This window comes from Microcoleus sp. PH2017_05_CCC_O_A (genome assembly GCF_020738785.1).
Taxonomy (GTDB): Bacteria; Cyanobacteriota; Cyanobacteriia; order Cyanobacteriales; family Microcoleaceae; genus Microcoleus.
Genome location: NZ_JAEQCB010000036.1, coordinates 1 through 57,671 on the forward strand (window position 1 = coordinate 1; position 57,671 = coordinate 57,671).

A 57,671-nucleotide genomic window follows, 5' to 3' on the forward strand; every position below is an offset into this window, starting at 1 on the left:
GGTCAGAGCCTTGCGGAACTCAATCTCTGAAGTCTGGCAGCACCAAAGGTGGCATTGAACTTGCGACACCAAATTGCCGCCGAAGCAAAATCTTCTGAGTTGATGCTGGCAGGAATCACATAGCTTTGAGCACCGCTGTATGACTTGAGTGGCGCGATCGACACATAGTCCCCTTTCTTGATGGGATAGGCTGGGGGAACTGTCGAGCCAATAACATCGGGCGATTTGTGCAAAATCACGACCAAATCAGGACCAGACGTTGAGGTTTGAAATGCTCGATCGAGTTCCAGAATGCGCTCATTCCCTTTCTGGACAATGCGGGCAGTGCCTTTCGTGGCGTGTTCGCCATCGACAAAAGTGCCAGAAGTTAGAACTTTTGCGGGTTGAGCCGTTGCGGGTGTCGTCACTGGCTTAGTTGGAGGGGAAGCTGCCACAGGCGTTGGCATTGTTTCAGAAGTACCGGATGACGCAATAGCAGTTCGATCGCCAGCGGTTTTGATGCAGCCGATCGCAATTGTTGACACAAAGGTAATACTAGCAAAGTTGAAATAGCGGCGTTTCATAAAAAGCTTCCTCCTTAAAGCATTAAACTCCCCGGAAACCGATCGCCGTTGACATTGCCTCGCGAGGACTGGGGTTAACTAATTCTCGATTTATTTTAGCCTCATATAGGTTGCCAATAAAACCCAAGACAATCCCCACAAACAACAAACTTCCCCCTAAATATTGAGCTAAAGTAGGAGCTTCCCCTAAAATTAAATATCCCATAACTATAGCTGCAATTGGATTCAATAAACTGGCTAAATTGAGTTCTGTTGAAGTCGCATTTTTTAAACCAGCCAACCAACATAATTGACCCATGACGACAATAACCGCCGCATAGACTATCATCCATTGCCAAAGAAAAGGAGATAACACTTCTGCAAAATGGTTTGGCCCGTAAAGGAGATTAGCCAATAGGAAAAAAATCACCGTCCCCAGAATATTGCGATAAATTGTAAAAATTCCCAAGGGAATCGATTGTAATTGCAGTTTACCAACGACAGTAGCAATGGAACCAATGATCGCGGCGATTGCCACAAAAAATTCTCCGGTTCCAATTTGAAATCCAGCCATCGTCATCATCGGCCCTGAACTGCCTAAAAAAGCAGTCACTATCACCCCAGCAAAGGAAATTAGAGACCCTGCAATTGACCACGAATTGACCCGCGATCCCAACAGCCAAACACCCAACACCAGGGTTAAAATTGGTTCGATACGCCCAATTAACACGATATTAGTAATATTTGTCTGTCCGAGGGCTTGAAAAATTAACGCTGGAGCGATCGCCCCCGATAAAATACCTGTAATGGTTAAACTAATCCAATCTTTACCAGTCAAAGCTTTCAGAGTCTGCGGTTGCCAATCTTGATGAAAAATTAGAGTCATTAACCCCAAAGCACAGATATTACCCACAAATAAAACATTGCACAGTGAGATGGGATTTCTGCCATCGATCGCATGATTTTGACCAATCTCAACTATTTTTTTAGTAACAGAATTAGAAGTTGCAAAAATCAAAACAGCTATGCCAAGATACATCGGGGCAGGAACTTTCATTAAAATTATATGCACTTTATTGGCAACTTTCATTCTTTTTATTGATGTTGATTTTATAAAATGAATTCAGGCAATAATTCAAAAATTTTAAACGAACCGCGAAGACGCGAAGAACGCGAAAAACCGAAACAGAAGAGAGTTTCACGACTCATTTAAACTATAAAACTTTACATTAAATTAGTTTAAGGTGATGCCTTTTCATAGCCAATTTGGGGAGCAGAATAAATGGAGATAAACACAGCATCTTCACTATTGTCATTCACTGCACCATGAATCTGATTTTTGTCTGCGATCGCAACTTCACCAGCATTCAAGCTTTGGCTTTGACCATTCCCTAAATAATACGTCAAAGCGCCCCGTAGCATCACCCAGGTATCTTGTCCATCCGGGTGACAATGAGCTTCTACAATTTGCCCAGGCTTGACTCCCCAAATAGCGATACTAGCATTTTTAGTCTTAATAATTTCAGTCACCGTAGCAGATTCATCCGAGAAACGCACATCAGCTTCCAGGGGAAAAACTCTTGATTTCATCATTTGAAAATTACCGTTTTATTTGGGTTGCGGACAGGTTTTATTGGTGAAATCACATTGATAAATGTATTGTGATTGCCAATGGAGGGGAATCTCTAGTAAATCTCTTGTACCAGTCATTCCCTGACCGATAAACAGCAGTAGAGCAAAACAATTGAGAATAATATGAGCGGTGCGCCAGCGATTTTGTCTATCCTGATAAATATCTTGGACGATCGCCACTGAAAAAATTATCAATAAAGCGGCTGTCATACCGTAGTAATAATGGGAAATAAACCATTCATTATCTCGACGATAAATTTCGGGTTGAAATCCTAAAACAATCAATCCCATGCCAGTTAAAGTGGCAAAAATGCCTCGCCATAGTTTAACTTTTGCCTTAAATAGTAGCGTGAAAGAAGCAATGCTTAACAGGAAAATGGCGATGACAAAAAAGACTCGAAATGGTTCTTTAGTAAGGGTGTCGTTACTGAGCATTTTTGAAAAAATGGGATAGGCCATTCCCAGTAGGGCAACCCCTACAACTGAGCCGCTCAACCAACTACCGATCGCTACGTGCTCGGAACCTACTACGGGCGGAATTTTACTTTTTTCGCCACCGGCAACTTGCAGACGACGTTGACGGGTGAGTAGGGCGCGATTCACTACAATGCCGATTAAGGGAAAAACCGTAATAATGGCGATCGCCGGATGTAACAATGCAAAGAAGTCTTGAAGTTCCATGTTAAATATCCATTCAATTATATATATCGCGAATTTTCCCTTACTTACACTCAGCAAGGGAACAGGCAAATTACTTCACTTCAGCGGCGGGAAAACTCGCTACTCTCCCTTGTTTCACAGCGACAACAACATCAAAGGTTGCACAGTAAGAGAAGGTAACATTGTTGGCCTTGTTGTAGAGATTGACCACCATGCCTGCCCCACCGGGTTGTACTCCTAATGGTAATAAATCACCATAGAAAAATCGTCGCAATTGGTCGCCACTACCAACTTGTCCTTTACTTTTAGTAATAATCTGGATCTTTTCCTGAACCGTTATTTCCGGGGCTGCTATTGCCGTATTTTGGAATTTTGGCAAAAAGCTATGTACAGCTACATCTCCCGCACTGATAGCGCTAGCAATAGCGAGGGTGGCGAACAGAGGACTGAGGGATTTGAGTTTTAACATCTTCGTTTTTTGGTGAGAATGGTTGATGCGAACATCATCATCTATTTCAATTTTTTTGAGAAGGAGGCATAATAGAATATACTATATGCCATTTTGGAATAGGTACGGTATGGATCGAATTGCCTGTATGCAGACTTTCGTTCGGGCGATCGAAATGAAGAGTTTTTCGGCCGTAGCGCGGGAACAACAGACGACGCAACCGACAATTAGCAAGCAAATCGCCGCTCTGGAAAAATATCTGGGGGTACAATTAATCACTCGTTCAACTACCAACTTGAGTTTGACTGAGGAGGGGAAAAGATACTATCAATACTGTCAGCAAATTTTGGAAACCGTCGCCGAAGCGGAGGCCAGTTTAACAGGAAAAGAACGAGCAACAGGTATTTTGCGATTGGGCTGTCCCGTGCTGTTTGGGGAAATTATGAAACGCTATCCCGATGTCAAGATCGATCTGATGATGGCCGATAGTTTTGTGGACATTGTAGAGAATGGATTAGACCTGTTGATCCGCATTGGTAATCGTCCCGATAGTTCCCTGATTAGCCATCGCATTGGCACGACTCGCCGCGTCACAGTGGCAACAACAGGCTATTTTGAGCAAGCGGGAGAACCTCAAACACCGGATGATTTAGTGGATCGTGATTGTATTGTCTATACGCATCTGTCAACAGGCAATGAATGGCATTTTCAAGGAACAGATGGCACTATCAAGGTGCAAGTTGGGGGTTGTTTTCAAACTAATAGTTCTGTGGCGATTCGAGCAGCAGTGCCGGTCTGGATGTTTGGTGATGAAATTTACCGGGGCGATCTCAAGGTTGTGTTGGAGGATTATCAACCAACTCCGTTACCAATTAATGGGGTATATCGTCGCAGCCGTTTTTATCCAGCAAAAATAACTTGTTTTATTGATTTTTTAGAGGCAGAATTTAAGCTCGATCCGTGGGTTTGAGATTAATTAGTATTCTATTCTCTTCTGGCAATTATAGAAACAAGAACAATTAAGACTAAAAAAGAAAAGGGCTATCCCACCGAATTTTACGGCGATCGATTGGTAATTTTGAAGTCTTGGGTATGACGATCGAGGCACGATCGGTTCCTAAAAATTCTCAACTCCACCTTCTAGTTCATTCAAGTCATCTGCCGTTAAGGGCGATCGAGCGCTATGGCGGACATACAATACATAAACCGTAGTATCTCGAATCGCAAACAAGACCCGGTAAATGTTTTTGGATTTCCCATAAAGTAACTGCCGAACTTCTTCAGGAAAAATCTCGCTTTCAACTGCTAAGCCACAGCGCCGAGGTTTTTCTTGGAGTGTTGCGATTTCATTCATCAAACCTCGAAACCAGCGATCGGCAAAATCGGGATTGCGCTCTCGATACCAGCGGTAGGCTTGCTCAATCTCAGAAGAGGCGATCGGGGTAATTTCAACCTGAAATGTCATATTTCTGCTGCATTTCTTGGACAAAATTTTCGATAGGGCGAGTAAGTCCGGCGTTGAGTTCCTCGAAACCTTGCTGAATACCTGCGATTGTTTCTAATTGATCGATCAGTTGGCGCAGTTTAATTGGATCTATTTTGTTTGGATCGAGAAAGGTGACGAGAACTTGAGAGCGATCGCTAATATCTTGTGGTAGCGAGGCGAGCTGAATCTGCCCATTATGATAAATGCCTTCAATGGTTTTTAGCATGAGTTGCAGTTTGGTTAGTATTAGCTTCTATTCTAGCAAATATCGAAACAATAAAAATTAAGAGTAAAGACTAAAAAAAATAGTGCATCAACCTAACTATTAATTTGGCCGCATAGTTATACCACTACCAGCTCCGCAATCTGTTCCTTGGACTTTCCAGAAAACATCATTGCCTTCCCGTCAGCCTCCATCATGAAGTGATGCCCATTGTCAGTAATAAAGTGCCAAGCGAGTATTCTTTCACCACCGTACTCATTCATAGTATCGCCTGCCGTAACGCGCTCAAGCGTATGGCCGGCTGCATCGCACAAGGCTCGTATCAGTTTCATGTATCTCGGCTCGGCAGCACGGGCCTGGGCGAGCCGGGCCTCGCGATCGGAAATACTCAATGCTCGTCGAGTGACTTCCTGTTGGATTCGATCTTCTGCTACAACAATCAGACCGGGGCGCGCTTTTAACCAGTTAGCATTTAATCGTTCGAGACTCTCCTCTTGTTCGATCGAATAAAAGTTCTCATTTATGCCATTTAGCCTGTCTCTCTCAGCATTTTCGCCGAATAACCCACTCGAAAAGAACGATGCTAACTTTGTCTTTCCTGCTGTAACCAACGCCTCTCCTTTTGCAAAAAGATCGGTATGTTGTGTCGCGCCGATTTGCTGAAGGCCTTCTTTGACTAGCGCAATGACCGCAGGCTTCCACCTTGTGTTATAGACAAACTGAGCAAAACCGCCATTGTTCACCTGCGCGAGGTAGTAATCGACGTAGTAACTGAGGAGTGCGTGGTGAGAAATTTCTGAGGGATTCAGAAGCTCTTCAAATAGTGCATTCACAAAGTCAATATTTGATTGGATCGTCGCGCGGATATCATCGCTCTTCATGCTTTCCGCCGATACCACGACAGCATCTTTCGATCCTACTATATCCTCACTCATTTTTTCGTCCCCCTATTGGGCTATAACTTTCTAGCTGAGTACCAACAAACTTTGCATTGAAGGTTAGATTCTCATCTTCCAACAGCTACAATCAAAATGCTATCCTATCTATTATCGCCGATCGCTGCTTCTTGGAAAGTTGAGCGAATTAACTTCCGAACGCAGACCAAGACTTCTGGAAACCCTATCAGCGTTCATCTGTGTTTATCTGCTGATATCTGCGGTTAAAAACTCCCCATTTAAATAATTTGTTTTAAGAAGTATAGTCCCGCACGCATAAATACCAAAGAAACCGGGTTTTTCACAAGTTTTAAAGATTATGATGCAGTATTTTAGTAAAACAACCCGGTTTCTGCCTCCAAGATTAAAGTATATAGAAAACCCCCAAACCCGATTTTTAAACTGAGTTTGGGGGTTTTCGTTTTATCAGCAGCAGCCTTAGCCACCAACGAAGGTACAGAATCCCGCAATCTTGCCGTCAACTGAACAGTCGTCGCATCATAAACCTGAGTCAACATCTTCGGATACAAACCAATGCCAATAATCGGCACTAAAAGCGCAGCAATAATAAACACTTCTCGCGGTTCCGCATCCACCAATTCTTCGTGTTCCACCAATTCCTTATTCTCAGAACCGTAGAAGATTTCCCGCAGCATCGACAGCAGGTAAATCGGAGTCAAAATTACGCCGACAGCCGCCAAAAATACCACGCAAACCTTGAACACCGGATTGTAAGCGTCGCTGGTTGCAAAACCTACAAATACCATCAATTCTGCGACAAAACCGCTCATTCCCGGCAAGGCTAAAGAAGCCATAGAGCAAGCTGTCCACATCGCGAAAACTTTGCGCATTTTCTTGCCTACTCCGCCCATTTCGTCGAGCATGAGCGTGTGCGTGCGATCGTAAGTGCAGCCTACCATAAAGAACAAACTCGCCCCGATCAAACCGTGGGAAACCATTTGCAGCATGGCGCCGCTAGTTCCCAAATCGGTAAACGAAGCTATCCCAATCAGCACAAACCCCATGTGCGAAATCGAAGAATAAGCAATTTTGCGCTTCAAGTTGCGCTGAGCAAAGGAGGTTAAGGCGGCGTAAACAATGTTTACTACACCCAAAATTACTAAGAGGGGTGCGAAGGTAGCGTGAGCATCGGGGAGCATTCCCGCATTCATCCGCAGTAAGGCGTAGCCGCCCATTTTCAGCAGAATTCCTGCTAGCAACATATGGGCGGGTGCGGTTGCTTCGCCGTGGGCGTCTGGGAGCCAAGTGTGCAGGGGGAAAATTGGCAGTTTGACGCCGTAGGCTATTAAGAAACCTGTGTACAAGAGCAATTCTACATTGGGGGCGAATTCTTTGGCTGCGATCGCCCGCATATCGAAAGTCACTGTATCGCCATAAAACGCCATTGTCAGGGCGCCAACCAAAATAAACAGCGAACCGCCTGCGGTGTAAAGGATAAACTTAGTTGCTGCGTAGAGGCGCTTTTTGCCGCCCCAGATTGACAAAATCAGGTAAATCGGGACTAATTCTAGTTCCCAAACCAGGAAAAACAGCAACATATCCTGTACGGCAAAAACTGCGATTTGCCCGCCGTACATTGTCAGCATCAAAAAGTAAAATAGCTTTGGTTTAAGTGTGACTGGCCAAGCTGCTAAAGTCGCCAGGGTAGTAATAAAACCTGTCAGCAAAATCAACGGCATTGACAAACCGTCAGCACCGACTGACCAATTTAAATCAAGTTGCTGCACCCAAGTATAACTTTCTACCAGTTGCAAGTCTGGATTGCTGAAGTCGTACTGAGTGCAAAAAGCGTAAACAAGTAGGGCAAAATCGATCAAACCCACAATTAGTGCATACCACCGCACCGTCTTGCCATCCTTATCGGGAATCAAAGGAATTAGCAATGCCGCAGCAATGGGAAACAGAATTGTTGTTGTTAACCAGGGAAAGTTAGCTGTATCCATTGCGTTTTAAAATTATCCATCAATTATTAGGTTTAAACACATTTTGGCGATTTTGGTCTAAATTTTATACTTTCTTTATACGAAACAATTCTTTTTGTAATGTTTGCGACGATTTGTGCGATCGCACAATTTGAGTTTAATCAAAGATTTATTTCTATTGGCTAATTGTCAATTCTGAGTTATTGAGCTAATACCCGTTCTTAAAATATCTTCTGGTGGGAAATGGCAATGCCCTTCTTCGTGTCAACTTAAGCTGTCAGTCCACCAGGGAATTCATATCGTTTCCGGTTGGATCGGAATGATTTAACCACAGAGAACGCAGAGAACACAGAGGGAGATAAGAGAGATGAATACAGGACGATGAAGAGTGGATATGATATCATTCCCTGTCGGACTCTCGGTTTTACCTTAAGTTGAGACTCACAGGCAATGCCGTTGCCCTACCCGGAGGAGACGGCATTGCCGTTGCCCTACCCGGAGGACACGGCAATGCCGTTTCCCTACAGATTTAACCTACTCCAGAAACGATCGCAAAACCCAGAACTGCGACAAACACAATCAGGGCATAAAATTGAGCGCGACCGTTTTCAAAGTATTTCAAACCTTCGCCCGTAACCAGGGTGAGAAACCCTGTCAGGTTGACGATACCATCGACGACTCGCAAATCCACTTCCATGACTTGCCGCGCTAAACGGCGGCTGCCTTTGACGAAGAGAACCTCGTTGATATCGTCGAGATACCACTTGTTGAGGGAGAACTCGTAAAGTGGTTTGATTTTTTGGGCGATCGCACCAGCATCGATTTTCCGGCTCAAATACATCAGGGAAGCCAAAGTAATGCCCAACAAGGCAATACCTACAGAGCTCCCACCCATGATTAGAAATTCCGTCAAATCGAACTCAGCGGCGTGTGCCAAAACTTCTTCCAGAGACTCCCCGGGCGCGCGGACAAACTGCTCGAAATAATTGGCAAACGGTGTACCGAGAAAACCGATAAACACAGAAGGTACAGCCAACAACACTAACGGCAAAGCCATTGTCAGCGGAGACTCGTGAGGAAAATGGTCGTGTGCGTCATGGCCTTCACCAGTCGTGGCCAATTCCTTAATGTTCATCGCCCCAGGGCCGAATACCAAACCTGGTTGCAGAAGTTGCTGTTTGATGGCGTTGTTATTGCCCCGGAATTCGCCCTCAAAGGTGCTGAAATACATCCGAAACATATAAAACGCGGTCATCCCCGCAGTCACCCAACTCACAGCCCACAGAGCGGGATTTGCATGGAAAGCTTGGGCGAGGATTTCGTCTTTTGACCAGAAACCTGCAAAGGGCGGAATGCCACAGATTGCTAAGTTTCCGATTAAAAAGCAAGTAGCGGTAATCGGCATATATTTCCGCAAGCCGCCCATGACTCTCATGTCTTGAGCGAGGGCGGGGTTGTGCCCGACGACATCTTCCATGCCGTGAATGACTGAACCCGAACACAGGAACAGCATTGCTTTGAAGTAAGCGTGGGTCATTAGGTGGAAGAGTCCGGCACTGTAGGCGCCGACTCCCATTGCCATCACCATGTAGCCCAATTGGGAGATGGTGGAGTAGGCTAAGCCTTTTTTGATGTCATTTTGGGTAATTGCGATCGAAGCACCCATGAATGCTGTAAAACAGCCGGTGCAGGCGATCAAATTCATGACTGCGGGCAGTCCTTCAAATACTGGGTACATCCGAGCGATCAGGAAGACGCCGGCTGCTACCATTGTCGCGGCGTGGATTAGGGCTGAAATTGGTGTCGGGCCTTCCATTGCGTCTGGAAGCCAGACGTGGAGAGGGAATTGAGCTGATTTGGCTGCTGGGCCCAAAAATATCAGGACTCCGAAGATGGTTGCGAGAGTTGCGCTCAAAGCACCGGATTCGACTAGGGAGTGCAGCCGTTCGCCCATCACGTCAAATTCAAAGCTGCCGGTGGCCCAGTAAATGCCTAGGATGCCTAGCAGCAAGCCGAAGTCGCCGACGCGGTTGGTGACGAAGGCTTTTTGGCAGGCGTCTGCTGCTGGTTTGCGATCGTACCAAAATCCGACTAGCAGGTACGAACACATACCTACCAGTTCCCAGAAAATGTAAATCTGAACGATGTTCGGGCTGATTACTAGACCTAGCATTGAGGCGCTGAAGATGCTCAGGTAGGCGTAAAATCTCACGTACCCGTCATCGTGTGCCATGTAGCCGTCGGTGTAAATCATCACCAAAAAGGCGACCGTGGTGACGATCGCCAGCATTACCGACGTGAGGGGGTCGATGATATAGCCCATGTTCAGCGAGAAGTCCCCAGCAGAGGCCCACTGAATGGTTCGGGTGTAGGGTGCGTGGCCCTGTAGTTGACTCCACAGCAATGCGAAAGACATTACCGCTGACCCTCCGAGGGTCGAAAGGATTAAAATCGCATTCGCTTGTCGGAGTTTGTTGGTTGCCTGGTTAAAGGTGATTAAGCCTAAACCTACTAGCATTGCGCCTGCCAGTGGCAGGACTGGAATCAGCCAGGCGTATTGATAAAGCGGTTCCATGACTGATAGGTAGTTTAAAGTTTCTACTAGATATTGCCAAAACTGTTAATAATTGTGACACACGCTTGCGCGACTGGGCAGAAAGACTCTCTACAATTCTTAAGTATTGCCGATCGACAATCCTTAAGAATTGCTGCTTGTGTTGGCGATCGATCTAGTTCGCCTTAAATCTATGCCAAAAGATAGATAGACAAATGTCGCAGCCCTGTGATTCCAAGACTGCGACATTGATTTTGGATCGGATGGTCGATCGATAAATCGGGAATTCCCAATGCTTTCTACGCAAGAGGCGAATGCTTTGTGACGCTCCCACACTAATTGCAAGCAATATAGTTTGGGCATCTGAGTCCTGTTAAGGATATCAAGATCTTCCTTCGGGGTACTCCAATTTGTTTCCCTCTACAGCATTTTCAAGTGAGGAACACGTCCAGCCCCACTGTCTGTCTAATTATATCGAAGATTGTCCATTTCAGTGATGATGGCCTAAGAGCCCTACGGGATTGGTCAACCACCCCACCTCAATCAACCTAGCTTTCATCCCACACCAATCTGTAAACGATATAGTGTGGGGATTCCCGCCGATCTAGCTAAACAAGAGCCCAATGCTTTTGAAATGTTACCTGTTCAATGCTTCCTGAGGTTGTAAGCGTTGAGTCTGGGGAGAATTCTGAGTGGCGAGCATCCAGGAATCCAGAGTGCGTCGCAGTTCCTCGCGACCTTGATAATTTTCAAATCTAAATAGAACTTGATCGCCCTCAAACAAAATCAGTGTGGGCAGACTGCTCAGTCGGTAAGTATTTGCCAACTTCAAACTTTGATCGGCATTCACCCCTAGGAGCTTGACTTTTCCTGCCCACTGTGCTTCAAAACTTGTAAGCGTGGGGTCGATCGCGCGGCACAAACCGCACCAAGGTGCCCAAAAGTGAACTAAAACGGGGGTAGAGGCTTGAAATACCTCTTGTGCAAAAGTGCGTTCGCTAACCGACAACACCATGATCCCTCAAAATTTAATAATTTTTTTTCTATCCTAGGGATCATGCTACCAGTATATGTTCGCAGTGACACGCATCAGAAAAGGATGAATTTTCCACAGCAGGCCTGTAAAAATGACTACGCCTAGGTAGGAAGGGCGCAGGAACTCAAGCAAGTCAAGGGTTTGACGCTTTTGCAGGATTGCCAAAAATGGAATAATTGAGGTTTGAGATTTGATGGTTTCAAAGGATTCGCCAAAACGAGCCCGCAGTCGGCTGTCGCCGTGCCACACTCCGAACAGGTGGTGAAGTATCAAACCGATGGAAGTGACGAGGGTAAAGCTAGTGCCAATCCAGAGGGTGTGGGCTACGCACCAAATCACCTGTCCCACCATTTGCGGGTGACGGGTAATGCGAATGATCCCGGCTTGGTAGAGGTGAACTTCCGGCTTTTGGATGGCGGCAATTTCTAGGAGGTTGAAGGTTGCTGGGTACAGAAACAGAAAGGAAATTGCCGACAGTATCCAAACCACTGGTTTAACTCCGGGCGCGCCCTGTACTTGCCAAAGTTGCACGCCGTCGTAGCGGTGGTTGAAAAAGTAGACAACCAAAATCACCGCCAGCGGCAAACTGACAAGGGCAAACAAAACGCGGTAAAGTCTCGGCCCGATCAGCTTTTCACCTTTGGGGCGGAGGGCTGCTAAACCGCTGTGGGCGATCGCAAAACCAAATAAAAGTCCGAGAATAACTAAGTGGGAGTCAAGCGCTAAGTCGATCGTCATTGCAAATATTAAGAAAAGTTATTGATTCGCGGCCAAATTGTGTCACAAAGTATCTATGGGAGCAATTGTCAGTTGACGGTTGGCAGTTGTTAGTTGTTAGTTGTTAGTTGTTAGTTGTCAGTTGTTAGTTCTCAGCAGTCAACCGTCAACTCTCAACTGCTTTCCTGACAACCGTCAACCGTCAACCGTCAACCGTCAACTCTCAACTGCCAAATGCCAACTGCCAAATGCCAACTGCCCACTGCCCACTGACAACTGCTTTCCTGACAACTGACAACCGCTTTCCTGACAATTTAGATATATGTCTGACCTTCCTTTCACTTTAGACCAGTTACGCATTCTCAAGGCGATCGCCTCTGAAGGAAGCTTCAAACGCGCCGCCGACAGCCTCTACGTATCCCAGCCAGCAGTTAGCTTGCAAGTGCAGAACCTAGAGAGACAGTTGGACGTGCCGCTGTTCGATCGGGGGGGGCGGCGGGCTCAACTGACCGAAGCCGGACACCTGCTGCTGAGTTACGGCGAGAAAATTTTATCGCTTTGTCAAGAAACTTGTCGAGCTCTCGAAGACTTGCAAAATCTCCAAGGCGGTACTTTGATCGTCGGCGCTTCTCAAACCACGGGGACATACTTGCTACCCCGAATGATTGGGATGTTTCGGCAAAAGTACCCCGATGTAGCGGTACAGCTTCACGTGCATTCGACCCGCCGCACGGCGTGGAGTGTGGCCAACGGGCAAATCGATTTGGCAATTGTTGGCGGAGAAATCCCTACCGAACTTGTAGAAGCTTTAGAAATTGTTCCTTACGCTGAGGACGAACTGGCTCTAATTCTCCCTCCGTCTCACCCGATGGTACAACAAGAAAGCATCGAAAAAGAAGACCTTTATAAATTGCAGTTTATTTCCCTCGATTCGCAGTCTACTATCCGCAAAGTCATCGATCAGGTACTGACTCGCTGCGGCATTGACACGCGCCGCCTGAAAATCGAGATGGAGCTCAATTCCATCGAAGCCATTAAAAATGCTGTTCAGTCCGGGTTGGGCGCTGCTTTTGTGTCGGTTTCGGCGATCGAAAAAGAGTTGATGATGGGCGTCTTGCACAAATCTAAAATGGACGAAGTTTTGGTAACTCGAATTTTGTCGCTGATTTACAACCCCAACCGCTACCGTTCTAAAGCAGCAGAGGCTTTCAGCAATGAAATTTTGCCAACATTTGCTACTTATTCGAGTACCCAGGAAAAGAAAGAACCTCCGGCGATCGATTTGGGACTGATAGAAATAGCAACTCCCAACTCAGGGGGAAGTTGATTTATTAAGTTGCTGGCCCTCAGCAGTTCGCGCGTAGTTTAGAGATTAAAATCTGGTTTGATAATCCCTGGTAAAATTAGCAAATTGGGAATCGCGAATCGCGAATCGAGAATCGGTAATATCATGTCCGAGCGATGGCTTATATTTATTGCGAGTGCGAGCGTCTATAGCGAACGAGCGAGACGCTCGCACTGAAATGATAACTGATTAACCGGACATGATATAATTGGCTTTTTTGATGCCAAAACCTAATACCAAAACTAGATTAAAGAGGGTAAAATAAACTGGAATTGGTATTAAAAAGTTTAACTGCCTAGAATTAGGAATTAAACCAATTACCAATTACCAATTACCAATTACCAATTACCAATTACCAATTACCAATTACCAATTACCAATTACCAATTACCAATTACCAATTACCAATTAATGCCCAATGCCCAATGCCCAATGCCCGATGACCAATGCCCTATGACCAATGCCCAATGCCCAATGCCCGATGACCAATGCCCTATGACCAATTAGCAAACCAAAATGGAAGTTTACTGCACCCGCCCGGGCTGCCCGCGCCCTCAAAACAATTTTTCTGACCTCGATGACAGTTCCCTGCTGAAAACGGTGCAGCAAAGGTATTGCAAGGCCTGTGGAATGCCCCTAATTTTGAGCGGGCGCTATTTGCCAGTCAGGTTGCTGGGTCAAGGCGGTTTTGGGGCGGCATTTTTGGCCAGAGACCGCTATACTCCGGCGATGCGGCAGTGCGTTGCTAAACTTTTGCAGCCGTCGGTAAATATGACTCCGGCACAGCTAAAAATCGCTCAAACTCTGTTTGAACGGGAAGCAGCGGTGCTGGAAGAATTGGGAAACGAACATTCGCAAATTCCGAGTTTGCTGGCGTTTTTTGAGCTGACTGTTCCGAGTTTGCAGCCTGGTAAAAACGATCAGTTTTTCTATCTGGTTCAAGAATTTATTGACGGTCACAATTTGGAGGAAGAACTTGCTGTTAAAGGCAAGTTTTCGGAAGCGGAAACGATGGAGGTGCTGCGGGAAATTTTGAAGGTTCTCGATTTTGTACACTCGCGCGGTTCGATTCACCGGGATATTAAGCCTGCTAATATTATGCGGGCTAAAAGTGGTCGGCTTTATTTATTAGATTTTGGGGCTGTCAAACAGGTGACGCAAACTGCGGGTGCTTCTAAGGCTTCGACTGGTATTTATTCTTTGGGTTATGCTCCGCCCGAACAGATGAACGGACAAGAGGTTTATCCCGCAACGGATTTTTATGCTTTGGCTGTGACTTGCATTACTTTGCTCAGCGGTTTGCAGCCGACGGAATTGTTTGATAGTTATGAAAATGAGTGGAATTGGCGATCGCACGTACAGGTAAGCCCGCGTTTGGCTGAAGTTCTCGATCGAATGTTGTTACCGGCTCCCAGCCAGCGCTATCAATCGGCGATCGAGGTGGAAGCGGCTCTGAAATACAATTCTCAACAGCCTACGATGGTGGTGCAGCCGCCTCCCCAACCCACTCCGACCCCCCAACCAACTCAGCAGCCTCCTGTGCCTCCTGTGGTGGCGACTCCTCCGGGAAACCTGCAATCTGGGCCGCGAAGGGCTTTTTCGATTTGGGATATTTTGGGTGGGGCTGCGTTTACGGGTTTTGAAGGGGGGTTGCTGGCGATCGCCCTGACGAGTTTGCTACCGAATCCAGGCGTGAGTATCGGATTGTTGGGGATGATTGTCGGGGGGCTAATTTTCGGCCAGTACCGCAGGGCGATCGAGCAAACTGAGATGCTGATTATTAGTGCAGGTACTCTGGCTGTACTGTGGTTTTTCCCGGCTTTGCGCGCTGCTGTTACGATTTATCCAAATTCTCCTTTCACAGGCGTGTTGTTTGTGGGATGGTTGGCTGCTTTAGGGGCGATCGCGGCAACAGCTATTTTTCGCTTAATTTATAAGTTACTTTCTAATATTTTTTAAGCCTCGCGGTACTCCCGCATTCTCGATCGCACTTCTTGCCTTATTGTAAACTTTTATTACAATTTTAACTTTGTAGCTTTAGATACAGAAATATCTAGTATAGTTATAAATAGGAACAAAAAGCAGCCCAAGATCGATCGAGGAAAACGGAGGAACCGGATATGTCTACCGAAAATCAAGCCCGCTCTCTGATGATGCGCCACCACCAAATGGTGAAGAACCGGCAGCAATCCATGCTCAACCGCACCGCCAGCGAAGTCGGAATGGAAAATACTCACTACTGGGGCCACATTCAAGGCAAGCCGCAGCCCAGCCTTCAAGCCAGTTACGATCGCAGCAACGCCACCATGAGCTAAGGCAAAGCTCAATTAATTTCCCCAATTGCCCGCAAACCTATTACCTACATTTGGAGAAAACCAGTGATGTCTACCCAACAACAAGCGCGCAGTCTGATGATGCGCCACCAACACCTCATCAAAAACCGTCAGGAATCTATGCTCAGCCGCGCGGCTGCTGAAGTTGGTTTAGATATTGGTTCTGCGGCGAGTGTCGATCGCAAATAACTCGTTTTTTCAACAGCGAGACAGTTGAATCGAGTCTGTTGTTTGCCAGCTAAAAATTAATAATGACAGTTACAAAACCGTCGCGACTTGTTCTTGAGTTAGATCTCTACAGAATAAGTCGCGATTAGTTTTAGGGAATTGATTTAACACAAATAATGAAATATAATAGACCTCTTGCAAAAATAGTTAGGACGGGCTAGAAGCCCATCCCACAAAAATCTTTTTTCTTGTGGGATGGGCTTCTAGCCCGTCCCAAAATTTCTAATATTGCTCAACTATATTTTCATATCGTTTCCGGTTGCATCGGAATGATTTAACCACAGAGGCCGCAGAGAACACAGAGAGAGAATAGAGAGATTAATAATTCCAATGCTACAGGATTTGAGATCGCGCATCGGGGAAAGAACGATTAAACGACAAAAAAACAACTCATTGATTCGTCATTTGTTGGCAATCTAAAATCTAAAATCTAAAATCTAAAATCTAAAATGATATAATCCCCTCTCAATAGAATAGAACGCTCTAGGGAGGTCATCATGTCGGACTGGAAGGAAATTGGCGGCGGAGTTACAGCACCGAGAGGATATCGAGCATCGGGAATTACAGCGGGTTTGAAGCCTTCTGGCTTGCCGGATTTAAGTTTAATTTTGTCAGAGGTGGACGCGATCGCCGCGGGAGTCTTCACCACATCCACAGTCCGGGCTGCTTGCGTGGACTACTGCCGCCAGCGCTTGCAAGCTAAACCCAGCGCCAAAGCAATTTTGTGCAATGCCGGACAAGCAAATGCTGCTACTGGCGAATTAGGTTTAGCAGATGCCCTCGAAAGCGCGAAATTGTTGGGCGAAGCGCTGAATATTCCTTCAGAATCGATTCTTTTGGCATCCACTGGCGTGATCGGGCAGCGGATTAAAATGGAGCCGCTGAGGGCGGGAATTCCGCGATTGGTTGCTGAGGCCTCGGAAACTGGTTCTGATGCGGCTGCTAAGGCTATTTGTACGACTGATTTAGTGCCGAAAACGATCGCCCTGGAAACCATGTTTGGCGATCGTCCCGTGCGTATCGGCGGCATTTGCAAAGGTTCGGGAATGATTCACCCGAATATGGCAACAATGCTGGCATTTGTAACGTGTGATGCAGCAGTGTCGTCACATTTGTGGCAGGAAATGCTGACTCGGGCGGCAAACAGAAGTTTCAATCAAATTACTGTTGACGGCGATACCAGTACCAACGATTCGCTAATTGCTTTGACTAACGGCCAATCCCGCACGCCTGCGATTACAGAAATGGGGGCGGATGCTGAAAAATTAGAGGCGATGCTAACAGAAGTTTGCGTGCATTTGGCAAAGGCGATCGCCCGTGACGGCGAAGGTGCAACTTGTTTGGTGGAAGTACAAGTTAGTGGCGCCGCCGACGAAGTTTCTGCGAGTAAAATTGCCAAAACAATCGTCGGTTCTTCTTTGGTGAAAGCTGCTATTTTTGGACGCGATCCGAATTGGGGAAGAATTGCGGCGGCGGCGGGGCGCGCGGGCGTTGCTTTTGAACAAGAGAATTTGCGGATTCAATTGGGAGATTTTTTGATGATGGAAAACGGACAGCCGAAGGAGTTCGATAAATCTGCTGCGAGTAATTATATGAAGGCTGCTGCTGCTGGTGAATATCTGAAGGAAGACACGGTTTTAATTCAGGTTGCTGTCGGGAATGGCGGCGGTTTCGCGAAGGCTTGGGGATGCGATTTGAGTTACGACTACGTGAAGATTAATGCGGAGTATACGACTTAAGGGCGATCGTAATTTCAGAAGCCCGGGCGGTTGCAAACTGCGCCTGCACAGCCCGGGCGGTTGGAAACCGCGGCTACACAGACAAAACCCACCTCCGTGGGTTGAAGATGCGTCGGCGATTGAAATCGGTGACTCCAATCGCTTTTAGCGCCGTTTCTTGCCGATCGCGATTAGGGCGATCGCGCCCAACACCCCTGCAACAAATCCCCAACCAAGACTAGACCAAAAGACTGTATTCGCAGGGATTTGATTTTGCGTACCGTCGATTTTGCTAGCATAAGTGCTGGCATAAACTCCGCTGGTGGCAATTCCCACACCAGCCGCTGCAATTGTAACATTCAAAGTGCGATCGCTCTTAGCCCTCTCAATCTCAATAATCCCCTCAATCGTCTGAATCGCATTTTCCAACAACCTCAAACCCGGACTCAGACTCTTGTTATCGGCTTCCACTTGCGATAGATACTTTTCTTTAGCAAAATCGCTGAAGTGTGACATAAATTTCAAATCATTTGGGTCATTTCCCATCCTATCGCCTATTGTTTTTAGCCGCTTAGCATAATTTTCGAGATTAGTTGATATCGTACTTTCTTGTTCTTCTAATTCACTAATATAGTTAGCATAAACCAATAAAATTTTCAAACAATTAACTAAATTATATTGCAATTTTTTGAGGTCAATTTTATGGACATTAACCTGTTCAGGGAGTTGCTGAAAAATTTGTTGAATCGTCCGCGAAGCATCTTTGAGGTCAGATTTAAGCTGGCGGCTTTGAGTGTAAGCCCAAATTACCTTATTGCGGTAGGCAAATAATCGCATCAAATGCGTATAAAGTTTACCGACAGTCTTGCTAATCTCACGAATTGATTGACCACTATTGCAAGGAAACAAGCAAATTAAGACATGATAATTTTCGCTGATATTGCCCCTATCCCCTGGTGGCAGCCACAATTCGTAAAAATCAGCACCTAAAAATTGTCCTGCGGTTTGAAAGTCTCTTTCCCATTTAGCATTGGGGAATAGATTCAATTTGCTGTAGCAATTTTTAGCCGTTGCTAAAGCGTCTTGATCATCAGCCGTCAATTGTCCCCAAGCCACCCAACTTTGACCAATTGTAGCCACTGAATTTACACGAGAGATAATTTTTTCTGTCTGCCATCCTAAACGGTCGATTTCTTCGGGTGCGAATTTCTTGTCGTCTGGTTCTATTTTGCCAGACAAGTCAAATAGTGCGGCATAAGTATCGCCGATCTTGACAGGATAGCAATAACCATCAAGGGTAGACTCAAATGCTACTGTTTTTTCATTACCGAGTAACTTGATATAATCACCGGTTTCAGTTTCAGCTTGTCTGAGTTGTTCTAGCTGTGAAGGCGAGATTTTGTCGCCATAAATTTTTTGCCCAAACTGTTGGCGGTTTTTGCTAATCTTCTCCTCAGTTTGCCCGATCCCTTCAGCTAAATCGTAGACAAATAAACCGACTGTCGGGTAGATTAGCCAATTCTCGTTACTCATGATGTAAACGGTCTGCAATTAACGATAATATCTTTTTAGTTGCTTGCACTGAGTCGCCAGCTTTCAAGATTTCTTTGAGGAATTCTTTCAACTCACCTGGCTTGACTTGTGCCTCCACTGTATTGATAATTTGGTTTAAGTTTTTTCGATCGCTTATGTTGCCACTCCTGATGCTGTTACTAAGCTCGGTATTACTAGGGTTATCCTCCTCAGATTCATCCAGCAAGGCCTCTGATTTTTTGCTGCGGTTGTCGCCATTCATCAAACAATCATCAGCATATTCATAGGCTGCTAGTAGAGAGGGATGTAATTCGGCAAGTCTTTCGACATCCGCAATTGTGAAATTTTCACTGATTTTATTGAACTCTGATTGGACTGGTGCGGGTAGCTGTTCTGTTTGTTGGAGTATGGCAAGAATAAAAGCTATGATGTCGTGGTCTTCCATGTCTTTTATAATTTAGTTATGGGGAAAGGAACTTAGTAGTATGGATGCTGATAAATTTGATCTAACTTTATTATAGTCACATCTGGAATAAATTGGTTGCATCTTGCATGGCTTATCCCAATCCTTTGACTTGAAATGCTGCCCAGAAGTAATCACCAATAAAGATTTTCATGCGGCTTTTTGATTGAATCCGTTTGAGAGCATTTTGATAATATTTGAGGTTATTTTCATTTTTTTTTGCTGCGTCCTCATCTTCATTTGCCCTAGCATAAGTAATCCGGGTTTGATAGGTAGCAAGACAATTATAAACATCTCGCTCAATTTCTGGAAACTCTTGTTTAAGTTGTTGCCAGCTCAAGTTTTTCAACCAAAGTTGTGCCTCTCTAAGAGAGTCGGCTAAAGTTTCCAAGCTATTCTTCTGTTGACGCCACACTAAATGTAGCTTGAGCATTAGCAAAGCAGTTGCAAAATCATCAACACTCCAAAGGGTAGTGACGAGGGATGACAAACCAGCGTGAAATAATGCTCTTTCTAATCCTAATATCTCGCTGCCTGATCTTGTTAAATCTCCCTGACCAGTTAGACAGGCAGATAGAATCATTACCTTAGCGGCTGGATTTTCCAAAGCACCATCAAGGATTTGAGTGGCAGAGATTGTTTTATTATAAAGGCAGAGATAGGTTTTGTCTAAAGCGTCTTGCTCTGAATCAGACTTTCGATAGTTGCCGTGTCCGCTGTAATGGATAACTTCAGCTTGTTTGAACTGGTTCGCAAAATGTTCATCAACATCCGCATCTTTGAGAACTGAGGCTGAGTCATACAGTTGGGAAATCCGGTTGATTTCCACGCCAGACCAGAAAAGGTATTCTCTCGGGTTAGGATATTGCTCGACTCCAGCTACTAAAAACTTAGTGGGAATATCAGTATGTCGTAAGTCTTCTCGCTGTTTTAGTAAATACATGAGACTAAGACTAGGAGTAGTCTTGATGCGGAATCTCTCTATTAGCTGCTTGTCATCTCCATCGTACAAAATAGACCAGGGGAAAAATTGCAAATCGCTGTTGGCAACAATTGTGAGGGAGTTACAGCGAAGAGGAAGATGTTGTAGTAGAGGAATGATTAGGTTATTACTGAGCGGATCAAGGCTGTTTGTCTTCAAAATCAAATCCCTTTCCCTTTTCTCCACCTCACTAGCTATTCCTTGACATAGTGGTTGTAGCTTTGCAACAGTTTCAGGGTCGTCAACAACATGATGATGCAATTGCAAAGAGTCATGTTCTTTGTACAAGGCAAAGCAGACAATCTTATCCCAAGGCTTATTTTTAGCAAAGCTCACTTTATGGATAACGTGGAAGCAGAGAATCGTTTCTGTTTCAGCGATTGTCTGACTGTTCCATAAGACATCAAAGGGAATAGAGTTTTCTTCTGATTCGCTGGAAGTTTTCCAGGTAAGCGGTTTTACTTCGACTAGGGTAGCAGATACTGGGTCGATAGCTTTTAGTTTAGCAACCAGAGAGTCCCGATTCTTAAGGAGATTCTTTAACCTTTGCTTCTTGTCTGTGTAGAATTTTTTTTCTAGCCGAGGTTTGAGTGGAGGAAACTTGGCGATGAAAGGGGCTTCGTAGATACTGGATTGAGAAAAATAAATAGTGAAATCGAGGTTTTGGATTTCACCAATCAATTGTGCAACTTGGTTAGACTCATTTATTGAACCTAAGCGAGACGTTTTTCTGGATACTAAATCTAGGATAGCCCGTGCTGTGGCTCGTTCAGTATACTCAAAGGCAAGTGATAAATTTCCTAATTTAATTAGGGCATCAATAGCCCAGTCATAGTATTCTAAATAACTACTGCCAAAGCCTAATCCTAGCTGATCGGTGCTGACGCTGTGACGAATACCTTCATAAGTTTCGATACCTCTAAGAAGTGTGTGCAAGCCGTTTTCCGTAGAACCTGTATTGATCAAAATTTTACCCTGACAGCATTGGAGAAAAGCTAATTCCATTTCTCGTCCATTTCTTTTAGCTGAATCAATGCTATCTTTCAATATCTTTTTCAATAGCTCTTCCAATCCTTCTTCCAATCTATGATTGCCGAACAAGTTGACAGATTTAGAGTCACTAGCTAATAGATAGACTACAGGGATTAGCTTGATATTATCTTTGGCAAATGAATTATCAATTAAAATTTTTATACCTAATATATTCAATGACTGTCTTTTAATTAAAGCTGCATCAATTTCTTCTTTTACCGGCAAATAATTATTATCTTGAGTAGAAATAAACCTGTAAATTTTACTTTGTGTTACAAAAATCAAACGTAAGGTATTTAATAAAATAATTAAATCTTGCTGATTATTTTTGATAAATATCAGCTCATCTTCATCTTCTTCATATTCTTCATCTTCCATAAACATAAAGCTAATAAAATTTTAAAAAAAATCTTCGGGTGCTTTAGCCTTCCACAATATAGTATTCATATCATTATAATTAAATATATCTGGTAAACTAATTAATATCCTAACTATTTTTCCCCAGCTCAAGCATTCAACTACAGCTTTGTCAGCCTTATCAGAATAAGCATTTCTAGCAAAATCTGCCCTCATCAAATTGGCAATGTAACTGAGTTCTGACAGTTGATTTTTCTGGACGAGCCTATTTGAATAATTAATAACGGAATTCAAAGGTTTATACTGAGATGTCTCAATATAATAGTAGCAGACTTCACTGAATATATTATCTATAAGACTAGGTACTACTTTTTTGCCAGACTTAGTTTGATTTTTTGCGGACTCCCACAGACTGCTATAAATTATATCGGCTTGCTTCAAATCCCCTAAAAGAAGAAGCTTAGCAGCTATACTACTCACAAGCTTAATTTTTTTGTCGTCTACACCAAAAATATCTACACCAAAAATATCTACAGGAAAAAACTTATTTTTTGCATTAACATAGTTTTGAGAAAATTTAGCTGCAAATTTTCTCATTTTTGCAGATTTGGGTGTAGAATCACTTGCTAAAGCATAGGAAAGTCCTGCATCTACAATACCTATTTTTAGAGAATCTGAAAATATCAAAAAGGGAGATAAAAATTCTATAAAGTTAATTAACTTATGAACACAACTCCAAATAAAATCAGAAATTGCTCTATTAATATTTAATTTAAAGCCAAAAGGAAAAAATATTCTTATTATTATCGTTAGTATCTTGATGATTCCAAAAGATAAAAATGTTAATCCATTAATTACCGTAAAAGCCATCATTAAGAATCCAACAACCCATTTAAGTAAAGCGTAAGGTATTGTCCACCAAGGGAATTCTTTGACAGGTAATGGAGAATAAGAATCAGGACTTACGTTGAAGTATTCTGCTGTTAAATTTAATAGTAAATTGGGGTCAACTGAATAATCTATTATTGATAGAGGTGCGATGGCTAGGTGTATTATCAATAATACGAGACAAACTATAACAGGAGTATAGCTAGCGACTGCAAGTAAAACTAATCCCATTGTCTTCAGTATTTTAATAGTAAAAAAAAGAAAATTAGATGATACAGGATTGTATTTTGGAGAACGAGATTGAATAATAACATAAATAACGTATACTATTAACAACAATAGCATACCCAAAATAAGTAACAGAATAAATAAAGGAATTGCCAAAAGAGAAGCAATAAGTGGATTGAAAATCAATTCTGGTTTTTTACTGAAAAAATCGACTATAGAAGAATAAAAATAATTAAAAACAGAAAGGGATTCTAAGAGACTGAGAGGTGCAATTATACTAAAAACAATAAAATTCAATATGCATAAATTTTGTTCTAGTCGTTTAATTGATTCTATAATTATTGCTGGCCATGATCGGCTCATTTGTTTCAAGATTTTAATAAATACTAAAGCTCCGATACTTGTACTTAAATTTGGAATGACAGTGCGAATAAAAATTTTAAATTTTAGACCTTCAGGCGGAGGTGAAACTTGCCATATCACAAGGGTTACACAATAAATAATTAGGCCTAAAAGCCCTATTTCTATTGCCTGTCCAAACCATTTTTTTAAGTTCATCTTCTGTTTTGCTAATGAATACTTGATATATAATCGGGAATTATAACATTTTCAGTACAATTTTGCAACTCTCAAATCCCCACTTTTGTACCATGTACACACCAGTTCAGGACTTGCACGGGATGGGAGGTAATTGCGGTTATTCGATCGCCCAATCCCAACGCAAAACAAAAAAATGCTATAATATCAACTTTAACTCCTAAACTTGTCCAGCAAACAAAGCAGAAAGCAAAATAACACGCTCGTTATTACCTCCCCAAAAATTGCCAGATTTCGCTCCGAATTAGCCGCCTATCCCGAAGCTTTAAAAGCCCTCGACGAAATAGAAGATTGCGAGGTAAGTATCGAATATTTTTCAACCCGCTTTCGTCAGGTTTCGTTTGTGTCGCCGCGAATTCGATTCGCCGGGAATCTCAATCGCCCGCAATTTCAAGCACTATTTTACCCGTTACTGAGCCTGTTTCTAACAACTCGTGCGCAGCTTGAGCTTGTTCTAGCGGGAAAGTTTGGCTGACGTGAATTTTGAGCAAATTACGATCGCACAAACGAGCACACTGCTGCAAAATCTTTGCCTGCTGTTGCTGTTCCTCCACCAAATTTTGCAGCATCGGAGTTAACATTAACTCCAGACTAATCCGCAGATTCCGCATTCTCGCTGTTTTCAAATTGCCCAAAGCCGGATCTGGTTCCAAAATTGTTACCAAATCTCCGTAAATCTTCACAGCCGGAATAGTTTGGTAAAAAGTTTCTCCCCCGACTGTATCAAAAGCCAAATCAACTCCTTGGCCCTCAGTCCAAGCCAAAACCCGATCGACAACATCCGTATTTTTGTATAAAATAACTGAATCTGCACCTAACTGCCGTACAAACTCGGCTTTTGCTTCGGAACTAACAGTAGTGCAAACCTCAGCACCCTGCAACGAAGCCAACTGTACCGCGACGTGGCCGACACCGCCTGCACCTGCTAGAATGAGCACTTTCTGACCGGCTTGCAAGCGCCCTCGATCGTACAGCGACTCCCATGCTGTAATTAGAACTAAGGGTGCAGCCGCCGCCTCAACAAAACTTAAAGCAGCAGGCTTGATGGCGAGAAAACGTTCGTCTACAACGGCAAACTCAGCGTAAGTACCGATCGACCCGCCTAAACCCCCGTGGCAGAAAAAAACCTCGTCTCCGACTTGGACACTCTGCACCTCAGCACCGATAGCTTCTACCACTCCAGCACCGTCGCACCCCAAAACGTGAGGAGTTTTCTCGGGGTAAAATGTGCCGCGCGATCGCAACTTAGTATCTATCGGATTGATCCCCGCCGCCCGCAACCGCACCAAAACTTCAGTTTCTGTTTGTATAGTAGGGGCTGAGATATCTTGCAGTTTCAATACGGATGGGCTTCCGGGAGTTTCAAAAACGATCGCTTTCATAGCAGGGTATTAACTCTATTTTCGCCTTCACCTCCAATCCTACCTTGTATTCGTTACTCATCCGTGACGATACTTAGTTATTTTTAATAATATAGACTGCCTTTAATTCAACTGACAATTGACAGTTGACTTGGGACAGCTACCTCTATCTCGAAGTCCGAGGATTGGAGTGATGAATAATCTGATTTTAATTTCTCCCGATCGGGATTCCGGCTTTAAACCAATTCTTTCTGCTAACTACTATAATTGTCGAGCGGTGCTAATCGATGTTCGAGCTAGATTTATTTTTTTACTTTGAGATTCTTGCATACCTTCTGGGATTATCGGCGACTTTAGTCTTCGCGATCGCGATTTATCTCAAGTGGCACCGAAGGCATCCCAGTCTGCCAACTGCCGAAGAGCAACCGCAGTTGGCAGAATTACAGCCAGATTTATCTGCGAGATTGAAAATTAGGAAAAACTTGTTGATTTTCCCCAACTCAAATCTGTTGGCGATCGCTGACAGCTTCTTGGGTAAACTGTTAGGTATTGGCTACAATCTATTCTTAGCCCAGCAACAACGCCCAACTGTGAATTCTTCGCCTCTTGTAGGGCCTTCCACCAGCAAAACCGTTAGTCTGAGCATCGAGGGTTCGATCGACCAAAATGCCGATAGCCCTCCTAACGACAACCCTCCCAAAGCCACCACTTCCCCGCAATTAGAGGAAGACTTGCTAGGTGACATCCTGGCAGGTACTAATTCGCCCGGGGGGACACAATTCTTTGATACCTTAGTTCCCCACTTAGCCTCAGCACTAGGAGTTCGCAGCGCCATTGCTGCCAAATCGATTAAATCGATCGAACGCGCCGATCTAACTCCCGATAAATTACAAGTTATCAGTTTTTGGAGCGACGGACAGCCACAGCCAAACTTTGAGTGCAACACTGCCAATACTCCCGAAGCGCTGGTGTTTGAGCAGGGAATGTACTCCTGTCCAGACCGCCTCATGGAAACCTTTCCTGAAGACCGCAGACCGATCGTTACAGGTTCGCGCAGCTTCCTGGGAATCTTGCTGAAAAACTCCTACGGCGAACCTTTGGGCATTATTTGTATTTTCCACGATCGCCCCCTACTAGAATCACATCTTGCCAAATTTCAGCTAATTATTAGCATCTTTGCCGGACGGGCGGCTGCCGAATTAGAGCGACAGCGCCTAGAAGCAGCACTCTGCACCGTAGAAGCGAAATACTGCGCGCTTGTAGAACAAATGCCGGCTGTCACCTACATTTCTCCCCTCAACCGCAGCGCTGCCAAACTTTACATCAGCCCGCAAATTGAGACTTTTCTGGGTTATTCTGTAGCTGAATGGAAGGCAGACCCAGATCTGTGGCTGAAACTCGTTCACCCAGAAGACCGCGATCGCGTGTTAGTTGAAAACGCTACACAGAAATTTACCGAGGGAGAAGATATCTTTAGCGACGGGCCGCTGGTGTCAGAATACCGCGCGATCGCCCGCAACGGTAAAATTGTCTGGTTCCGCGATCGAGCGATCGCAGTTCGCGATCGAGCCAGCAACTCCGTCATCCTTCAAGGCGCAATGTTTGATATCACAGAGACTAAAGTAGCTGCCAGCGCCCTGCTAGAAAGCGAATACCGCTATTACACTTTAGCTAAAATACTGCCAGTCGGGATTTTCCGCGCCGACGCTGCGGGAGATTGTTTGTATGTCAACGAGCGATTTTTGGAGATGGCGGGACTGACTGCGCCAAAGGCATTGGGCGAAGGTTGGGCCCAAAGTTTGCATCCCGAAGACCGCGATCGCATTTTGAGCCAGTGGTATCGCGCTGTCAAAGATAAATTGCCTTGTAAGTTAGAGTACCGCTTTTGCAACGGCGACCTCACAACCTGGGTATTTTGGCAAGCAGTGCCGGAAATTGACAACAATGGAGCAGTTCTGGGCTATCTCGGCACGCTGACAGATATCAGCGATCGCAAGCAGGCAGAATTCGCGCTGCAACAAGCCGAAGAAAAATACCGCAGCATCTTTGAAAACGCGATCGAGGGAATTTTTCAAACGAGTGCTGACGGACGCTATATCAGTGCCAATCCGGCTTTAGCCAGAATTTACGGCTACGAGTCGGCAACCCAACTGATCGCAAACATCCACGATATCGAGCACCAACTCTACCTCGATCCCAACCGCCGCGTCGAGTTCTTGGGTGCGATCGAAAAACACGGTTCTGTGTCTGAGTTCGAGTCCCAAGTTTACCGCGCTGACGGAACTACTATCTGGGTTTCCGAAAACGGCCGGGCTGTTCGCGACGCTGGTGGCAATTTGCTTTACTACGAAGGTACTGTCGAAGATATCACTCTGCGGAAAATAGCTGAAGAGAAGTTAGTACACGATGCTTTGCACGATACGCTGACGGGTTTGCCCAACCGAGCTTTATTTATGGATCGTTTGGGACACGCGATCGAGCTTTCAAAACGCCGTCCCGAGGTTTTGTTTGCGGTGCTGTTTATCGATCTAGACCGCTTTAAGGTGGTTAATGACAGTTTGGGGCATTTAGTGGGCGATCGCTTGCTGATCGCGATCGCCCAGCGCCTGGAAATCTGTTTGCGGGCTGGAGATACTGTTGCCCGTCTCGGCGGCGACGAATTCGCTATTTTGCTGGAAAATATCAAAAACACCGATGATGCGATCCACATTGCCGAACGAGTGCAAGCGGAACTGGCACAGCCTTTTTACCTCAACGAATATCAAGTTTTTAGCAGTGCTAGCATTGGCATTGTTTGTTCCGGTTTGCCACAGGATCCCAACAATTTTTCCGAATTTTCTAGTCCAGGAAATCTCGTCCATGTCGATCGGGAAACTGCTTTGTCTTGCCTATCTCCCGACTCTCCTGTTCCCGTCCCATTCCGAATATTGTACGATCGACCAGAAGAACTGCTGCGAGATGCAGATGCTGCCATGTATCACGCAAAGGGATTGGGCAAAGCTCGCCACGAAGTTTTCGACTTAAGTATGCACACTCGCGCCGTCGCCCTTTTGCAACTGGAAAACGAATTGCGGCGCGCTCTAGACTCCCAGGAATTTCAGCTTTACTACCAGCCCATCGTCTCTCTAACTAGCGGTAGAATCAGCGGTTTTGAAGCGCTGCTGCGATGGTATCACCCCCAGCGCGGTTTAGTAGCTCCCGGTGAGTTTATTTTAGTAGCAGAAGAAACTAGATTGATTGTACCTATTGGTTGGTGGATGATGCGATCGGCTTGCTGTCAGATCCACGAGTGGCACGAAAAATTCCCCGCAAATCCGCCGTTGACAGTCAGCGTCAACCTTTCTAACGAACAATTTAAACAGCCGGATTTAATCGATCGCATTCGTGAGATTTTACAAGAAACTCACCTTGACCCCCGCACTTTAAAGTTAGAAATTACCGAAGGCGTGATCGTGGACAATGCCGAATCAGCCGCCGCTATCCTCTCCCAATTGAAAAATTTAGAAATTGAATTATATATTGACGATTTTGGCACAGGCTATTCTTCTTTGAGCCGCCTGCACACTTTTCCCACTGATGCCTTAAAGATCGATCGAGCTTTTGTGAGCCGCATGACTGAAGATGAAGGAAACGAAGCTATTGTACAGACTATTTTGATCTTAGCCAGTCATTTAGGCATGGATGCGATCGCTGAAGGAATAGAAACCATCGAACAGCTTAACTTGCTCAGAGCGCTGCAATGCGAATACGGACAGGGATACTTTTTCTCAAAGCCTGTAGACACCATCACAGCCACAGGTTTGATCGAAAGTCAACCCAAATGGTAATCGCGAATTGGGAATTGGGAATCGGGAATTGGGAATCGGGAATTGGGAATTAGAAGTTAAAACATTCTTCCTTCTTCCTGAATTTCCCCCCTTGGGGGGGGCATCTGACGGGTGTAGGTTTTTGGGTAAAAGCCTTATCCCATAAGAGTTTGAAATTTTAAGAGGCAAAAGCCCAAAACCTTTGCACTGTCTAGATTTGCTGGGTTTTGCCAGGGGAAAACCTACACCTGTCAGGGGGGCATGGGGGTTGACTTTTTCCTTCTTCCTTCTTCCTTCTTCCTTCTTCCTTCTTCCTTCTTCTTTAAACTTTCGCTTCCAAAGACTTGAGAAACTCCGTATTTACGCCCGACTCCCGAGTCATAGCAATTTTTCCAGTACGAGCAATTTCCTTAATCCCAAATCTATTTAGAACCTGGACGATCGCCACCATCTTACCCGGATCTCCGACAACTTCCAAAGTCAGCGTATCATCACCAATATCCACCACTCGCGCTCTAAAAATCTGAGCTAACTCAATGATCTCCGATCGCGTCCCGCTAGCCGCATTAACTTTCAGCAACATCAACTCCCGTTCCACACAGGGAATTTCCGTTATATCCTGAACTTTCAGCACGTTAATTAACTTGTACAGTTGCTTGGTCAACTGCTCGATAATCTGGTCATCTCCCGGTACAACCATCGTAATCCGAGACACACCCACTTGCTCAGCCGGGCCGACGGCTAGACTTTCAATATTAAAACCCCGACGCGCAAACAAACCAGCAATTCGAGTGAGGACACCCGCTTCATCTTCAACTAAAACCGAAAGAGTGTGTTTCATTTCTCCAAAAAAAGACGCATTTTGTGCAATTCTACTGTCGCCCATTCGCCTTTTAGCAGAAGTGCACGCCCATTGAACCTGCCTTAGACATTTTATCCCGAGTTATTGGCCCTTCATGTCCGAGAAAAAAGCTCTTGATAAATTTCGCTTTTACCGCAGTCTCGATCCCCCTAAATCCCCCTTAACAAGGGGGACTTTGATAGCACTCCTGTCCCCCCCTTCTTAAGGGGGGTTAGGGGGGGATCGGCTCGATCTCAACCTTAAACCCGCCCCAACCCGGTACTGACGGCACCCGATCCAAGTTTTTTGTGTACGAACGTACACAATTACTCGATGGCAGAAAAAACTCTTCAAGTCTGGTGGCTGACGAAAACTGCAATTTTGACACCAATTGGTGACAAAACTGCGAAGTACCAAGCCACCATAACTTACATAAAAACCCGGTGTTGCAGCGACGGCATCTGGCGGCGGACTTGTTCTAATCGATCGGGATTAATCTCTGCGATCGCCACACCCGGTTCCTCTCCGGCATCCGCCAAAACCGCACCCCAAGGGTCTACAATCATCGCGTGACCGTGAGTTTGACGGCGGCCGTAGTGGTGTCCAGTCTGCGCTGGGGCGATCGTATAACAAGTATTCTCGATCGCCCTCGCTTGCAACAAAACCTTCCAATGATCCTTGCCAGTGTAAGCAGTAAACGCCGCCGGCACGAACAAAACATCAGCACCCTTGTGCGACAAATGCCTGTAAACTTCCGGGAACCGCACGTCATAGCACACCGAAAGTCCCAGCGTCCCCAACTCCGGCGACACATAAACCGGCGGCAAATCTTCACCAGCTTTCACCGTGTTTGATTCCCTGTAAGTAATCCCGTCTGGCACATTCACATCAAACAAATGTACTTTTTTGTACCTTGCCACTTCGCTACCGTTTGGGTCTACTAGCAAGCAAGTATTGTATACCTTCCCCCCATCCGTCGGCACGGGAAATCCGCCGCCCAGAATCGTCACCTGGAACCGCTGGGCCATGGTTTTGAGGAATTTTTCGCTTTGGAGTCCGATCGCCTCTGCTTGAGCAATCTTCTCCTCCTCTTCTCCCATAAACGAGAAATTTTCTGGTAAGGAAACTAACTCCGCACCCCGACGCACTGCCAGGTCGATTAATTCCTCTGCCTGCACCAAATTTTTTTGCAGGTCAGGCAAGCTAGTCATTTGAATTGCTGCGGCGAGATAAGACTTCATCGATTCACAATATTAGTCATTAGTCAGTTGTCAGTTGTCAGTTGTTAGTTGTTAGTTGTTATTGGTTCTTGGTTCTTGGTTCTTGGTTCTTAGTAGCTATGCCCCATGCCCCATGCCCCATGCCCCATACCCTATGCCCCATGCCCCATGCCCTATGCCCCATGCCCTATGCCCACTTCATGTTACTGAGAAAGTCTATAGAGTTTGAGAGTTTTGATGTTTGAGCTTTAAATTAACCTTTAACTCATCACTCAAAACTCAAAACTCTCAACTTTTTTGCCCTAATTTTTGAGACCTAATTCCGGTCAAATCTTAAGGCATCGGATGGAAAAGCAAGTCAGGGAAAAAGCGGTTAAATTCAATCAAACCCGCAGCTTGAATAGAGAACCAAAGTGCTGCCAATACTGGTGCGCTTGAAAGAAACTTGAGAAAATATTGCATGAATTCTGCTCCTGAAAATTCGAGACAGTTGGTAATTGCCGATCGCTCGGTAAGACACTAATTGCTAACTTGCAGTTAATCGATTAACTGTTAGCTATTAGCCTTGGCTCCATTTCCCTATTTTAGCGGGGGGAAACAGTAATTTCGTCGTCCTTGGCAAACATTTCACCAGTGGTGATTTCTTTGAGTGCTGCCAGAGGCCACAAAAAGCCAGTCAGCATACAGGAGATTGCCACAGGAACGTCGATAATAATCTCTTTTTCCTCTGGAGTTGCAGATTTTTTGGCAATTTGCAGATAAGCGCGGCCTACCCAACCAATCCAACCAGCAATATACAAGAACAGCACGCTAGGAATCAAAAAGTCGCCAGCCTTGTCCAAGCTGCCGTCTACGATTAAGTGCGGGTATCCTTCCGGGCCGCACATAGCTTGAGAATACATCTCGAATCTTGCCTTGGCAGATGCCGGATCGCCATTGGTAGAACGTGCATTTTTAGCCAGTTCCTTGAATTCGGGAGAGTCCTTGCACGGCACTAAATTGTAAGCCGAAGCAACTGGAACAAAACTGATCCACAGACTAACCACTAAAATTGCAGCAAACAATCGTCGCATGAAATTGTTTCCTTTTGTTACAAAACAATAAGTTTTTGTACAAGCATTTCAACTTGCCGATCGCGAATCCAGATTACCGCACTTGCTGAGGGTGTAAAGTCTCCATCATAGAGGCGGCAAAGCCCAAAAGAATGAGGGATTCGGGTTTCATAGGTCAGTGCGAGAGCTTAGTAATACCGCTAGGATATTCCACAGCTTGCATTATAATTCGATCGCCTCCGACCCACTCCAACGGCTGGCAAATATCCGCAAGCAATAACCTGAGAACAGATCGAGCCGGGGGACTTGCGCCGAATTCGTTAAGCTAGCAATAGCTAACCTATCAAATAAAATTACCAGTTAATGGCAACCATTTTCGCGATCGAAACAAGTTGTGACGAAACAGCAGCAGCAATTGTTAAGAATCGTCAAGTTTGCAGCAATGTTGTAGCATCACAAATTAAAATCCACGAGCAGTACGGTGGGGTAGTCCCGGAAGTGGCTTCGCGGAGTCACCTAGAAATGCTAAATCAGGTAATTGCCCAGTGTCTGAGTGAAGCCAACCTGAGTTGGTCAGAAATTGACGGCATTGCAGCGACTTGTGCCCCCGGTTTAGTAGGTGCATTGTTAGTCGGGCTGACAGCGGCGAAAAGCTTGGCAATAGTCCACCAAAAACCTTTTTTAGGCGTCCACCACCTCGAAGGGCACATCTACGCTTCTTACCTAATCGAACCAGACTTGCAGCCGCCGTTTTTGTGCTTGTTAGTTTCCGGGGGACACACCAGTTTAATTTATGTTAAAGATTGCGGCGTTTACGAAACAGTCGGACAAACGCGCGACGATGCGGCGGGCGAAGCTTTTGATAAAGTCGCCAGACTGTTGCAGCTAGGATATCCCGGCGGGCCGCTGATGGACAAATTGGCCGCCCTGGGAAATCCCCAAGCATACCCCCTACCTGAAGGCAGAATTTCCCTACCTGGTGGCGGATATCATCCCTACGACAGCAGTTTTAGCGGGTTGAAAACAGCAGTTTTGCAATTAGTGCAGAAACTCAAAAAACTAGATATTAATGCCGGTGGCGAAGGCGTCTTGGCTGCCTCTACAATTAATGATATTGCGGCGAGTTTTCAAGAAACAGTAGCGAAGGGTTTAACCAAAAGGTCGATCGACTGTGCGCTAAATTTCGGACTCACTACCATAGTAGTCGGCGGCGGAGTCGCAGCCAACAGCGGACTCCGAAAACATTTACAAGCAGCCGCAGTTAAGCACAACTTGCGAGTATTGTTTCCCCCATTAAAATATTGCACGGACAACGCAGCAATGATCGGCTGTGCGGCGGCAGAACACTTTCAGCGAGGACACACATCACCGCTAACATTGGGAGCCAATTCGCGGATGGCTGTTAGCGATATCATGGAACTGTACAATCTGAATGTTGATGCTTAGATCCGACGTACAGTTGAAACCGCGTCTGTACAAAGGAAGTATTTGTAGGGTGTGTCGCCCTCAAAAATGCCTAAAAGTCGATCGCAAATCTTGTAGCGACGAACCTTATACCATATTTGATGCAACAAACTCGAAAATTTATGGTAGCAAAATTTTTTATAAATTAGAACTCTTGCAAAAGTCAAATTTACCCCCCTTAGTCCCCCCTTATCAAGGGGGGAAACAAGAATAATCTTACCCCCTCCCCTGATTCAAGGGGAGGGTTGGGGCGGAGTGCTTTGTATTTTTGCAAGAGATAAATTGTACCAAGTGCGTCGCCATAAGATTGTCGATATTTGTTTGGGAATGTTTGAGGGCGACACACCCTACGACTCTCAACTGTCAACTGTCAACTCTTTCTTAAATCATGAAAATCCGCGACGCAGTAGAAAGCGATTTATCCGCAATTGTCCAAATATACAATGCAGCAATACCGGGGAGAATGGCCACAGCAGATTTAAAACCAGTCTCAGTCGAAAGCCGCCTCGCATGGTACAGAGAACACTCGCCCTATTCTTTGCCGATTTGGGTAATGGAATCAGAAAAAAAAATCGTCGGCTGGCTGAGTTTTCAGCTTTTCTACGGACGCGCCGCCTATCAGCATACCGCAGAAATTAGCATCTACGTCGCGCCCGATCGCCAAAGCTGCGGAATTGGACAAAAATTATTGCAATCGGCAATTGCGCGGAGTCCAGAATTGAGACTTAAAACCCTGATGGCAATAATTTTTGCTCACAATCAGCCGAGTCTAACGTTGTTCCAGAAATTTGGGTTTCAGCAGTGGGGATATATGCCGCAAGTCGCCGAACTTGATGGCGTTGAAAGAGATGTGATAATTTTGGGTTTGCGTTGTTTGTAGGGACTGATATCAATTCCGGCTGCGCCGTCAGGTGACAAGCGAGGAGACGGCAGTGCCGTCTCCCTACAATTGATCGCGGTAGGGACACGGCACTGCCGTCTCCTCCGTCTCCATTGATCTGAATGTTTGCTCAATCTGCTAAAATTGTAATTTCATCCAAAGATGCGATCGCCACATCAGCCTTTTCCAAATGACTAACCTGGGCATTCCCCCAACAAATCCCGATGCAGCCAGCCGCGCCAGCATCTTTCCCCATCTGAATATCACCCGCCGAATCTCCCACCATCAAAGTTTCTGCGGGATTTACTCCCAGTCTTTCACAAGCTAACAAAAATAGTTTCGGATCGGGTTTATTCAGATGTACAGAATCTACACCCATTTCTAACTGAATATATTCGCTTAATTGGTGAGCTTTCACAAGTTTTTCTACCGCTTTTGTTGTCGCAGCCGAAAGAATTCCTAGTTTCAAGCCAGCTTCAGACAGAGATTTTAATACTTCCAAACTGCCAACAAACAAAGGAGAAGGTGGACTACTTTTTAACATTTGGTCGGCTTCATCAAAAGCGCGTTGAGCAATAGTTAAAGATTCTATCCATCCTCTGCCAGTTTCCGCGATATATCCTGCCGCCACAATTTCGTTTTCCCGGCGGCTACCGACTGCTAGCAAGCCCGTGGGGTCGATTTTACCAACTTCGATGCCGAAAGCCATTTGTAATGGCTCTCCAACGCCTGGGATTTGAGCATCTACGAGGCGCGATCGTTTCAGCCCTAAATGTCTCAAAAATTCTTGAGAATCCTCTAGAGTACCATCTTTGTCAAAGATTACGGCTTGAATATTAGAGAAGCTAATGCCTCGACATTTAATAGTTACCAAGAATCAAAACTCCTTAATTTTTGTATTTTATTGTATTGTCTCATATTGTGCTATTTTTGGCAATTGTTTTTAGATCGGACGTACGGTTGCAACCGCGTCTATATCAACGATGTCTGAGATTAGACGGCGGTTGAAACCGCGTCTACACAAACGATGTCCGCCTCCGCGGACTGAAGAAAACAAGGTAATTTTAACCGGCATTCTTCAACCCGCACTAGAAGGGTTTTGTTTGTATAGACGCGGTTTCAACCGCCGACTCTTATGTCCAAGATTATTTAAGATATTCCCGCTAGCTCCGCAATGATTAATGCGAGTTGAACAGGCTTCACAGGCTTAGCAATATGCTTGTTGAAACCTGCATCGATCGCCTTTTGCCGTTCTCCATCGCTAGCATAAGCAGTAAGCGCAATGGCTGGAATATTTCCACCAGCTTCGGCATCAAGAGATCGCACTTGTTCCATCAAAGAATATCCATCTTCTTCTGGCATTCCAATATCAGATATCAGCACGTCATATTTGTCAAGGTTTTCCTTCAAAGCCGCGATCGCCTCTTTTGCAGATCCCACCGTCAGCACCTCGGCGCCGTAGTCTTCTAGCACAAATTTCAATAACTCACGGGTATCGGCATCATCATCTACGCTTAAGATTTGCAAGCCTTCAAGGCAGCGGTTACTATCTTTCAATGTGTTTAGGGGTAGTGTAAATACAGTTGGCTGCAAATTACTAGGTTGTATTGATTCTTGGGCTATTAAAACTAGCGGCAACCTCAAAATTATCGTAGTTCCTTGTCCTTCACCCGGACTATCCGCCCGCACTGTTCCCCCATGCAACTCTACTAGATGACGCACGATCGACAAACCTAATCCTAGCCCTTGATTAGCCTTGGTAGTGCTGGAATCTCCTTGATGGAAACGATCGAATATATACGGCAAAAATTCTGCCAGAATGCCTTTTCCGGTGTCGCTGACTCGAATTTGAGCATGACTGTCGATCGCCTCTAAGACAATTTCCACTCGTCCACCCGATGGGGTAAACTTAATCGAGTTAGATAGCAGATTCCATAGGACTTGTTGCAACCTGTCAGCATCGCCTAAAACCGTCGCAGAACTCAACTGAGCAACCATTTGGATGTTTTTGGCATCCGCTGATAATTGAACCCCGTCGATCGCATTTTGCGCCACCACCACCAGATCGATCGGACTAATATCGAGATGAAGCTTACCGCTCGTAATCCGGGAAATATCCAGAATATCTTCAATTAACTGATTTTGGGCGATCGCACTCCGCTCAATCACCTCTAGGGCGCGACTAGCCGTTGCTTCATTCAGCTTGCCAGAGCGCAGCAATTTTGCCCATCCCAGGATCGGAGTTAGGGGGTTACGGAGTTCGTGGGAGAGATTTGCCAGAAATTCATCTTTAGCACGGTTGCTGGTTTCTGCTTGTTGACGGGCTGACTTCTCCTGCATCAATAGCTGCGATCGCTCTATCTCAAACTGTCTGCGATCGGTGATATCCTCGATCGACAACAAAATCATTAAACCTTGGTCTTCGCGTTGCAGTTTACAAGCATTCAGCAGCATAGTTTTCTGCCCAATCTGCTCAAATACGTGATCTAACTCAAAGTTTTGAAGCTGAACATCACTCACCAGAATATCTTCCAAGATCGATCGCAGTTTCGGGATATTCCATTGCCCATTTCCCAATTCAAACAGCGAAAATTCCGCTGTTTCTGGGGATGAAACCTGAAATGTTTCATAGAAACATCGATTGGCAGTGTTCACTTGTAAATTAGCATCCAGCACGACTAAAGGTATTTGAACAGTTTCGACGATCGTTTCAGCATAATTTCGGGCCAACTCTAAGGTTTTGGCACTACGTTTCAGAGCATCAATATCGATCCAAACCATTACCACACCGTCAATCAGGTTTTCCGTCGTGCGATAAGGACGAATGCGGAGGTTGTACCAATATCCCGCTAGAGTTTGGACTTCTTGTTCTTTCGTCTGGAGAGTATCAATCACCTCCAAAATCATTGCTTCCAAATTAGGAACATCAAGAGAGGAACGAATATCGCTAAAAGGTCGTCCAATATCTGTAGTAATCAGATTAAAAAGTTGCTTTGCCATTGGCGTAAAGCGTCGAATCTGTAAATCATTTGTCAGGATTAAAATCGGGATATTGATACTACCAAGCAAATTTATTAAGTCATTATTGACCTGGTGTTGTTCAATATTTCGACTGCGAAGTTCCTCATTAGTGGTGATCAGTTCCTCGTTGGTAGCTTGAATCTCTTCTTTGGCAGTTTCTAGTTCCTCGTTGGTGCTTTGCAACTCCTCGTTGCTCGATAGGATTTCTTCGTTGGCAACTTTGATATCTTGGTTGAGATTTTCCTGCTCATGAATTACCGCTTGCAGATGCGCTTGAGCCGCAAGTTTTTCTTCGTTAGCGGTGACAAGCGTCTGCCTCAGCCGCACAATCTCAGCCTCTAAATCACCAGGCTCCAAACTCTCAGAATTGACGTTATTGAGGTTAATCGCAGTGGGTAAAGCTTCTTCAAATAGAATCAACAAGTAGCGTGATTCGACTGTCGCAGGCTGGAACGGAATCACCTCAAGATTGACGAGACTCGATCGATCGCCCGTTTCCACCCCGATCCCTTCTTTTCTGACAATTACGTTCTGCATCAGTGCCTGATAAATTGCAGTGCGAAGCTCGATCAGCAAGCCTTTCCTTGCCATTGTCAGCAAGTTTAAGCTGGGAATCCCTGGTGTCAGTCTCAAGTAAGCATTGGTGTCTCCCCGCACTTGCAGAATGTTCATCTGTTCGTTGACAACCACACCTGCTGGGGCATAGCGATTCAAAATCAGTTGGTCTGTGTATCGCTGTAAGTCAAATGAATCTGGATCGTTTTCATTCATTTGCTCAGATTCATCTACTTTAGCGACGGGATAAGAACTCGTCGAAAACGAAAATATCGGACTATTTTCAGTCAATTTTTTAGCATAAATTTTGCACTTTGTGTGTACTGAATCAAATAAGGATGAGAATTTTCCGATACTCTCAGAAGTGCCTAATAGGAGAAAGCCAGTCGGGTTAAGACTGTAATGAAAAATCGGAATCACTCGTTTTTGCAACGGCTCTGCTAAGTAAATCAGCACATTGCGACAGCTAATTAGATCGAGATTGGAAAAAGGCGGGTCGCTGCCTAAGTTTTGTCTGGCAAATATACACAGCTCGCGGACTGTTTTGTTGATTTTATAGCCTCCTCCTTCCACCAGAAAGAAGCGAGCCCGGCGCTCTGCTGAAACGTCGATCATCTGGTTTTCTAAGTAGAAGCCAGACCTTGCTTTGCTAATCGCCGCTTCGCTAATATCTGTGGCAAAAATCTGGATCTGTGGTAGGGGAGCTCGATCGCTCAAAAACTCTAACAAACAAATCGCGATCGAGTAAACTTCTTCTCCAGTGGAACATCCCGCCACCCAAATCCGGATGGGAATTTCTGCCGATTTATTTTGGGTAATCGTGGGAAAAACCAGCTCTTTTAACTGTTCAAAGGCTTCTGGATCGCGAAAAAAACTGGTGACGTGGATCAGGATTTCTTGATACAGAGCATGGACTTCAGCCGGATAGTCTCGCAGATATTGGGCGTAATCTGCCAATCGTTCCAGCTTGTATAACAGCATCCGTCGCTGGATGCGTCGATCGACCGTAGCGACTTTATAGTGGGTAAAATCAACGCCTGTGGTCGATCGCAACAGTCCCAAAATAGTTGCCCGGACATCACTTTGTTCGGGTGATACTGCAACCGCGATCGTCGATATCGGGCAAGAAATCCAGGGATTGCCACTGAGATTTGCCAATTCCTGAGCAATTTGTTGAGGGGGCAGAACGAAGTCTACATCACCTGTGGCAACTGCGGTATTCGGCATACTATCGAATTTTGCCGAGGCTTCGCATTGAGCAAATGTCAAGCCACCGGCTGCTTTGATTGCCTTGATTCCCAGCGAACCGTCTCCGTCTCCCCCGGATAATATTATGGCGATCGCCTTGTGTCCGCGATCGACAGCCAAGGACACCAGAAACGCATCTCCCGGCATATATTTTCCATAAACTTTCTCGCGGGGTGTAAGTTTCAGCACCCCTTCCACGAGAGTCATCTTAGTGTTAGGCGGAATTATATATACTTGATTTGGCTCTACAGTCGTGCCGTCTTCCACCTGACTAACAGGCATTTCTGTCTTTGTGGCGAGGATTTCGCTTAACAGGCTTTTGTAATTGGGATCGAGGTGCTGAATTAGCACAAATGCCATGCCCGTATCGGCAGGTAAGTGGCCCAGAAACTCTGTGAATGCTTCTAGCCCTCCGGCTGAGGCGACAATCCCAACGATGGGAAACGGGGCTTCTACTGTGTTTTGCTCTGCCTCGTCGATCGCCGATGGTGCGATCGATTCGGGTATATTTGTCTCGGAGGTGCTCATAGAAATCTCCTGAAAAACCCCGTATTTGTCAATCAGGGCTGTTTAATTTTCTGTAGGGGCGGTGCCCCCGTGCCCGCCCTATTCCTGTAGGGGCGGTGCCCCCGTGCCCGCCCCATCCCTGAAACACCTACAAAATAGTGGATGAGGAGAGGAGGGTAGGCACGCACCGTCCACTACCCCTACAAATTTTCTCAATCTCTTTGTTAACAGAAGATCGATTGACTCATATTCTTTCTTTGTAAAAATTTACTTAAAAAAAAAGAGGGTATACCCTCCTTAATTAATAACATTGACATACTCCCCGTCGTAAACGAGCGGGGATTCTTGACACTTCATCGGATGATGCAACGCCCGGTTGTCTTACTCTTCCTCCATGTCCGTTTAGAGTCGTGGCAATGCCCTATCCCGACTATATGTATCGTTTTGTTTTAACTAACAATACTTTTGTTTTGCTTCCAGGTTGGATTATAACCATTGCCCTTCAGTCTTTCCCTATTTCTTGAGCAGTCCCGGTTTCAACTCTGATGAGTATATATCGCTGCACTATACGGCGGGGATTTCAACCACCTACATTCTGGCACAAAGCCGTCCTGGAAGGACGGGGCTTCAAACCCAATTTCTTGGTGATGCCGATATTATTCGACTGTCACCGGAGGTATTTCTGAGGATACCTCTAATGTTGCTTCGGGTGTAGCTTCCGTAACTGGTTCGGATGTAGCTTCCGTAACTGGTTCGGATGTAGCTTCCGTGACTGGTTCGGGTGTAGCTTCCGTGACTACTTCGGGTGTAGCTTCCGTGACTGCTGCGGTTGTTTCTTCCGGCAAATCTTCTTCCATTGCTGAGGGCACATCTTCGAGTATTTCATCGGAGAGTTCATCGGCATCAGTTGAATCAGCAGGAACTTCTATCCCAGCTTTAGCTTGCTTTTGGGCCAGCATTTTTTCACGGAACTTAGCAGCCATTTCCTCAGCTTTCTCGTATACCAATTCACGATTTTTGACCATCGCCCCAGGCTCCGGTTCCAACTGTTTGGTGGAGAGAGAAATCCGGCCTCTTTCGGCATCCAAGTCAATGATCATCACCTTCACTTCGTCGTTGACATTAAACACGCTATGAGGCGTATCGATGTGATCGTGCGAAATTTCCGAGATGTGTAGCAAGCCGCTGACGCCGCCGATGTCGATAAAAGCACCGTAGGGCTTGATACCGCGTACTGTACCGATGACCACTTCCCCGACTTCGAGGCGGTTCATCTTGCGCTCAACTAAGGCGCGACGATGACTTAATACTAGGCGGTTGCGGTCTTCGTCTACCTCTAAGAATTTCAAGGGTAATTCTTCGGCGACTAATTCTTCCTTCGGTTTGCGGGTGCTGATGTGAGAACCGGGAATGAAGCCTCGCAACCCTTCTATTCTCACCAGTGCGCCGCCACGGTTAGTGGCAAATACTTGCGATCGAACTGTAGCGTCTTCTGCTTGCAGTTGTCGCACTCTTTCCCAGGCGCGCATATACTCAATGCGTCGAATGGACAGGGTTAATTGTCCGTCTTCATTTTCATCGGTGAGGATGAAAAATTCTCTGGTTTCGTTTGATTGCAATACCTCTTCAGGGCTTTCGACTCGATTGATCGACATTTCCTGAATGGGAATGTACGCTGCTGTTTTAGCACCGATATCAATCAGAGCGCCCCTCGGTTCTATACTAAAAACTGTACCCGCTACTACATCGCCGGGGCTAAAGTGATAGTCATATTTATCAAGTAAGGCCGCAAAATCTTCGTGAGTAAAGCCGATGTCTTTGACTGTGGTTTTGGTATTGACCATGCGAATAGTTTCCTAGGATTTCTCTCCTTCATGTTTTTCGTTTGCAGGCAGATACTAGAGATTTTGCTGAAAAAGTGGTTAACTTCTTGCAAAATCTTTTACGAAAGTCAGTTTTTGCCAACTTTTGCCCGGTGCAACCGTACACCGGCGCTTGCCATTGCTCTTAATTCCAACTCTGTGTTAAAGCGTTTGATTTTTAACATTCAGAGTCCAGTGGATTATTATACCTTATCGGCATACTGCTTTTAAATTAATTTAGGGTAGGGATACGGCATTGCCGTGTCCTGAGTTGCCTGAGAAGCATCCGGACACGGCAGTGCCGTGTCCCTACCCGATGGATTATTTTAGGGTAGGGATACGGCATTGCCGTGTCCTGAGTCAACTGAGGGTGCAACCGGAATTGACATAACGCAGGATTCCTGGTTTGCTCGATCGCACGACTCATCCGGTTCCGACAAATCCGATTCATTTTCTGGCCCAGTTTCTGGGCACAAAGCTGCGTCAAGGGGACTCTGAAGGTGATTCAGGGTATCGACAAAATCTCGAATGCCCCGAAATTGCCGATATACAGAGGCGAAACGGACATAAGCGACTTCGCTGAGTGGCCGCAAATGTAATAATACTAATTCTCCAATGTTAGAACTCGTGACTTCCCGGAGCGATCGACCTTGCAGTTGGGCTTCGATTTCTTCTGCGAGGGTTTCGAGCTGTCCCGAAGACAAACCTGTTTTTTCGCAGGCCCGAACCAGTCCTCTGACTAATTTTGACCGATCGAAAGATTCGCGCTTCCCGTCCCGCTTAATCACCGTAATCGGCACAAATTCTATGCGTTCGTAAGTTGTGAAGCGGTGCTGACAGCTCAAACATTCGCGCCGCCGACGGATGCTTTGACCAGATTCGGCTGAACGCGATTCGAGAACGCGGCTATTTGTGTGTTGGCAGGAGGAACAGCGCATGATTGCTGATTTTAACAGGTGTTGCCAGCAAATTGCCATTCATCTAACCGCCCGGGGGTCTGATGAATAGCTGGACTAGAAAAATTACTGAGGATACAGTGCTGAGGATGTGTCTCAACTTGAGCTAAAACCTAGTTCTAGACTGCTGTTTGATGGCTAGGCCCGATCCCCCCTAGCCCCCCTTAGGTCGGGGGGACAAGAGTGTCTTGCGTCCCCCCACTATCCGGGAGGACAGCAGTTTTATCTTTCGTCCCCTGACTATCGAGGGGGCGGAAATTCTCTCAAAGTCCCCCTTCTTAAGGGGGATTTAGGGGATCGAGACTCTGCTATAAACAAGAGATACAAAGGTTTTGAGGCCATTGTTGACACCCCTTGGCTGCCAGCGTATAGCTAATTATTTGCCAATCCGGGGTGGTTCCCGAAAGGCTATCGCAAAAAATAGTACACCTAAGGCTAAAGCCAGAATCAAAATGTAAGCAACGCTTTCCATGTTAAATTTTCCCTATCTTCCCTTGCCGTATTATTTTATCAGAAAATTGGGTTGAAAACCCCGTCCCGATCGGACGACTTTTTTACATTGTTAAGTAAAATAACAAATCCATCTTAACAAATGAATATGGTAGAATAACTAGACCAGACAAGATGTAAAAACCTACCCCCGGACTGGGGGAAAGTCTACGCCCAAAACATTTTTGAGGAGATATGACTACGCAGCTAGGCTGCAAATGTAGTCAGCCTGGGAACCCACGCTTGCGCGGGATATTTTGACAGAAATGTCTTAAGAATCCCCGTACCTTAAGGTCGGGGAGTGTCAATAACTAAAAAAACCCGGTTTCTTCAAGAAACCGGGTTTTTGTGCACCGGGGAAGTTTCCCGATGTACTCTTCGGCGGCAGAAAACTAGATAGATTCTTCTCTTCTTGTGCTCTTGTCGCCCAGTTTTTGGAACAAGCCCCACTCGACTTGTTCTTCCAGGTCAGCCTCAACTCCAGCAAACACGTCGCGGAAAATAGTCCGAGAACCGTGCCAGATATGGCCGAAGAAGAACAGCAAAGCAAAGCAAACGTGTCCGAAAGTAAACCAACCGCGAGTTGAAGTACGGAAAACACCGTCAGAATTCAAGGTTTCGCGATCGAATTCAAATACTTCACCCTGTTGGGCGGCGCGAGCAAACTTCTTAACATCTAAAGGATTCTTAAAAGTTTGACCGTTCAGTTCGCCACCGTAGAAGCTGACAGTAACTCCGCTTTGTTCAAAGCTGTATTTTGATTCAGCACGGCGGAAGGGGATGTCAGCGCGAACGACCCCATCTTTGTCCGTCAAAATTACTGGGAAAGTTTCAAAGAAGTTCGGGAGGCGTCGTACCGACAATACCCGACCTTCGTTGTCAGTAAATACTGCATGGCCCAACCAAGTTTTAGCAATACCGTCGCCGTTGACCATCGCGCCAGCACGGAACAAACCACCTTTAGCAGGAGAGTTGCCCACGTAGTCGTAGAAAGCCAATTTTTCGGGAATTTGCTCGTAAGCTTGTTGGAAGCTTTGACCGGCGGCCAAGCTAGCTTGAGCTCTGCGATCGATCTCTTGTTGGAAATAGTTGCCGTCCCACTGATAGCGAGTCGGGCCGAAAAGCTCGATCGGAGTAGCAGCAGAACCGTACCACATCGTACCCGCAACCACGAAAGCTGCAAAGAACACAGCAGCAATACTGCTAGAAAGTACAGTTTCGATGTTACCCATCCGCAGGGCTTTGTAAAGACGTTCCGGCGGCCGCACAGTCAAGTGGAACAAACCGGCAATTACGCCGACTACACCCGCTGCAATGTGGTGAGCGACGATGCCACCGGGATTGAACGGATCGAAGCCTTCAGGGCCCCAAGCAGGCGCCACTGGTTGGACGTGACCGGTCAAGCCGTAGGGGTCGGAAACCCACATTCCCGGGCCAAAAAGTCCGGAAAGGTGAAATGCCCCGAAGCCGAAGCACAGCAAGCCGGAGAGGAACAAGTGAATGCCAAACATTTTTGGCAAGTCGAGGGCTGGTTCGCCGGTGCGAGGATCTCTGAAGAGTTCCAAATCCCAGAATACCCAGTGCCAGACTGCTGCTAAAAACAGCAAACCGGAGAGGATGATGTGAGCAACAGCAACGCCTTCAACAGACCAGAAGCCCGGATCGACGTTAGTTTCGCCGGTGAGGCTCCAACCGCCCCAAGAACCGGTGACTCCTAAGCGAGCCATGAAGGGTAGCACGAACATCCCTTGACGCCACATCGGGTTAAGAACTGGGTCTGTGGGGTCAAAAACTGCTAGTTCGTAAAGGGCCATTGAGCCGGCCCAACCAGCCACGAGGGCAGTGTGCATTAAGTGTACAGAAATCAATCGACCTGGGTCATTTAAGACGACTGTGTGTACGCGATACCAGGGTAGTCCCATTGACTGCGGTTCTCCAAGGTGTAAGTGATGATGTCTATTTTGACGGAAAAATCAGATTCTCAATGCCGTGCAGTTACCTGCGGGCTGTAAATTCTGACGAGTGCCGAATCCTTTCTACCGCTTCTAAAAACCTACAGAAATCTGTAAATCAAACTTAGCGGTCTATGTTTAGCCTAGATCAAGTGCTATAAGCTTCCTGATTGCTCAGGTTGGCCTAATCTTCCCAGTTAGAGACTGCCCTTATTAGCAGAGGACTTCCATATTTGATTTTTTGATGATTAATTTGTGCCAAGTGTGTTTCTGTGGTTTTCATGCCCAGTCAGCTTTAGCAACCCGCACCAATCAAGCGTTTTTCCAGTTTATAACGATTTATTGCTCGGCGATCGTCAAAGTCTGAAAAATCTAGACAAGTCTAGATTTTTCGGCTACTGTTTTAAACCCTCACAGGGGTGGAGGCATAAAAATGAAAGTTATTTAAAGAAGTGTATCGAGTGTTAGAACCGATTGCAATATGTTCGGCCTTACATTAATTGCGGGTTCTCGATTTCGCAGCGGGTGGCGATCGTCCCGAGGCGTTCGAGGACTTGCTCGGCATCGATCAGTCTGGTGAGGGTGACGCTGCCGATATTTTTTGCCGGATCTGCGGGATCTGGAGGGGCACAGGGTTTGACTTCTACCATGAGCACGGCGTCTTCTACGCGGTAGAGCCACATTTTTTCGTTGCGATCCAACAGGGAGAGCTTGAGCTGTTGGATGTCTGGCTGGCGCCTCCAGCCGGCTGCTGTCCACTCGCCGCCAACTCCCCAGACGCGCCCCACTTTCCAGCCGTCGGATAAAAAGAAATATTTCATTTGCTGTGTGCGCTTGTTAATTATTTTTTTGTTATAGCATTCGGCCGAAGCAAGAAGGAAGTTATGTTAGGGTGCCGAGTGCGGGTACAATAATGTGGCGATCGCCTACTTAAGAATTTTCCCCTGCGATCGGCATCCTACTGACTGACTTACAAAGAAACCGGGTGTCGAGTTTCCCGATCGCAAGTTACCTGTTGTAAAGGAATCTTCACAACGAATTCTGTCCCTTTACCGGGAGCAGAAATACAACTAATTTGACCGCCGTGTTGTTCGACAACAATTTGGTGACTGATAGATAAACCCAATCCCGTGCCACTCCCTACAGGTTTTGTGGTAAAAAACGGGTCAAACATCTTTTTTACCACTGCTTCACTCATGCCAATACCGTTGTCAGCAATCCGAATCACTGCGAATTGACTGGGAGAATTTTCGGGAGTAATTGTCGCTGACAACTGATTGTAAGCTCTTGCTGCTTTGCCTTTGCCAACTCCCGAACATTCTGCTGTTTCCAGCTCAGTATGAATCTCTATTTTGGGGTAAGGTTGAGTTTCTAGGGCATCAATGGCATTATTTAGCAAACTGGCAAACACCTGATTCAACTGACTGCTGTAACAGGGAACTTCCGGCAGGTTGCCGTAGTTTTTTATTACTTCAATCTCTTGAGAAATAATGCTGCTTCCGCTTTTTTTGCTAACACCTTTACCTCCCGCTCGGTGCTGGACGAATAGTAAAGTGTGATCGAGATTTTGATTGATATCTACTTCTTTGATGCCGGATTCGTCGAGCTTTGTGAAAAACTTTAACGATTCAACAATTTGTTGGATGCGCGATGCTCCAGACTCGATTGACTGCATTAGCCGCGACCAATCTTTTTGCAAAAAATCTAAATCTATACTCTCAGCGAGTTGTTGTATTTCGGCTCCGGGTTCTGGATATTTGTTTTTGTAAAGTTCCAGGAGGTTGTTTAAATCTTGGAAATAGTGGCGGGCTGGATTGATATTGCCCAAAATAAAACTATTGGGATTGTTAATTTCGTGGGCAACTCCTGCTACCATTCTCCCGAGACTTAACATTTTTTCCGTTTGAATCAGTTGGGATTGGGTGCGTCGGAGATTGTCTAATGTTAATTTTAATTGAGTAGCTTTTTCTCGTTCCCGCAGTTCGCTTTTTCGCAGTTCCAGTTCGGCTTGTTTGACAGCGGTGATGTCGCGGCTGACAGATAAGACAGATGCAATTATCCGATCGCGCTTAAATTCAGGAACCATGCAAACTTGATAAAATTTAGTGCCTGATTTTGTGAGAAAATTAAACTCAAAGCACTGTTCGGTGCCGTTAGCGAATACGGCGCACAAAGCTGCTTCCGAGAGCATCACCACTTCCTCAGACATTCCTAACTCTCGATGGGTTTTACCCGTGAATGCTGCGGCGGGGATTCCTGTCGCTAATTCGGCTGCTGGATTGACGTAAAGGTGGCGCAGTTGCTTGTCAAATCGGGCAATCATATCCGGGGAATTTTCCGCTAAGGCCCTGAATTCTTGTTCGCGGCGGTATGAGGTTTCTTGTGCAAGCTTTTGCTCGGTAATGTCGTAAGTCATCATTAGAATGCAGTTGGTGTCGCCAATGCTAATGATTTCTGCGGATATGAGGACACACTTGATATTGTCGAACTTGGTACGAAACTGGAATTCTTGTTTGTAAATACTGCCGGATATGTGCAAGATTTCTAAGAAACGATCGCGATCGCCCAAATTCTCCCATAAATTGATTTGGCGATCGGTTTTTCCCAAGATTTCCTCGGGAAAATAGCCGGTGAGGTTGCAAAAGCTCTGGTTGACTTCCGTTAAGTATCCCTTTTCCAGTGTGGCGATTGTCATGGCGGCGGGGCTGCTGCGAAAAGCTTTGGCAAATTTTTCTTCGGAAAAGCGCAGGGCTAACTCGGCTAATTGGCGCGATCGCACTTCCGATCGCAACAGCATATTTTGTTGTTCTAATTGTTTGGTGAGGTTTCGCAGTTGTAGGTGAACGTTGATGCGGGCGATCGTCTCTTCGTGCTCCAGCGGTTTAGTGATGTAGTCTACTGCACCCAAAGTCAACCCTTTCACTTTATCCGCAGCCTCGGAAAGAGCTGTCATAAAAATTACGGGAATGTCCTTAACTTCATCTATTGATTTCAGGCGGCGGCAGGTTTCAAATCCGTCTATTCCCGGCATCATCACATCTAGCAAAATGATATCTGGCAAGATTTTTGTGACTCTATCCAGCGCTTTTTCTCCCGTTGTAGCTACAAAAATCTCAAATCCGTATTCCACTAAGAAATATGATAATATGTTAATATTAGCGGGTTGGTCGTCTACGATTAATACTTTGCTTTTTGGCTGAGTCTGCATATTTTTATGTTTGAAAATCAACGAAATGGCTCACATAAAGTAGGTTGATTGGGAGTGTCTTAACCCAACATACAAGAATATGAGAAGGCATTGAATAGAGAAACAGAGTTGCTTGCCACAAACTCAACCTGAAAGCCGAGATGTTGCATCGCTGTTACTCGGCTGCTTGAGTTTGGTAGAATTTGGTGCAACAGATCGGATGTAGGAGATGGAACCCTTATAGAAATCTATTCTACTATTTATTCTTCAAATTTGCTCGGTTATATCAACTTTAGAGTGTGAAAAACTGGGTTTCTGGTGCCGTGACGTACAACTGCCATACATACCAGCGGGAGCATCTCATTTTCGCAAAAAGGATGTTTTTTACAGTGCTGTCCCCGCTCGCGTGCTTTACACAGCACGCGAGCGGGGACAGCACTACTAAAAATGCAAAAATAAGATGTACCCAATACCAGCGATGGCGATCGTCGCGCATCCCAACGCTTACGTTTCACTGGCCATGACTTACTTACCAGAAAGAATTGGTTGAAAGCCCGCCCGTCTTTGAGGGAGAAATTAAAATCAGACTATTCATTACTCCAATCCTCTTCCTTCTAGGTAGAGGTCGCTCTCAAACTGTCAAGCGGTCAACTGTCAACTGTCAACTGAACGATTTTTAGGATTGAGGCTATAACTGCTTGTTAAATCAGATTATGAGGATTGAACTCCGTACTAGGAAGCAATTTTAGTCGCCCGGATTTAAGTAAGGCCCAATTAGTTTAATTATCGCGTCATCGTCATAGCGATCGACTAACTGCCAAATTTTCCGAGCAAATAGGGCATAGGTCGGATTTAACTCTTGCAGGCGCTGTGCTTCGTACTTAACCTGCTCGAAATTACCGATTTGAGCGGCTTCGTACAAATAAAGTAACTCTTCGCGGGGAGGCATTTCTACGTCTTCTGAGCCGATCGCCAATTCAGAGAAAGTACGCGCGATGGAGTTATCCCGTAGGGAATCGCCCGAAGCCTCAAAAATCCAAATCAGTCCCAGATAATTCTGTATTTTTGCCAAAAAATCATCAATTATAAAAAATTTACTGATAAAATCAGTGTAGCCTATTTCCTCTTGCTTTTCCAACTCCAACTCGAACAGCCCGCTAGTAGCAATCAAGATTGGCGTCTCCCGAAACATTGGCAAACAACGCAATTGAGCGCAGAGTTCAAAACCGCTGATTCCAGGCATCAACAAGTCAGCAATAATTAAATCCGGTTCCTGGGAAATCGCTATTGCTAAACCTCTTTCACCAGAATCAGCCTCAATTAACTCAAAACCCAGCGGTGCTAAAATATCCACCATCAAAGAGCGATTTTCTGGGCTATCGTCAACAACTAATATTCTACGCCGTTGACCTTCATAACCTGTAATTACGGGTTGCTGTGGTGGTGGCAAAACTGGTAGGAGCACATCTGCGAGGGACAATTCAATCTCAAACCAAAACGTACTCCCAACACCCCAACAACTTTCGACTTTGAGTTCCCCTCCCATCAGCGAAACTAAGGTTTGGGCAATGTTTAATCCCAAACCCGTCCCTTCTGTTTTCTGCCCGATTTCGTTCACTTGTTCAAAAGGTAGAAATATTCGTTCTATTGCATCGCTAGTAATTCCGATGCCTGTATCTTTAACTTGAAAGTGGATTTTGGTAATTGGGAAGGCGGGACTTGCATTAAATAAAAAATCTGATTCCTGGCCCCCGCTCAATATTCCTGCAACAGGTTGACTGTTCTCAATTACCTCTACCTTAAAAAGTATGCTACCTTCATCAGTAAATTTAATCGCGTTACTTAATAAATTCAGGAGAATTTGACGCAACCGCTTTTCATCGACAGATACAAAATCCGGAATTTTACCTGCTATTTGGGTGACAAAGACCAGGTTCTTTTCTTCGGCTTTGAACCGAAAAATTTCTAATATGTCATTGAGAAAATCCGACAAACAAACATCGTTAACAGTTAACTCCATCTTTTCAGCTTCAATTTTAGCCAAATCTAAAATATCATTAATTAAAGTCAGCAACTGAGAACCGCACTGCTGGATCGTGCGAATTTGCTCTTTGTCGCGGGGAGAAAAATCTGGCTGTCGGGAAAGTATTTGAGTGTAGCCGAGAATGGCATTGAGGGGAGTACGCAATTCGTGGCTCATATTGGCAAGAAAGGCACTTTTAGCAAGGGATGCGACTTCGGCGGCTTCTTTTGCTCTTTGGAGTTCGGCAATGCGATCGCTCACCTTTTGTTCTAAAGTGCGATTGTAGTCTGCCTGCAACTTCTCGGCTTTTTTGCGATCGGTGATGTCTTGAGAAGCTGCGATCGCGCCGATAATGTTGCCAGCTTCATCAAACAGCGGCGTACTAAAAACTTCTAAAGGAATAGTGCGATCGGGCAAACGAATTTCTATGTCTTCCACTCTCACGGTTTCTCCTTTGAGCGATCGAGCGACTGGATTTTTTTCAATTGAATATAATTCATCTGTTCCTGCATCGTAAAGTCTAAAAACTTTTGCTATTTGCTCAATTGTAGACTCCGGTATAGTTTGGATATTTACTAACTGTCGCGCTATCTGATTTATGTAAATCAGTTGTCCAGTAATATCATGAACTGATACTCCCACCGGCATAGCTTCGAGGATTTGTTTCATGCGGCTTTCACTGTCGGTTAAGGCAGCATTTAAAGATTGGAGCGATTTGAAAGCATATTGCAGTTTGTCTGCCATATAATTGAAGGAATTTGCCAATTGCCCGACTTCATCAGCGCGATCGATCTCGACATTTGTATTCCCTTCATTGTTAGCTAGAGCTTTGGCGGCAGTATTTAAGCATAAAAGTGGCTCTGTTATCCATTTGGCTGTGAAAATGCCGACAACAATTGCTCCCGTTAAGGCAGTCGCACATAGTATAATTGTGGTGAGATTGTTGGCGTCAATTTCTGCCATAAAATCAGATTCTGGGATGACGATCGCAATCAACCAATCTAAACCAAAATTATCCTTGTAAGGTACTACTTTGAGTAATTGGCATTGGCCGTCAATTTCAAATTCAAGGTGTTGAACATCATTAATTTGGGAAAAATCGCCAAAGTGATTCGTTAAAAATAGACCCGTGGCGCGGATTGTAGCATTTGGGCTTGCCGTTAATTTTAATCGATTAAACTGCTGGTTGCTCAAAATATAGGGATTGTCGGGCCCGGAATTGGCTACTAACAACCCGCTGCGTTCGATAATAAAAATTTTTGCCGACTTGCTAGTTTTTATGCTATCGAGAAAGTTGGCAATCTTTCTAATGTTGAGGTTTACCGAAAATACTCCTAGCAGTTCCTTTGTAGTCTCATCATAAATCGGTCGATTGCCGTTAATTACTAAATCTGTATTGTTACCGACTTGAAAAATATTACTCCAGGTGGATTTCCCGGCAGCTTTAGCAGCTTGGTACCAAGGCCTATTTGTGGCATCAGGTTGTCGAAAAGTTTTGTATAGTTTGGTTCTATTACCTAGCAAGTCTGGAACATACATATTGATGATGCCCCGATCGAACTCATCCGATCGCATAATCAGATTCTGTCCGATAGTGCGATCGCTTCCCACGAAGTCTCCCCGTTTGCTACCAAAAATAATGGTTGTCGGCGAATCGAACTGTTTGAGTTGAAACGAAAGGTAGCGTTCGAGTTGCCGCAAATCTTGTAAATTGATTGTTTTTTGGCGCACCGCATCGGCGTTAATGCGGTTGATCGAATGAGGCGCAGACAGATATGTATCGAGGTAATGTACGACGCGATCGCCAATTTGTGCTGCTAGCCGATCTGCTAGGTTGTTAACCGCCTTTTGCCCGTTTGTATAGGAAAGATACCCCACCAACCCCGCAGTCCCGACAATTTGCAGCACAAACGGTACAATCAGCACTGTTCGTAGCGGGATTTTTTTGAGATGGGCAGTTAGGCGATAGACTGTTTTAATCGACATGATAAAACCGTGCTTATCAAAGTGGGGAAATTGAACGATCGCACTTAGTAACGCAAGGATCTCGCTGACTGAGAGTTGGCAGGCTTTTTCTTTAAGCTCTTGCAGAAATATAAAAAAGCACTCCAACAATGGTTGGTATTTGAATTATAGTACATTGGAAGGCGTGGGCGATCGAATCAAGAGAAATCCGACAGCGACAACTTCCGCAAAGGAGGACAAAAATAAGCTAGGAAATTAAGGTGCGATCGAGTAGTGGGAATATTTTTACCCTAGTCGCTACCGACGGCTAAATTCTGTATTTCTTCCGATCAATATAATCATCAATATTATTCAGCATATGAGTTAGATATTTCACCAATTTATCTTTATCATCAACTAACTTGCTCCAAAGTATTTGACTCGAAGCATCACAAAACGAAACATTTCCATGTGCCAAATCGCATCGTATCTTAACCACAAAATTTAGAATGTCATCTATTTCTCTACTCGCAACTCCTAAATTCCCAAAAAAGCCATACATATCTATGAGTTCTTTGATAGTTTTAGCATCCAAATTTCCAGATATGGGAATATTAGATGGATCTAACGAAACCATCTCATCATCTAAAACTGATCTAATTAATTCCTGAAGATTGTCAGCTACACTATCCTTTTTGACATATGAGTCTCTGAAACTTTTACTTTTATCGTTCAGCAACCACAATCTCTTGATTTTCGGACTTAAATCTTTATAAGTTAATTGCTCGATTAAGATAATATCATGAATTGCAGTTATACCATTTCTAATAGAGGATTCGACAAGATTGTATAATAGCAGGTAACAATGAGACTGCAAGATTTTTTTGATATCGCTATCAACAATATATTCACCTGATGGGAAGATGATTGATTTAGAAGATAATGCACCAAGTTGTTCGATTTTATCTACTAATTCAAAATATTTCTGGATTTCTGCCACTCGCCTCTTAAAGTCTCTGATGAACTCTTTCATAGGCTGCGACTTAAAAGTTTATGCTTAGCATAGTCAATTCTTGGTTTCATATTCTCAGGCTTATGAGTTTGGTAGCAGACTATTGGAATTACGAGTTGGATCGATATTACTGGTGTTGATGCGATAGAAAATATTACTTATTACTCTCTCATCAGCTTTGTCTGAGAGAACTATCATTCTCAGCGAAGTGTTTTTAAACTTTCTTTGGCGTGAAGGTGCGAGATCCTTAAAATAGGAACCATTTAGAGAATCTAATGTTTCGAGGTTGCTCAGTTGCAACTGATTTGTTAGGAAAGCTGCCAGAGTCATCACCCTCTGAGCTCCATCAACAATCGCTATTTTTCCAGTTTCTTCGATTTCTGCGACAATCATGGCAGCAATAGGCACACCAAGAATAATCGATTCAATGAATCGAGATTGATGATTAATACCCCATCTCAAGTTTCTGTGAAATTCAGGGAGATAAATCTCACCGAGCCCGGCATCATCTTGTTCCAGGTATTTATCGACTATGAATTCGATGGCATATTCTGTGGTATAGTAGTCAATCTTTTGCTTTATTTCGTCAATCTGCTCTTCGGCGATATTGATGATGTCTTGCCTAAGTGCTTGAGACATAAGAACGAACCTGCGTTTATAATAACAAGGACATACAAAGATACTTCAACCTTGGTTGGTATCTGTATTATAATACATTGGCAGGCACGGGCGATCGGGGTTTTGATTAAGCTTTCTTAATTTACAATAAATTTATTGTAAATTAATAACTCCATTGATTGAGAACAACAAACTGATTATTGAGGTCATATTCTGCTATCTCTAAATTATCAATTGCCTTTACTATCGCCTGATAACTCATATTCTTAGAAGCTTCAGAATCTTGGTAAACTGCCAAAATTCCTGAATGTTCTGGGTTGGCTTGATGTAATTCCTGAAAGTCATCACAATTGCGTGTAAGCAGGACTCTTTCATTTTTTCTAGCAGCGTCTAGCACGACTGAATCGGGATGATTCATTAAATTCAGTGTATTGACTGTGGCTACATCATGACCGGCTGCTTGAAGTAGATTAACCAAATATTTTGCTTGAGAATCTTCGTCAAGCAGCATTTGTAGACTCAAGTCGAACTCCTTTTGCTTCCAATCGATAGCGTTCTTCGTCTGCTTCTAATTTTAAAAGTTCCTGATGATTCTCACAGTAATCAATCACCTCATAGATAGCACAAAGTGGTAAATCCCAATTTTCGGCTGCTTGTTCCGATGACATCTCATTAGCTTAATATAAAGTTGTTTTCGCCAAGGATGAGGACGTGCAACTAAATATTGCCAATTTTCGATTTCTGGTGTAGTTTGGAGTGATTGAACGATCGCACTTAGCAGGGCAAGGCGATCGCTGACTGAGAGTTGACAGGCTTTTTCTTGAAGCTCTTGCAAGGACATATAAAAATACTCCAACACAGGTTGGTATCTGAATTATAGTACAAATGAGCTAGTAGCGTTTATTCTTCTAGCAGTAAAGGTTCCAAGGCCATCAGCAGTGTTGGAATATCTTCATTTGAGGTTTTCCAGACTTCATCTAGGTCGATGTCATCATATCGATGAATCAAGTTGTCCCGCATTCTGGCAATGAGTGACCAAGGAATTTCTGAATGTTGCGATCGCAATTCTGAAGAAATGCGTTTCACCGCTTCACCGATAATCAGAAGTTGAAACACGATCGCAGACTGCGTTTTATCATCGACCAGAAACGCACCTTTGTCCATGTTACCTTTATATTGCAGGACTTTTTGAGCAGCCCTGGCAATGTCTAGCAAGGAAGCGCGATCGCGACTATTTGACATAGATAGTTTGAGCGGTAGAGAGAATTTCTTGACGACGAATCCAGTTGGAACTGCGCTCGATCGCCCGTTTACTGATTAAATCAACTGGTCTGCTTAGCAATGCTTCGAGTTCTTCCTGCATTTGGGCGTGATCCAGTAGACCCCAGTTGGCCGTGGGGGCAAAAGCAACTAGGATATCGATGTCGCTGTCTTCATGAAAGTCGTCCCGAAGGATAGAACCAAAGAGGGAGAGTTCGATGATTTGCCAATGTTGGCACAATTTCGTAATCTGGTCAATTGGTAGGGCGATCGCGGTTTTCATTCAGCCTCCTTACTTCTTGTCAAGCTTTCAACAATCTTACATCGCCTGTATTCAATCAAGGAGTTGTTAAAGATTCCGGAATTCAATGCAGTAATCTAGTAGATAGAGTTTATGAGATTTTATTACTACATTAAGCCAATGACTCAGCCAACACCAGATCGCCAATCTCAACCGCACCAGTCTGCTCATGCCGGACGCGATAGCATTCAGGTTGGGGGGAACAATGTGCATAACTCTAACAGTCCCTCATCTACCTTCAACCTTTGGATTCCGACAGTGATTTTCTTAGGCGGCGGTATGGTCTACCTGGGTCTTGTCTTTGGACGAGGGATTGGAACCCAGCTTAACCCATCCCCGAGTAATCCTACTGCCCCTGCATCGGTTTCTCCCAACCCCTAGTGCTTTCAGGTAGTTACATATTTAACTGCCCTCTAAGGCTTTTTGTCTGGACTTGACTGAGCGATATAGAAATCAATTCAATTAATATGTCAAATCAACCAGACCATAAACCAACTTCTCAGGACGCTCATGCGGGTCGAGATATCATTCAGGTCGGTCGCGACTATATTCAGAATATTCATTACAATCTCACCTCTGGAAATTGGATTATTGGAATTCTACAGCTACTCCCACTCAGCTTGATTACTTGGTTAATATTCAACTTATTTCTGACTGTGAAAAGTTCCTTTGTATACGGAGAGTTTTCCGGCAGTGCGATCTTAAATCAGGGGACTATAAAGGTTATGTCTTTGGATAAAAAACTCTTACTAAGTTCCGCCAACCAACGTAGTCAAAGCAATGTCTCTGTCTCTGTCTTCGCTAACGGTATTTCACTCAGCGAATATCAGCAGGGAAGCATTCATATTGGTGAAGGGTCTGGAGTGACTGGCTTCCTATATATTACCGATGCTAATGGTACTGCAATGTATCAATTGAATACAGTCGGCACAGATTTAACCTTGTCATTAGACAAAAATCCTCTAACCGTGGGTGCTTTTATGCAAGGTCGGCTTCACGGTAAGGTCACGGATGGTAATAAGTCGAAACAGGTTGACTTGAAAGTAACTGTACCTGTGCAGTGAGAGACGATTAAGATGTCGTAATAAATTGTCGCTGTTGTTTTGGCGACAATTTTTATTTATATTTGAGCGATCACGCATTCAAGTCATCCTAAAAACGCACCCTCAAAAGCGATCGCATAATCCTACCATTAGCCATACTTTTTCTTCCAAACTGCACCCACAGCACCTGTCATCACCAGTCCCAGCATCGTTGTCGGTTCTAGAACAGCCACTGCATTACTGATACTAGAGAAGGAACCCTGGAACGAGACAGGTATGAAAAACTACAGTTCAGTCTGTTTATAATTGGATTTATGAGTCTTACCTTAACTTAAAAACTGAACAAACTATCGATGAAGTTTATATAACTTATGAATCCCAGCAGCTTTTTCCAGCAATTTGCAGCAGAGTGTAAAGACCAGCGCTAAACTAAGCTAGGTAAATGACTTGATATACTGATGACTATTTTTACTCTGCGATCGATCAAAAAAGACTTCGGCATCAAGGAACTCTTGACAGATGCCAGCTTCAGCCTCGATGAAGGTGATAAAGTCGGACTCATCGGCACCAACGGTTCCGGCAAATCAACCCTGCTGAAGATGATTGCGGGCTTGGAGTCGATCGACTCTGGCGATCGCTGGGTCAATCCTGGGTCTACAATTGTCTATCTCCCGCAACAGCCGGATTTAGACGAAAGCCACACAGTCCTAGAGCAAGTATTTGCCGACAGCGGCGAACAAATGGCTTTGGTGCGGGAATATGAAGAAATTTCGGATGAATTGTCCCACGGTAAAGGCGATACCGACAAGTTGATGGCGCGTCTGTCTACTGTCTCGGCGCGCATTGATGAGGTGGGCGCGTGGGATTTGGAAACTAAGGCTAAATTGATTTTGACGAAGCTGGGGATTGAGGATTTTCATGCCAAAATTGGCGACTTGTCCGGCGGCTATCGCAAACGAATTGCCTTAGCAACGGCTTTACTTTCGGAACCAGATGTGTTGTTGATGGATGAACCGACAAACCATTTGGATGCGCTGTCTGTCGAGTGGTTGCAGAATTATTTGAATGGCTATCGCGGTGCTTTGTTGCTGATTACGCACGATCGCTATTTTCTCGATCGCGTTACCAATCGCATCCTAGAGATCGATCGCGGCGACCTTTACAATTATAGTGGCAATTACGCCTACTA

At 45.0% G+C, this 57,671-nt stretch carries 48 protein-coding genes and 1 pseudogene (1 of these 49 running past the window's edge); 12 read left to right on the forward strand and 37 right to left on the reverse strand.

Features of this window, described 5'->3' with window-relative positions; all coding sequences use genetic code 11:
- Nucleotides 1-2: 2 nt before the first annotated feature.
- From JGK20_RS10570 to JGK20_RS10590, 5 genes are all read right to left on the reverse strand, one after another.
- Nucleotides 3-563, reverse strand: coding sequence for a DM13 domain-containing protein (locus JGK20_RS10570; protein WP_293230343.1), 561 nt, complete (start codon nt 561-563; stop codon nt 3-5).
- Between the two features lie 22 nt (nt 564-585).
- Nucleotides 586-1,632: a DMT family transporter gene (locus tag JGK20_RS10575; protein ID WP_293230345.1), complete on the reverse strand. Its 1,047-nt coding sequence runs from the start codon at nt 1,630-1,632 to the stop codon at nt 586-588.
- A gap of 149 nt (nt 1,633-1,781) precedes the next feature.
- Entirely contained in the window at nt 1,782-2,135 is a 354-nt protein-coding gene (locus JGK20_RS10580) for a cupin domain-containing protein (RefSeq protein ID WP_293192196.1), read from the reverse strand.
- A 15-nt stretch (nt 2,136-2,150) separates the two neighbouring features.
- Entirely contained in the window at nt 2,151-2,855 is a 705-nt protein-coding gene (locus tag JGK20_RS10585; protein WP_293230347.1) for a DUF4079 domain-containing protein, read from the reverse strand.
- Between the two features lie 70 nt (nt 2,856-2,925).
- Complete coding sequence (locus JGK20_RS10590) at nt 2,926-3,303, reverse strand: hypothetical protein (RefSeq protein WP_293182542.1); 378 nt, start codon at nt 3,301-3,303, stop codon at nt 2,926-2,928.
- Nucleotides 3,304-3,388: 85 nt separating this feature from the next.
- Here JGK20_RS10590 and JGK20_RS10595 point away from each other — a divergent pair, with 85 nt between their 5' ends.
- Complete coding sequence (locus JGK20_RS10595; protein ID WP_293230349.1) at nt 3,389-4,252, forward strand: LysR family transcriptional regulator; 864 nt, start codon at nt 3,389-3,391, stop codon at nt 4,250-4,252.
- 147 nt (nt 4,253-4,399) lie between these two features.
- Here JGK20_RS10595 and JGK20_RS10600 read toward each other — a convergent pair whose 3' ends face one another.
- The 8 genes and pseudogenes from JGK20_RS10600 to JGK20_RS10635 form a co-directional block, all read right to left on the reverse strand.
- Nucleotides 4,400-4,747, reverse strand: coding sequence for a type II toxin-antitoxin system RelE/ParE family toxin (locus tag JGK20_RS10600; RefSeq protein WP_293213039.1), 348 nt, complete (start codon nt 4,745-4,747; stop codon nt 4,400-4,402).
- Nucleotides 4,731-4,994 (reverse strand): hypothetical protein, encoded by a 264-nt coding sequence (locus JGK20_RS10605; protein ID WP_293192209.1) that lies wholly within the window; start codon nt 4,992-4,994, stop codon nt 4,731-4,733. Before JGK20_RS10605 ends, JGK20_RS10600 begins: the two co-directional genes overlap by 17 nt.
- A gap of 116 nt (nt 4,995-5,110) precedes the next feature.
- A complete protein-coding gene (locus JGK20_RS10610) occupies nt 5,111-5,926 on the reverse strand; it encodes a DUF4375 domain-containing protein (RefSeq protein ID WP_293213041.1) in 816 nt (271 codons plus the stop codon).
- 425 nt (nt 5,927-6,351) lie between these two features.
- Nucleotides 6,352-7,890, reverse strand: a pseudogene (locus tag JGK20_RS10615) (NAD(P)H-quinone oxidoreductase subunit 4); the annotation flags it as partial.
- A gap of 508 nt (nt 7,891-8,398) precedes the next feature.
- Nucleotides 8,399-10,444 (reverse strand): NAD(P)H-quinone oxidoreductase subunit 5, encoded by a 2,046-nt coding sequence (locus JGK20_RS10620; RefSeq protein ID WP_293230355.1) that lies wholly within the window; start codon nt 10,442-10,444, stop codon nt 8,399-8,401.
- A gap of 123 nt (nt 10,445-10,567) precedes the next feature.
- On the reverse strand, nt 10,568-10,786 hold the full coding sequence (locus tag JGK20_RS10625; protein WP_293182564.1) for a hypothetical protein: 219 nt from the start codon (nt 10,784-10,786) through the stop codon (nt 10,568-10,570).
- A gap of 274 nt (nt 10,787-11,060) precedes the next feature.
- Nucleotides 11,061-11,438, reverse strand: coding sequence for a thioredoxin domain-containing protein (locus tag JGK20_RS10630; RefSeq protein ID WP_293230357.1), 378 nt, complete (start codon nt 11,436-11,438; stop codon nt 11,061-11,063).
- Between the two features lie 45 nt (nt 11,439-11,483).
- A complete protein-coding gene (locus JGK20_RS10635; protein WP_293182568.1) occupies nt 11,484-12,197 on the reverse strand; it encodes an NnrU family protein in 714 nt (237 codons plus the stop codon).
- 301 nt (nt 12,198-12,498) lie between these two features.
- Here JGK20_RS10635 and JGK20_RS10640 point away from each other — a divergent pair, with 301 nt between their 5' ends.
- The 5 genes from JGK20_RS10640 (at nt 12,499) to argJ (ending at nt 17,821) form a co-directional block, all read left to right on the forward strand.
- A complete protein-coding gene (locus JGK20_RS10640; protein WP_293182570.1) occupies nt 12,499-13,503 on the forward strand; it encodes a LysR family transcriptional regulator in 1,005 nt (334 codons plus the stop codon).
- 534 nt (nt 13,504-14,037) lie between these two features.
- Nucleotides 14,038-15,480, forward strand: coding sequence for a serine/threonine-protein kinase (locus JGK20_RS10645; protein WP_293230360.1), 1,443 nt, complete (start codon nt 14,038-14,040; stop codon nt 15,478-15,480).
- 161 nt (nt 15,481-15,641) lie between these two features.
- Nucleotides 15,642-15,836 (forward strand): hypothetical protein, encoded by a 195-nt coding sequence (locus JGK20_RS10650; RefSeq protein WP_293183210.1) that lies wholly within the window; start codon nt 15,642-15,644, stop codon nt 15,834-15,836.
- A gap of 66 nt (nt 15,837-15,902) precedes the next feature.
- The gene (locus JGK20_RS10655; RefSeq protein WP_293192263.1) at nt 15,903-16,043 is read left to right on the forward strand and encodes a hypothetical protein; all 141 of its coding nucleotides are present in this window, start codon (nt 15,903-15,905) and stop codon (nt 16,041-16,043) included.
- 536 nt (nt 16,044-16,579) lie between these two features.
- Nucleotides 16,580-17,821 carry a bifunctional ornithine acetyltransferase/N-acetylglutamate synthase gene (gene argJ / locus JGK20_RS10660; protein ID WP_293192225.1) on the forward strand — a complete coding sequence of 414 codons (1,242 nt, stop codon included), beginning with the start codon at nt 16,580-16,582 and terminating at the stop codon, nt 17,819-17,821.
- Between the two features lie 144 nt (nt 17,822-17,965).
- Here the strand turns inward: argJ and JGK20_RS10665 are convergent, their stop codons facing one another.
- The 5 genes from JGK20_RS10665 to JGK20_RS10685 all read right to left on the reverse strand — a co-directional run bounded on the left by JGK20_RS10665 (nt 17,966) and on the right by JGK20_RS10685 (nt 25,262).
- The gene (locus JGK20_RS10665) at nt 17,966-19,333 is read right to left on the reverse strand and encodes a hypothetical protein (protein WP_293230362.1); all 1,368 of its coding nucleotides are present in this window, start codon (nt 19,331-19,333) and stop codon (nt 17,966-17,968) included.
- Nucleotides 19,326-19,778: a hypothetical protein gene (locus tag JGK20_RS10670; protein WP_293230364.1), complete on the reverse strand. Its 453-nt coding sequence runs from the start codon at nt 19,776-19,778 to the stop codon at nt 19,326-19,328. Before JGK20_RS10670 ends, JGK20_RS10665 begins: the two co-directional genes overlap by 8 nt.
- 112 nt (nt 19,779-19,890) lie before the next feature.
- Nucleotides 19,891-22,188: a CHAT domain-containing protein gene (locus JGK20_RS10675; protein WP_293230367.1), complete on the reverse strand. Its 2,298-nt coding sequence runs from the start codon at nt 22,186-22,188 to the stop codon at nt 19,891-19,893.
- Nucleotides 22,189-22,209: 21 nt separating this feature from the next.
- A complete protein-coding gene (locus JGK20_RS10680) occupies nt 22,210-23,841 on the reverse strand; it encodes a hypothetical protein (protein WP_293230370.1) in 1,632 nt (543 codons plus the stop codon).
- 413 nt (nt 23,842-24,254) lie between these two features.
- Nucleotides 24,255-25,262 (reverse strand): zinc-dependent alcohol dehydrogenase family protein, encoded by a 1,008-nt coding sequence (locus JGK20_RS10685; RefSeq protein ID WP_293183198.1) that lies wholly within the window; start codon nt 25,260-25,262, stop codon nt 24,255-24,257.
- A 266-nt stretch (nt 25,263-25,528) separates the two neighbouring features.
- On the opposite strand from JGK20_RS10685, the gene JGK20_RS10690 reads away from it, so the two are divergent.
- A complete protein-coding gene (locus JGK20_RS10690) occupies nt 25,529-29,068 on the forward strand; it encodes a GGDEF domain-containing phosphodiesterase (RefSeq protein WP_293205701.1) in 3,540 nt (1,179 codons plus the stop codon).
- A gap of 301 nt (nt 29,069-29,369) precedes the next feature.
- On the opposite strand, the gene ilvN is transcribed toward JGK20_RS10690, so the two are convergent.
- The 4 genes from ilvN to JGK20_RS10710 form a co-directional block, all read right to left on the reverse strand.
- A complete protein-coding gene (ilvN, locus tag JGK20_RS10695; RefSeq protein ID WP_293128958.1) occupies nt 29,370-29,888 on the reverse strand; it encodes an acetolactate synthase small subunit in 519 nt (172 codons plus the stop codon).
- Nucleotides 29,889-30,316: 428 nt separating this feature from the next.
- Complete coding sequence (locus tag JGK20_RS10700; protein WP_293183194.1) at nt 30,317-31,129, reverse strand: carbon-nitrogen hydrolase family protein; 813 nt, start codon at nt 31,127-31,129, stop codon at nt 30,317-30,319.
- Nucleotides 31,130-31,441: 312 nt separating this feature from the next.
- Complete coding sequence (psaJ, locus tag JGK20_RS10705; RefSeq protein WP_293183192.1) at nt 31,442-31,570, reverse strand: photosystem I reaction center subunit IX; 129 nt, start codon at nt 31,568-31,570, stop codon at nt 31,442-31,444.
- A 122-nt stretch (nt 31,571-31,692) separates the two neighbouring features.
- Nucleotides 31,693-32,181 carry a Photosystem I reaction center subunit III gene (locus JGK20_RS10710; protein ID WP_293183190.1) on the reverse strand — a complete coding sequence of 163 codons (489 nt, stop codon included), beginning with the start codon at nt 32,179-32,181 and terminating at the stop codon, nt 31,693-31,695.
- A 342-nt stretch (nt 32,182-32,523) separates the two neighbouring features.
- Between JGK20_RS10710 and tsaD the strand changes: the two genes are divergently transcribed.
- The gene (tsaD, locus tag JGK20_RS10715) at nt 32,524-33,606 is read left to right on the forward strand and encodes a tRNA (adenosine(37)-N6)-threonylcarbamoyltransferase complex transferase subunit TsaD (protein ID WP_293205699.1); all 1,083 of its coding nucleotides are present in this window, start codon (nt 32,524-32,526) and stop codon (nt 33,604-33,606) included.
- Between the two features lie 406 nt (nt 33,607-34,012).
- Nucleotides 34,013-34,504: a GNAT family N-acetyltransferase gene (locus tag JGK20_RS10720; RefSeq protein WP_293183186.1), complete on the forward strand. Its 492-nt coding sequence runs from the start codon at nt 34,013-34,015 to the stop codon at nt 34,502-34,504.
- Between the two features lie 130 nt (nt 34,505-34,634).
- On the opposite strand, the gene JGK20_RS10725 is transcribed toward JGK20_RS10720, so the two are convergent.
- From JGK20_RS10725 to JGK20_RS10795, 15 genes are all read right to left on the reverse strand, one after another.
- Entirely contained in the window at nt 34,635-35,378 is a 744-nt protein-coding gene (locus tag JGK20_RS10725; RefSeq protein WP_293183184.1) for an HAD family hydrolase, read from the reverse strand.
- Nucleotides 35,379-35,653: 275 nt separating this feature from the next.
- Nucleotides 35,654-39,856, reverse strand: coding sequence for a chemotaxis protein CheB (locus tag JGK20_RS10730; protein WP_293205697.1), 4,203 nt, complete (start codon nt 39,854-39,856; stop codon nt 35,654-35,656).
- 635 nt (nt 39,857-40,491) lie between these two features.
- Entirely contained in the window at nt 40,492-41,679 is a 1,188-nt protein-coding gene (locus JGK20_RS10735; RefSeq protein ID WP_293183180.1) for a 30S ribosomal protein S1, read from the reverse strand.
- 344 nt (nt 41,680-42,023) lie between these two features.
- Entirely contained in the window at nt 42,024-42,635 is a 612-nt protein-coding gene (nrdR, locus tag JGK20_RS10740; RefSeq protein WP_293183214.1) for a transcriptional regulator NrdR, read from the reverse strand.
- A 394-nt stretch (nt 42,636-43,029) separates the two neighbouring features.
- A complete protein-coding gene (locus JGK20_RS10745) occupies nt 43,030-43,125 on the reverse strand; it encodes a photosystem II reaction center protein T (protein ID WP_083622085.1) in 96 nt (31 codons plus the stop codon).
- Between the two features lie 409 nt (nt 43,126-43,534).
- The gene (psbB, locus tag JGK20_RS10750) at nt 43,535-45,064 is read right to left on the reverse strand and encodes a photosystem II chlorophyll-binding protein CP47 (RefSeq protein ID WP_293183178.1); all 1,530 of its coding nucleotides are present in this window, start codon (nt 45,062-45,064) and stop codon (nt 43,535-43,537) included.
- 521 nt (nt 45,065-45,585) lie between these two features.
- The gene (locus JGK20_RS10755; protein WP_293143313.1) at nt 45,586-45,915 is read right to left on the reverse strand and encodes a hypothetical protein; all 330 of its coding nucleotides are present in this window, start codon (nt 45,913-45,915) and stop codon (nt 45,586-45,588) included.
- A gap of 149 nt (nt 45,916-46,064) precedes the next feature.
- On the reverse strand, nt 46,065-48,302 hold the full coding sequence (locus tag JGK20_RS10760; RefSeq protein ID WP_293183176.1) for a PAS domain S-box protein: 2,238 nt from the start codon (nt 48,300-48,302) through the stop codon (nt 46,065-46,067).
- A gap of 724 nt (nt 48,303-49,026) precedes the next feature.
- A complete protein-coding gene (locus JGK20_RS10765; RefSeq protein WP_293230373.1) occupies nt 49,027-52,290 on the reverse strand; it encodes an ATP-binding protein in 3,264 nt (1,087 codons plus the stop codon).
- Nucleotides 52,291-52,576: 286 nt separating this feature from the next.
- Nucleotides 52,577-53,281, reverse strand: coding sequence for an MAE_28990/MAE_18760 family HEPN-like nuclease (locus JGK20_RS10770; protein ID WP_293230376.1), 705 nt, complete (start codon nt 53,279-53,281; stop codon nt 52,577-52,579).
- A gap of 60 nt (nt 53,282-53,341) precedes the next feature.
- The gene (locus tag JGK20_RS10775; RefSeq protein ID WP_293225085.1) at nt 53,342-53,899 is read right to left on the reverse strand and encodes a DUF262 domain-containing protein; all 558 of its coding nucleotides are present in this window, start codon (nt 53,897-53,899) and stop codon (nt 53,342-53,344) included.
- Nucleotides 53,900-54,041: 142 nt separating this feature from the next.
- Entirely contained in the window at nt 54,042-54,389 is a 348-nt protein-coding gene (locus JGK20_RS10780) for a DUF5615 family PIN-like protein (protein WP_293183170.1), read from the reverse strand.
- The gene (locus JGK20_RS10785) at nt 54,379-54,546 is read right to left on the reverse strand and encodes a hypothetical protein (RefSeq protein ID WP_293230378.1); all 168 of its coding nucleotides are present in this window, start codon (nt 54,544-54,546) and stop codon (nt 54,379-54,381) included. The genes JGK20_RS10780 and JGK20_RS10785 overlap by 11 nt, the downstream gene beginning before the upstream one ends.
- Nucleotides 54,547-54,778: 232 nt before the next feature.
- Entirely contained in the window at nt 54,779-55,120 is a 342-nt protein-coding gene (locus JGK20_RS10790) for a DUF86 domain-containing protein (protein WP_293230379.1), read from the reverse strand.
- Entirely contained in the window at nt 55,110-55,421 is a 312-nt protein-coding gene (locus tag JGK20_RS10795; RefSeq protein WP_293230381.1) for a nucleotidyltransferase family protein, read from the reverse strand. The genes JGK20_RS10790 and JGK20_RS10795 overlap by 11 nt, the downstream gene beginning before the upstream one ends.
- A 111-nt stretch (nt 55,422-55,532) precedes the next feature.
- Here JGK20_RS10795 and JGK20_RS10800 point away from each other — a divergent pair, with 111 nt between their 5' ends.
- The 3 genes from JGK20_RS10800 to JGK20_RS10810 all read left to right on the forward strand — a co-directional run.
- Entirely contained in the window at nt 55,533-55,820 is a 288-nt protein-coding gene (locus tag JGK20_RS10800) for a hypothetical protein (RefSeq protein WP_293230383.1), read from the forward strand.
- 86 nt (nt 55,821-55,906) lie between these two features.
- The gene (locus JGK20_RS10805; protein WP_293230386.1) at nt 55,907-56,503 is read left to right on the forward strand and encodes a hypothetical protein; all 597 of its coding nucleotides are present in this window, start codon (nt 55,907-55,909) and stop codon (nt 56,501-56,503) included.
- A 437-nt stretch (nt 56,504-56,940) separates the two neighbouring features.
- Nucleotides 56,941-57,671, forward strand: the 5' end (the start) of a protein-coding gene (locus JGK20_RS10810) for an ABC-F family ATP-binding cassette domain-containing protein (RefSeq protein WP_293230388.1). The gene runs 1,144 nt beyond the window's last position; only the first 731 of its 1,875 coding nucleotides appear in the window; the start codon lies at nt 56,941-56,943; its stop codon lies beyond the right edge, outside the window.

Excerpts from the sequence above, each read along its gene's own strand:
- JGK20_RS10765 (WP_293230373.1), bottom strand. The coding sequence starts at position 52,290 with ATGTCGATTAAAACAGTCTATCGCCTAACTGCCCATCTCAAAAAAATC.
- JGK20_RS10635 (WP_293182568.1), bottom strand. The coding sequence starts at position 12,197 with ATGACGATCGACTTAGCGCTTGACTCCCACTTAGTTATTCTCGGACTT.
- JGK20_RS10665 (WP_293230362.1), bottom strand. The coding sequence starts at position 19,333 with ATGAGTAACGAGAATTGGCTAATCTACCCGACAGTCGGTTTATTTGTC.
- JGK20_RS10700 (WP_293183194.1), bottom strand. The coding sequence starts at position 31,129 with ATGAAGTCTTATCTCGCCGCAGCAATTCAAATGACTAGCTTGCCTGAC.
- JGK20_RS10630 (WP_293230357.1), bottom strand. The coding sequence starts at position 11,438 with ATGGTGTTGTCGGTTAGCGAACGCACTTTTGCACAAGAGGTATTTCAA.
- JGK20_RS10685 (WP_293183198.1), bottom strand. The coding sequence starts at position 25,262 with ATGAAAGCGATCGTTTTTGAAACTCCCGGAAGCCCATCCGTATTGAAA.
- JGK20_RS10610 (WP_293213041.1), bottom strand. The coding sequence starts at position 5,926 with ATGAGTGAGGATATAGTAGGATCGAAAGATGCTGTCGTGGTATCGGCG.
- tsaD (WP_293205699.1), top strand. The coding sequence starts at position 32,524 with ATGGCAACCATTTTCGCGATCGAAACAAGTTGTGACGAAACAGCAGCA.
- JGK20_RS10735 (WP_293183180.1), bottom strand. The coding sequence starts at position 41,679 with ATGGTCAATACCAAAACCACAGTCAAAGACATCGGCTTTACTCACGAA.
- psbB (WP_293183178.1), bottom strand. The coding sequence starts at position 45,064 with ATGGGACTACCCTGGTATCGCGTACACACAGTCGTCTTAAATGACCCA.
- JGK20_RS10670 (WP_293230364.1), bottom strand. The coding sequence starts at position 19,778 with ATGGAAGACCACGACATCATAGCTTTTATTCTTGCCATACTCCAACAA.
- JGK20_RS10620 (WP_293230355.1), bottom strand. The coding sequence starts at position 10,444 with ATGGAACCGCTTTATCAATACGCCTGGCTGATTCCAGTCCTGCCACTG.
- JGK20_RS10580 (WP_293192196.1), bottom strand. The coding sequence starts at position 2,135 with ATGATGAAATCAAGAGTTTTTCCCCTGGAAGCTGATGTGCGTTTCTCG.
- JGK20_RS10625 (WP_293182564.1), bottom strand. The coding sequence starts at position 10,786 with ATGCCCAAACTATATTGCTTGCAATTAGTGTGGGAGCGTCACAAAGCA.
- JGK20_RS10680 (WP_293230370.1), bottom strand. The coding sequence starts at position 23,841 with ATGAACTTAAAAAAATGGTTTGGACAGGCAATAGAAATAGGGCTTTTA.
- psaJ (WP_293183192.1), bottom strand. The coding sequence starts at position 31,570 with ATGCAATATTTTCTCAAGTTTCTTTCAAGCGCACCAGTATTGGCAGCA.
- nrdR (WP_293183214.1), bottom strand. The coding sequence starts at position 42,635 with ATGCGCTGTTCCTCCTGCCAACACACAAATAGCCGCGTTCTCGAATCG.
- JGK20_RS10675 (WP_293230367.1), bottom strand. The coding sequence starts at position 22,188 with ATGGAAGATGAAGAATATGAAGAAGATGAAGATGAGCTGATATTTATC.
- JGK20_RS10755 (WP_293143313.1), bottom strand. The coding sequence starts at position 45,915 with ATGAAATATTTCTTTTTATCCGACGGCTGGAAAGTGGGGCGCGTCTGG.
- JGK20_RS10770 (WP_293230376.1), bottom strand. The coding sequence starts at position 53,281 with ATGAAAGAGTTCATCAGAGACTTTAAGAGGCGAGTGGCAGAAATCCAG.
- JGK20_RS10805 (WP_293230386.1), top strand. The coding sequence starts at position 55,907 with ATGTCAAATCAACCAGACCATAAACCAACTTCTCAGGACGCTCATGCG.
- JGK20_RS10690 (WP_293205701.1), top strand. The coding sequence starts at position 25,529 with ATGTTCGAGCTAGATTTATTTTTTTACTTTGAGATTCTTGCATACCTT.
- JGK20_RS10585 (WP_293230347.1), bottom strand. The coding sequence starts at position 2,855 with ATGGAACTTCAAGACTTCTTTGCATTGTTACATCCGGCGATCGCCATT.
- JGK20_RS10800 (WP_293230383.1), top strand. The coding sequence starts at position 55,533 with ATGAGATTTTATTACTACATTAAGCCAATGACTCAGCCAACACCAGAT.
- JGK20_RS10590 (WP_293182542.1), bottom strand. The coding sequence starts at position 3,303 with ATGTTAAAACTCAAATCCCTCAGTCCTCTGTTCGCCACCCTCGCTATT.
- JGK20_RS10730 (WP_293205697.1), bottom strand. The coding sequence starts at position 39,856 with ATGAGCACCTCCGAGACAAATATACCCGAATCGATCGCACCATCGGCG.
- JGK20_RS10650 (WP_293183210.1), top strand. The coding sequence starts at position 15,642 with ATGTCTACCGAAAATCAAGCCCGCTCTCTGATGATGCGCCACCACCAA.
- JGK20_RS10655 (WP_293192263.1), top strand. The coding sequence starts at position 15,903 with ATGTCTACCCAACAACAAGCGCGCAGTCTGATGATGCGCCACCAACAC.
- JGK20_RS10640 (WP_293182570.1), top strand. The coding sequence starts at position 12,499 with ATGTCTGACCTTCCTTTCACTTTAGACCAGTTACGCATTCTCAAGGCG.
- JGK20_RS10600 (WP_293213039.1), bottom strand. The coding sequence starts at position 4,747 with ATGACATTTCAGGTTGAAATTACCCCGATCGCCTCTTCTGAGATTGAG.
- JGK20_RS10780 (WP_293183170.1), bottom strand. The coding sequence starts at position 54,389 with ATGCTGCTTGACGAAGATTCTCAAGCAAAATATTTGGTTAATCTACTT.
- JGK20_RS10595 (WP_293230349.1), top strand. The coding sequence starts at position 3,389 with ATGCCATTTTGGAATAGGTACGGTATGGATCGAATTGCCTGTATGCAG.
- JGK20_RS10720 (WP_293183186.1), top strand. The coding sequence starts at position 34,013 with ATGAAAATCCGCGACGCAGTAGAAAGCGATTTATCCGCAATTGTCCAA.
- JGK20_RS10795 (WP_293230381.1), bottom strand. The coding sequence starts at position 55,421 with ATGAAAACCGCGATCGCCCTACCAATTGACCAGATTACGAAATTGTGC.
- JGK20_RS10790 (WP_293230379.1), bottom strand. The coding sequence starts at position 55,120 with ATGTCAAATAGTCGCGATCGCGCTTCCTTGCTAGACATTGCCAGGGCT.
- argJ (WP_293192225.1), top strand. The coding sequence starts at position 16,580 with ATGTCGGACTGGAAGGAAATTGGCGGCGGAGTTACAGCACCGAGAGGA.
- JGK20_RS10745 (WP_083622085.1), bottom strand. The coding sequence starts at position 43,125 with ATGGAAAGCGTTGCTTACATTTTGATTCTGGCTTTAGCCTTAGGTGTA.
- JGK20_RS10785 (WP_293230378.1), bottom strand. The coding sequence starts at position 54,546 with ATGTCATCGGAACAAGCAGCCGAAAATTGGGATTTACCACTTTGTGCT.
- JGK20_RS10570 (WP_293230343.1), bottom strand. The coding sequence starts at position 563 with ATGAAACGCCGCTATTTCAACTTTGCTAGTATTACCTTTGTGTCAACA.
- ilvN (WP_293128958.1), bottom strand. The coding sequence starts at position 29,888 with ATGAAACACACTCTTTCGGTTTTAGTTGAAGATGAAGCGGGTGTCCTC.
- JGK20_RS10710 (WP_293183190.1), bottom strand. The coding sequence starts at position 32,181 with ATGCGACGATTGTTTGCTGCAATTTTAGTGGTTAGTCTGTGGATCAGT.
- JGK20_RS10760 (WP_293183176.1), bottom strand. The coding sequence starts at position 48,302 with ATGCAGACTCAGCCAAAAAGCAAAGTATTAATCGTAGACGACCAACCC.
- JGK20_RS10775 (WP_293225085.1), bottom strand. The coding sequence starts at position 53,899 with ATGTCTCAAGCACTTAGGCAAGACATCATCAATATCGCCGAAGAGCAG.
- JGK20_RS10605 (WP_293192209.1), bottom strand. The coding sequence starts at position 4,994 with ATGCTAAAAACCATTGAAGGCATTTATCATAATGGGCAGATTCAGCTC.
- JGK20_RS10575 (WP_293230345.1), bottom strand. The coding sequence starts at position 1,632 with ATGAAAGTTGCCAATAAAGTGCATATAATTTTAATGAAAGTTCCTGCC.
- JGK20_RS10645 (WP_293230360.1), top strand. The coding sequence starts at position 14,038 with ATGGAAGTTTACTGCACCCGCCCGGGCTGCCCGCGCCCTCAAAACAAT.